The sequence below is a fragment of the Crossiella sp. S99.2 genome, assembly GCF_023094165.1.
Taxonomy (GTDB): Bacteria; Actinomycetota; Actinomycetes; order Mycobacteriales; family Pseudonocardiaceae; genus Crossiella.
In genome coordinates this window covers 115,344-171,461 of the sequence record NZ_JALMDK010000001.1, presented here as the reverse complement: position 1 = coordinate 171,461, position 56,118 = coordinate 115,344, and the positions used below count along the sequence as shown (strand labels likewise).

Here is a 56,118-nt window from a genome sequence, read left to right as displayed (position 1 = left end):
TTGTTGCTGACGGTCTCGGGCATCCTCGGCAACGCCGTGGGGTACTGGATTGGCTGGAAGGCCGGGCCCGCGTTGTTCAACCGGCCCAACTCCAAGATCTTCAAGCAGGAGTACCTCGAGAAGACGCATGAGTTCTTCGAGCGGTACGGGGCTCGGGCGATCATCCTGGCCCGGTTCGTGCCGGTGGTGCGGACCTTCATCACCGCGGTGGCCGGGATCGGCCGGATGGACGCGAAGAAGTACTTCACCTACTCGGTCATCGGCGGTATCGCCTGGGCCGCTGGGTTGACCTTCCTCGGTGCCGCGCTGGGTGATGTGCCGCTGATCAAGAACAACATCGAGGCCGCGCTGATCCTGATCGTGTTCCTCTCGATCCTGCCGATCATCTTCGAGTTCGTGCGGGAGCGGCGGAAGAAGCGCAAGCAAGGGCCGGTGGACCTCGGTGAGCAGCACACCCAGGTGATCCCCAAGATCTGAGTCCACGCTTCGAACACCCCGTGCCGGGTTCCGGCGCGGGGTGTTTTTTCGTGCTTCCCCGGTAGTTCGTTGCTGGGCTACATTAGTAAACAGTACTGTGCTGTTAACTAATGGGGGTCCCGGTGGAGACAGCGGTGCTGGTGGTCGGAGCCGGGCCCAGTGGGCTGGTGCTGGGGTGTTCGTTGCTGCGCCGGGGAGTGCCGGTGCGGATCGTGGACCGGGCGCCGGCGCCCGCGGTCACCTCGCGGGCGCTGGGGTTGCAGGCTCGGGGGGTGGAGGTGCTCGATCGGCTTGGAGCGCTGGGGGATCTGCCGGAGCGGGCGGTTCGGGTGGGTGGGATCAGTGTCAACGCGCATGGGACCGAGCTGGTGCGGATCCGGGTCGATCAGGTGCCGCTGGGCAGCCGTCATCGGACCTTGTTGATCTCCCAGGCGGCGGTGGAGGGGCAGTTGCGGGAGTTGCTGGAGCGGTTGGGGGGCAAGGTCGAGTGGGGGCATGAGGTGGTCGGGCTGAGCCAGGACGGGGGTGGGGTGTCGGTGGAGGTCCGGCACGGCACCGCGGTCGAGGTGAGCCGGGCCGACTGGGTGGTGGGGTGCGATGGGGCGCACAGCGCGGTGCGGCGGTTGGGGCAGTTCGGGTTTCCCGGGGCGCAGGTGGTGGAGAACTTCCTGCTCGCCGACGTTTACCTGGACTGGGGGCTGCCCAGGGACACCGCTTCGGCCTGGATCAGTCCGGACGGGGTGTTCGCCGCGTTCCCGTTGCCGGAGTCGAACCTGTGGCGGCTGGTCGCGCCGTGTGAACCCGGTGTCGGCGCGGACGATGTGCTCGGGCGGCTGAGCGAGTTGCTGCCCGCGCGCACCGGCTATCGCGGGGTGCGTTTCGACGGGGCGGTGTGGACCTCGGTGTTCCGCATCCACCGGCGGCTGGCCGAGCGGTACCGCCAGGGCCGGGTGTTGCTGGCCGGGGATGCCGCGCACATCCACAGCCCGTTCGGCGGGCAGGGCCTCAACACCGGGCTCGGTGACGCGGACAACCTGGGCTGGAAGCTGGCGCTGGTCGCCTCCGGCCGGGCGGACGCGGCACTGCTGGACAGCTATCAGGCCGAACGGCGGCCGGTCGCCGCCGCCGTGCTGGCTGGCACCACCGGGGCGACCCGGCTGGCGCTGGGTGAGGGGCGGGTGCGGCGGGTGCTGCGGGACCGGCTGGCCGCGCCGCTGCTCAACCTGCCCTCGGTGCAACGGCGGCTGGCCAAGGCCGCCTCCCAGCTCGGCGTGCACTACCGGCGCGGGCCGCTGGCGCCCTGGCGGTTCGCGCCGCTGGCCACCGGGTTGCGGGCCGGGGAGCGGGTGCCGGACCTGGTCTGCCGGCGGGAGGACGGCACGACGACCCGGTTGCACGCCGAACTGCGCGGCCGGTGGGCCCTGCTGGGCCGGTACGAACCACTGGCGCCGGTGGTGCGGGAACTGCTCGGGGACGAGGTGGTGCTGCTGGACCGGCCGATGGCGCAGGCCTGGCTGGTGCGGCCGGACGCGCACCTGGGTTGGCGTGGGCGGCCGGTACCGGCGAAGCTGCACCGGTGGCTGGCGAACGTGCTGCGGACCGGGCGGGCCGGGTGAGGGGCCGCCCCCGCGATCCGGGGAACGACACCGCGATCCTGCGGGCCGCCCTGGACATGTTCATCCAGGGCGGGGTGGAGGGCACCAGCATCGAGCAGGTCGCCAAGCGCGCCGGGGTCGCCCGGCTCACCGTGTACCGGCGCTGGGCGAGCAAGGAACTGTTGCTGGCGCAGGCGATCGAGTTCGGGCGGGACCGGTTCATGAACCCGGCCGAGGTGCTGGCCGTGTTCGCCGACGGGGAGGTCACCAGGGCCAAGCTGGTGGAGATCCTGGTGCAGGCGGTGGCCGATCCGGACTTCCGGCAGCTGGTCGGGCGGCTGGCCAGCACCTCGACCAGCCATCCCGAGCTGATGCGGGCCTACACCGAGACCTACGTGCAGCCGCGCAAGGAGGTCGCGCTGCAGGTGTTCCGGCTGTTGCAGGAGCACGGCGAACTGCCGCCGGACATCGACCTGGAGATGCTGATGGAGAGCCTGGCCGGGGTGGTCACCTACGTGATGCTGATGCACCCGGCGCGGCGCGGACCCGAGGAGGTCCGCGCCTACCTGAACCGGTTCCTGGACCTGGTGATCAGTCCAGCGCGAACATCGAACCCGGGTTGAACAGGTTGTCCGGGTCCAGCGCCCGCTTGATCGCCCGGTGCGCGTCCAGCCCGACCTCGCCGATCTCCCTGGCCAGCCACTCCCGTTTGATCTTGCCGATGCCGTGTTCGCCGGTGACCGTGCCGCCCAGGGCCAGGCCGACCTCCAGGATCTCGTCGAAGGCCAGCTTGGCCCGCTCGAACTGGTCGGCGTCGGCCGGGTCGTAGGCGATGGTGGGGTGCATGTTGCCGTCGCCTGCGTGCCCGACCACCGCGATCAGCAGCCGCTGCCGCGCGCTGATCTCCGCGCAGCCGCTGATCAGTTCGGCGATCTTGGTGCGGGGCACGCAGACGTCGTCGGTGAGCCAGGCGCCGTAGACCTCCAGCGCGGTCAGCACCGCGCGGCGGGCGGCCAGCAGCATCCGGCCCTCGGCCACGTCGGTGGTGACGTAGGCCAGTTCGGCGCCCGCGGACAGGCAGAGCTGCTCGATCTTCTCCAGCTCCCGTTTGGCCACCTCGCCGCCCGCGTCGGACTGGCAGATCAACAGGGCCGCGCTGCCGCTGCCCGCGCCGAGTTCGGTGTTGAGGTGCGCTTCCACCGCGCGGATCGAGGCCGCGTCCATGATCTCCATCAGGGACGGGACCAGGCCCTCGCGCACCACACCGGCGACCGCGGCGCCCGCGGCGGCGGTGGAGGGGAAGGCGGCGACCATGGTGGCCGGGGCCTGCGGCAGCGGGCGCAGCGCCAGAGTGGCCTGGGTGATCACGCCCAGGGTGCCCTCGCTGCCGATGAACAGCTTGGTCAGGTCGTACCCGGCCACGCCCTTGACCGTGCGCCTGCCGGTGCGCAGCAGTTCGCCGCTGGCCAGCACCACCTCCAGGCCGAGCACCGAATCGGTGGTCACCCCGTACTTCACGCAACACAGGCCGCCCGCGTTGGTGGAGACGTTGCCGCCGATGGTGCACCAGTCGTAGCTGGAGGGGTCCGGTGGGTAGAACAGGCCCTCCTTCTCCACCTCCTGCCGCAGATCGAGGTTGACCACGCCGGGTTCCACCACCGCGAGGCGGTTGTCCGGATCGATCTCCAGGATGCGGTTCATCCTGGTCATGGCCAGCACCACGCAGCCGTCGACGGCGTTGGCCGCGCCGGAAAGACCGCTGCCCGCCCCGCGCGGCACGATCGGTGTGCCCGCCGCGGCGCAGGCCCGGACCACGGCCTGGACCGCCGCGGTGTCCCCGGGCAGCACCACGGCCAGTGGCGCGCCGGCGGGCGCGAGCGGCATCATGTCCCGGCGGTAGCTCTCGGTGACATCCGGGTCGGTGATGACCCCGTCCGGCCCAAGGATCCGGCGGAGCTGGTCAAGCAGTTCGACGCTTTTCACCCGATCGTTCACTCGTCCACGGTAGTTCCACAGAAACACGCGCACGAGACGGAAAAAGTCGATGATGCGTTCACCCTGAGCCACGTAGTCTCGGATGTGATGAGCGTGTCAAGTGTGTCCACGACCCTGGCCTGGTCCCCGCTGGACTCCGCGGGCCCGGCGCTGGTGTGGATCATCGTGACCACGTTCATCTTCGCCGAGTGCGGCCTGATCATCGGGCTGTTCCTGCCCGGCGACTCACTGCTGTTCGCCGCGGGTGTGGTGCTGGCCAACCACGACCGGCCGATCGACGCTTGGGCGCTGGCCGGGGTGAGCACGCTGGTGGCGATCCTGGGCAACGAGTTCGGCTATTTCGTCGGCGCCAAGACCGGGACCAGGATGCTGGCCCGCGAGGGCGGCAAGGTGCTCAACCAGCAGAACCTGCAGCGCGCCAAGGACTTCTTGGACAAGTACGGGTTCTGGGCGATCGTGGCCGCGCGCTGGCTGCCCTGGGTGCGCACGCTGGCCCCGGCCATCGCGGGCGCGGCGGGCATGGACCGCAAGCGCTACACCTGGGCCACCATCACCGGCGCGCTGACCTGGTCGCCGATCCTGATCCTGCTCGGCTACTACGCGGCCGGGCTGCTCAACCGGTACCCGTGGCTGCAGACCGTGGCGGTGATCGGGTTCGTGGCCTTCTTCGTGGTGGGCACCAGCTACGGCGTGTACCGCTACCGCCAGGAGATGCGGCGGCCGATGCACGAGGAGTCCGACGTCAAGAACGGGCCGAGCTGACCTCCGGCCACCGGATCCCGCTCAGCACCAGGTCTGCCAGCTCGCCGGTGGCGTTCACCTGGACGGCGTTGTCCTGGTCCGAGCCGAGCGCGCGCTGCCGGGCCTGGGACTCGCTGCGGCCGAAGTCGCGGTGCCGGGCGATCAGCCGGGACAGCCGCAGGTCCTCGGCCGGGGCCAGGAACCATGCTTCGTCCAGCGCCGCGCGCACCCCGGACCAGGGCTGTTCGGTCAGCAGCAGGTAGTTGCCCTCGGTGATCACCAGCGGGGTGTCCGGGCTGACCGGGACCGCGCAGGCCACCGGCTCCTCGATCTCCCGGCGGAACTCCGGCGCGTACACGGTGACCGCGCCGGGGCGCTCCGGACCATTGGCGCGCAACCGGGTCAGCAGGTCGAGGTAGCCGTGGCCGTCGAAGGTGTCCGGGGCGCCCTTTCGCTCGGCCCGGCCCAGTCGCTCCAGTTCGCGCTGGGCCAGGTGGAAGCCGTCCATGCCGACCAGCACCGCCTTGCCGGGCAGGGCTTCGGCCAGCCGCTGGGCCAGGGTGGACTTGCCGGCGCCGGGTGCGCCCGCGATGCCGAGCAGCTGACGCCTGCCGGCCGCGGCGAGCCGCTCCGCCCTGGCCACCAGCTCGCTGAAATCCGCGATCACCTGCCGGTCTCCCCCGTCCGCAGCCCGGTGGTCACCGCGTGCGCGACCTCGGCCAGCTGCCCGTTCTCGTCAATGCGCAGGGCGCCGGTGATCAGGCCGACCACCTCGTTCATGGTGCGCTCGCGCGGGGACACCAGGGCCACCCGCTTACCCAGCCGGTGCACGTGCACGCGGTCGGCGATGTCGAACACGTGCGGCATGTTGTGGCTGATCAGCACCACCGGCAGGCCGCGTTCGCGGATCCGGTTGATCAGCTCCAGCACCTTGCCCGACTCGGCCACGCCAAGGGCCGCGGTGGGCTCGTCCATGATCACCACGCGGTTGCCGAACGCGGCCGCGCGGGCCACCGCCACGCCCTGCCGCTGCCCGCCGGAGAGGGTCTCCACGGCCTGGGTCATCGAGGAAATGCCGATGCCCAGTTCGCCGAGCACCCTGGCCGCCTCGGCCCGCATGCCCTTGGTGTCCAGTAGCCGGAACACCGAGCCGAGCACACCGGCGCGGCGGCGTTCCCGGCCGAGAAACAGGTTGCTGGCGATGTCCTGGGCCGGGGCGAGGGCCAGGTTCTGGTAGACGGTCTCGATGCCGTGCCTGCGCGCGTCCAGCGGTCCGGAAAGCCGGACCGGCTCGCCGTCGATGCGGATCTCGCCCTCGTCCGGGATGAGCGCGCCGGAGAGCGCCTTGATCAGGCTGGACTTGCCCGCGCCGTTGTCGCCGACCACGGCCAGCACCTCGCCGGGCTCCAGGTCGAAGTCGGCGCCGTTGATCGCGGTCACCTTGCCATAGCGTTTGACCAGGCCACGGGCCTGCAGCACCGGAGTCACGCCTGCCTCCCCCGGGAGAAGCGGTCCACCGCGACCGCGACGATGACCAGCACGCCGGTGGCGACGTCCTGGTAGAGGCTGTCGATGCCGGCCTGGGTGAGCCCGGAGCGCAGCACCGCCACGATCAGCGCGCCGACCAGGGTGCCGAGCACGCTGCCGCGGCCGCCGAACAGGCTGGTGCCGCCGAGCACCACCGCGGTGATCGAGTCCAGGTTGCCGGTCTGGAAGGCGTTCGGGTCCGCGTTGGGCACCCGGCCCAGCGCCTGCCAGGCGGCGAGGCCGTAGACCAGCCCGGCGACCAGGTAGACGCTGAGCACGGTGCGGCGGACCTTGATGCCCGACAGGCGGGCGGCCTCGATGTCGTTGCCGACGGCGTAGACGTGCCTGCCCCAGGCGGTGCGGGTCAGCGCGTACCAGGCGATCAGGTACATCACCAGCGCCAGGCCCATGCCGACGGTGACCTCGATATAGCCGAACAGGTACTGCCGGGTGCCGAGGAAGGTGAGCAGCTCGTCGGTGACCGGGTAGCTCTGGCCGCCGGCGTAGATGCGGGCCGCGGCGGTGACGATGGTGAGCATGCCCAGGGTCACGATGAACGGCGGCAGGCTGATCCCGGTGACCACGCCGCCGGTGACCGCGGCGATGCCGATGGCCACCAGGATGCCGATCAGCAGGGCCAGCGGGGCCGAGGTGCCGCCGAGCACGAGCTGGGCCATCAGCAGCGTGCCGAGCACCGCGATGGCCGCGTTGGCCAGGTCGATGCCGCTGGTGAGGATGACCAGGGTCTGACCGAGCGCTAGGGTGCCGATGACCAGGGACTGCTGCACGACCAGGGACAGGTTGTCCGTGGTGGCGAAGGTGTCGGTGGTCAGCGAGAAGATCAGCACCGCGGCCAGCAGCGCGAGCGCCGGGCCGACCGCGGGGGTGCGCAGTACCAGGGCCTTCATCCTCAGCCCCAGCAGTTCTGCAGGCCCCAGGCGGTGTCCTTGGCCTCGATGCCCGGCACCGGCTTGTCCGCGATCACGGTGACCCCGGTGTTGGTGAACCCGCTCGGCTTCTTGCCGCTCTTGGTGAACTCGACCCCGGCCTTGACGCCGTTCTCGGCCATCTTCTTGGGGAACTGCATCACGGTCAGCGCGTACTTGCCGTCCTTGACATCGCGCACGCCCTGGCAACCCCCGTCGACCGAGCCGACCACGACCTTGTCCGCCAAGCCCTTGGCCTGCAACGCGGCAAAGCCACCGCGGGCGGCGGGCTCGTTGATCGTGTAGACCGCGTTGACCGCGGCGGCGCGCTGGAGCAGGTTCTCCATCGCCTGCTGGGCCTTGTTCTGGTCGCCGTTGGTGGACTCCTTGCCGAGCACCTTCGGGTCCGACTCGGTCAGGCCGATGCCCTGCAGGAAGCCGTTGTGCCGCTGCTCGTCCACGGTGCCGCCGGGGCTGCCGTCGAGCATCAGCAGCTGCGGAGTGCGGTCGCCGAGGGCGGCTTTGACGTACTGGCCCTGCAGTTTCCCGGCTTCGAGGTTGTCGGTGGCGAAGGTGGCGTCGACGGCGTCCTTGGGGTTGGTCTCGGTGTCCAGGGCGATCACCAGGATGCCCTTCTCCCGCGCCTTCTTGATCGCGCCGAGGATGCCGGTGGAGTTGCTGGGCGTGACCAGGATGGTGTCCACGCCCTGCTGGACCAGGTTCTCCAGCGCGGCGACCTGGCCCTCGTTGTCGCCGTCGAACTTCCCGGCCAGTGCGATCAGTTCCGCGCCGTCCTTGCCTGCCTGGGCCTTGGCGGCCTCGCGCAGGGCGACGAAGAACGGGTTGCTGTCGGTCTTGGTGACCAGCCCGATCTTGATCTTGCCGTCGTCGTTGCCCCGGCCGTCGGTGGCCTTCTGACTGGAACAGGCGGTGCCGGCCAGGGCGATGGCGCCGGTGGCGAGCAGTGCGACCAACTGAGGACCTCGTCGTCCCATGGCTGCCTCCAACAAGCGTGTGGCGCGCAACGCTAGTGAGCGGGTTCACTGGCGGCAAGCGTTTGCGCAAGCGCTTGCGGGAGGTGGGTCGGATGGTCACCATGCGGGATGTCGCCGAGCTGGCGGGCGTGTCGATCACGACGGTGTCGCATGTGGTGAACGGGACCAGGCAGGTCGCCGAGGACACTCGCGGCCGAGTGCTGGCGGCGGTCGCGCAGACCGGCTACACCGGCAACGCGATCGCTCGTTCGCTGGTCACCGGGGGTACCCGCACGCTGGGCGTGGCGATCTCGCTGGTGGCCAACCCGTACTTCGCCGAGCTGATCCAGGCGGTGGAGAGCGAGGCCAGCGCGGCCGGGTTCACGCTGTTGTTGATCGACACCCACGACGAGCCCTCGGCCGAACAGGCCGCGGTGCGGGCGTTGCGCTCGCGGCGGGTGGACGGGCTGCTGCTCACCCCGTCGGCTGGCGCGTCCGGCACCTTGCTGCCGGAGTTACGCCAGCTCGGCACGCCGGTGGTGCTGATCGACCGGCTGCCCAGCCACGGACTGCTGGACCAGGTCGGCCCGGAGAACGCGGGCGCGACCGCGGCGCTGGTGGCGCACCTGGCCGAACTCGGCCACCGGCGGATCGGGCTGGTCAGCGGGGCGGCCGGGCTGACCACGACCAGCGAGCGGGTGCACGGCTACCGGCTCGGCCTTGGCCGGGCCGGGCTGGGAGTGGATGAGGCGCTGGTGGTCTCCGGGGAGTCGGCGATGGCGCCGGCCGCGGTGGCGTTGCGGCGGTTGCTGGCGTTGCCGGACCCGCCGACCGGGGTGATCACCGGGAACAACGCGATGCTGGTCGGGGTGCTGCGCACGCTGGGCGAGCTGGGGTTGCGGGCCGGGCGGGACCTGGCGCTGGTGGGCTATGACGAGGTGGAGTGGGCGGATCTGGTGGATCCGCCGCTGACCACGATGGCGCAGCCGATCACCGAGATCGGGCGGACGGCGGTGCGGATGCTGCTGGCCCGGATCGCCGAGCCGGACCGGGCGCCGCGCACGGTGCGGCTGCCCGCGCGGTTCGTGCACCGGCGCTCCTGCGGTTGTCAGTGATCGTGCAGGTGCTCGATCTGCCACTGCGGCAACGGGTCTGGGAGGGCGCGCCAGGATTCGGGGCCCGCGGTGAGTTCCGCGTCGGTGAGCAGGGCCGGGTCCAGGCGGAGGTAGGGCTCGTCGGGGCGTAGGTGCTGGCCGATGAAGACGATCTCCTGGCCGCGCGGGCCGTCGGTGGCCGACCACAGCGCGGCCGGGTCGATGGTCAGGTTGGGGCCTGCCTGGGACCACAGGGCCATGATCTCCGGGCGGGTGGCGAGCCAGCAGAAACCCTTGCTGCGCAACAGACCCGTCCAGTCAGCGAGGGCCTCGGCGAGGCGGGCCGGGTGGAACGGGCGGGTGGCCCGGTAGGTGGTGCTGCTGATGCCGTACTCCTCGGTTTCCGGCAGGTGGCTGCCGGAGAGCTCCTGGGCCCAGCCGGGGTGCTGGGCGGCGGTGTCCGGGTTGTGCCTGCCGGTGTTGAGGATCTCGGCGGGGTCGAGCACGCCGTGCCGGGTGCGCAGACGGCGGGCGCCGGGGTTGAGCTTGGTCAGCAGGTCCTCCAGCAGGCCGAGGTCGGCCGGGGAGACCAGGTCGGTCTTGTTGACCACCAGGGTGTCGGCGAATTCGACCTGGTCGATCAGCAGGTCGGCGATGCCGCGTTCGTCGTCTTCGGTGGCGGCGATGTTCCGCTCCGCCAACGCTTCCCCGGCGCGCAGTTCGGTGAGGAAGGTCGAGGCGTCGACCACGGTGACCATGGTGTCCAGCCGGGCGTGCTCGGCCAGGCTGGTGTCATCCGGGAAGGTCCACTCGAAGGTGGCGGCCACCGGCATCGGCTCGGAGATGCCGGTGGACTCGATCAGGATGTGGTCGAAGCGGCCGTCGCGGGCCAGTTCGCCCACGGTGTCCAGCAGGTCGGCGCGCAGGGTGCAGCAGATGCAGCCGTTGGTCAGCTCGACCAGGCGCTCCTGGGTGCGGTCCAGCCGGGCGTGCTCGGCGACCAGGCGGGCATCGATGTTGATCTCGCTCATGTCGTTGACCACGACCGCGACCCGCAGGTCGGCCCGGTTGGCCAGCACGTGGTTGAGCAGCGTGGTCTTGCCGCTGCCGAGAAATCCGGACAGCACGGTGACGGGAATCCTGGCAGGCATGGTTGTGAATGATAACGGTTATCGTTAGCGTCAGTGCTGGTGGTTCTGTCCAGGGAGGGCTTGTGATCGTTCCGGGTGTGGTGTCGGTGACCTTTCGGCGGCTGGCCGCGACCGAGGTGGTCGAGCTGACCGCGGCGGCCGGGTTGTCCGCGATCAGCTGGGCCGGGGACGTGCACGTGCCCGCCGGTGCGCTCGCGGTGGCCCGGCAGGTCGGCGCGGCCACCACCGCGGCCGGGCTGACCGTGGAGGGTTACGCCTCCTACTTCGACGCCGGGGACAGCGAGCCCGCCGCCTTCGACGAAGTGTTGCGCACCGCGGTGGCGCTGGGCGCGCCCACGATCCGGGTCTGGGCCGGCAAGCGGGCGCCGACGGACTCTGACGCCGAGCACCGGGCGCGGGTGGTGCGCGAGCTGGTGCGCTGTGCCGGGCTGGCCGCAGGCGAGGGCATCCGGGTGGCGGTGGAGTTCCACGTGCACACGCTGACCAAGACGCTGGACTCGGCGGTGAAGCTGTTCGCCGAGGCGGGTCAGGAGAACCTGGTCCCCTACTGGCAGCCGCGTGAGCTGCCCGAGGTCGAGGAGTGCCTGACCGAGGTGCGCGCGCTGCTGCCCTCGGTGGCCGCGGCGCACGTCTTCTCCTGGGGCGCGGACGGCTACGACGAGCGGCTGCCCCTGGACGCCCGGCCGGACCTGTGGCAGCCGGTGCTGGCACAACTGGCCGCGGACGGCGAGACCCGGCACGCGCTGCTGGAGTTCGTGGTGGACGACGATCCGGCGGTGTTCCGGCGGGACGCGGCCACCCTGCTGGGCTGGCTGGGCTGAGGTCAGCCCAGGCCGACCTCGGCCAGCAGCGTGCGCGAGTCCTGCACGCTGACCAGCCGGTTCAGGTTCAGGTCGGGGCCCTTGATCTCGGCCAGCGGTGGCAGCCGGTGCTTGGTCGAGCTGATCCCGGCGCGCACCGGGTACTCGGCGAGGTGATCGGCGAAGAACTGCTGGGCCGGCGCGGAGAGCAGGTACTCCACCGCCTTGTGCGCCAGCGGCACATCGTCACCGCGCAGCGCGCCGACCCCGGCGATGTTGACCAGCGCGGCTGGATCGCTGCCGCTGACGTGGTGCAGCTGGGCGCGCATCTTGTCCACCCCGACCCTGGCCGACTTCTCGAACCAGTAGTAGTGGTTGATCAGGCCCAGCGGGATCGCACCGCTGTCCACCGCGTCCAGCAGCTGCGGGTGGCTGTCGAAGCGGCGCGGGTTGTTGGCCTTGAACCCCCGCAGCCAGGACCGCGCGCCGTCCTCGCCGCGCAGCACCCGCAACGCGGTGACGAAGGAGAGCCAGGAGGCGTTGCCGGGGACGAAGCCGATCTTGCCCCGCCAGCGCCGCTGGATCAGTTCCTCGGTGCCGCGCGGGATGTCGGTCTGGGCGACCTGCTTCGGGTCGTAGGCGATCACCCTGGCCCTGGCCGAGGTGCCCACCCAGTGGCCGCTGACCGAGCGGAAGGCGCCCGGCACCGACTGCCGGAGGCTGTCGGGCAGTTCGGCCAGCAGGTCCTTGCTCTCCAGCAGGCCGAGCGTGCCCGCGTCCTGGGAGATGAACAGGTCGGCCGGGCTGTCCTGGCGTTCGGTCACCAGCTGGTCAGAGAGCTTGCTGGTGTCGCCGTAGCGGACGTCCAGTTTCACCCCGATGGCCTGCGCCATCTGACCCAGGATCGGGCCGATCTGCGCTTCGGTGCGGCCGGCGTAGATCACCAGGGTGCGCTGCTGCGGCGCGCCGGGAGGCGGGGTGGGTTGATCGGCCGCGCAGGCGCACAACGGGCTTAGTATCCCCAATAGCACCAGGCAGGACAGGGTGGTTCTGCCCCGTGTCCGTGGACGGAGCTGGGTCATGTGTTCTCCCGCCGAGTCAGCCGACACCCCTGAGCAAGGTAGGGGGATCGTCGGATGTTGCCCAGGGTGGGTGGTCGGTCGCGCTGGGTTCTTGATCAACCTGTCACCGGGACCACCGGCGTGTGGTTGGCGTCACTGGATTGGGTGAGCGCATGTCAGGATGACGTGAGTGACCGTCAACGCCGACGGTTGATCACGTGCCATCTCAACCAGATGGCGGCGGCGATGGTCGGCGCCGTCGCGCCCGACCGCCACAAGCGGTCGGCCGGCCCTTGCAGACGAGGAGAGGACGCCATGTCGTCGCCGGAGTACTGGACGCAACCCCGTGCGGGTGAACCGGATGCGCCCCATCCCGGAGTCCCCGCCGCCACCGCCGCCCGACCGACCGCGGAGCAGGTCATCGCGGGCCTGCGGGAAACCGATGGGGGTGGCGCGGACCTGGTGCAACTGCTGACGCCGGAGGGCGAGCGGGTGCACCACCCCGATTTCGACATCGACATCAGCCCCGAGGAGCTGCGCGGCCTGTACCGGGACATGGTGCTGGTCCGCCGGGCCGACCGGGAGGCCAACGCGCTGCAGCGGCAGGGCCAGCTGGGCATCTGGGTGCCGCTGCTGGGTCAGGAGGCCGCGCAGATCGGCGCCGGGCGGGCGATGCGGCCCACCGACATGGCCTTCCCCAGCTACCGCGAGCACGGGGTGGCCTGGTGCCGGGGCATCGACCCGGCACAGATCCTGAGCATCTTCCGCGGCACCGACCACGGCGGATGGAACCCGCTGGAGAAGCGGTTCCACCTCTACACCATCGTGATCGGCAACCAGTGCCTCAACGCCACCGGTTACGCGATGGGCCAGAAGTTCGACGGCGTGGTCGGCGATTCCGACGGCGAGGCCACCATGGTGTTCTTCGGTGACGGCGCGACCAGCCAGGGCGATGTGCACGAGGCCATGGTGTGGTCGGCGGTCTACGACGCGCCGGTGGTCTTCTTCTGCCAGAACAACCAGTGGGCCATCTCCGAGCCGCTGGAGCGCCAGACCAGGGTGCCGCTGTACCGGCGGGCCAGCGGGTACGGCTTCAAGGGCATCCGGGTGGACGGCAACGACGTGCTGGCCTCGCTCGCGGTGACCAGGTGGGCGCTGGAGGAGTGCCGCAGTGGCAACGGCCCGGTGCTGATCGAGGCGTTCACCTACCGGATGGACGCGCACACCACCTCCGACGACCCGACCCGCTACCGGCTGGCCGACGAGCTGGAGATGTGGAAGCTGAAGGACCCGATCGAGCGGGTCAAGGTCTACCTGGTGCACCAGCAGTGGGCCGACGCCGAGTTCTTCGACGCGGTGCAGGCCGAGGCGGACGAACTCGCCGCCCAGCTGCGCGAGACCTGCGTGAACATGCCCGATCCGGCGCCGGCGCAGATGTTCGAGCACGTCTACAGCGAGCAGACCGCGCAGCTGGACAAGCAGCGCGCCGACTACCTGTCCTACCTGGACGGTTTCGCCACGACCGGCGGGGGTGAGCGCTGATGGCCGCGCCGACCATGGACCGCGACACCGAGACCACGGTGCCCAGGACGCAGAAGGTCACCATCGGCAAGGCGCTCAACCTGGGGTTGCGCGCGGCGATGGAGGCCGACCCGAAGGTGCTGGTGATGGGTGAGGACGTCGGCAAGCTCGGCGGCGTCTTCCGGGTCACCGACGGCCTGCAGAAGGACTTCGGCGAGCAGCGGGTGATCGACACCCCGCTGGCCGAGTCCGGGATCATCGGCACCGCGATCGGCCTGGCCCTGCGCGGCTACCGGCCGGTGTGCGAGATCCAGTTCGACGGGTTCATCTTCCCCGGCTTCGACCAGATCGTCTCCCAGCTGGCCAAGCTGCACTACCGCTCGCGCGGACAGCTCAAGATCCCGGTGGTCGTGCGGGTGCCCTTCGGCGGCGGGATCGGCGCGGTGGAGCACCACTCGGAGTCGCCGGAGTCCTACTTCGCGCACACCGCGGGCCTGAAGGTGGTGGCCTGTGCCAACCCGGTGGACGCCTACTGGATGATCCAGCAGGCCATCCGCTGCGACGACCCGGTGCTGTTCTTCGAGCCCAAGCAGCGCTACCACGAGAAGGCCGAGCTGGACACCACGGTGACCCCGGGTCCGCTGTTCGCCTCCCGGGTGCTGCGCAAGGGATCCAGCGTCACCGTCGCGGCCTACGGCCCGACCGTGAAGACCTGCCTGGACGCCGCGGCTGCGGCTGCCGAGGAGGGGCTGGAGCTGGAGGTCATCGACCTGCGCGCGCTGTCCCCGCTGGACCTGGGCCCGGTGTTCGAGTCGGTGCGCCGCACCGGACGGCTGGTGCTGGTCAGCGAGGCGCCGTCGGAGGCATCGATCACCTCCGAGATCACCACCCGGGTGCAGGAGGAGTGCTTCTACTCGCTGGAGGCGCCGATCCTGCGGGTCACCGGCTTCGACACCCCGTACCCGGCCTCCAAGCTGGAGGACGACTTCCTGCCGGATCTGGACCGGGTGCTGCACGCCGTCGAACGCTCGCTGGGCTGGTGAGGGGACACAATGCCGCAGTTCAAGCAGTTCCCCCTGCCCGACACCGGTGAGGGACTGACCGAGGCGGAGATCCTGACCTGGCACGTCAAGCCGGGCGACACGGTCACCGTCAACCAGATCATCGTGGAGATCGAGACCGCCAAGGCCGCGGTCGAGCTGCCCTGCCCGTTCGCCGGGGTGGTCACCCAGCTGCACGCCCAGCCGGGGGAGACGGTGGAGGTCGGGGTGCCGATCATCACCGTGGACGTCGACCCCGGCGGTGCGCCCGCGGCTGAACCGCCGGCCTCCGACGGCAAGATCGGCGAGGAGATGCCGGGCGGGCGGATCGCCACCCTGGTCGGCTACGGCCCGCGCACCGGATCGGCCAAACGCCGGGCCCGCAAGGGTTCCGTGCCGGAGCCGGTTGTGGCGCAGGCACCCGTGGCTGTGCCCGTGGCCGCGCCGGTGGTCCCGGAGCCGGTGGCCGCCGGTGGCTATGTGCCGCTGGCCAAACCGCCGGTGCGCAAGCTGGCCAAGGAACTCGGCGTGGACCTGCGTGCGCTCAACGGCTCCGGCCGGGACGGCGTGATCACCCGCGAGGACGTGGAATCGGCTGCCCGCAACGGTTCCGATGTGTCCACTGTGGAGGTTCCGGGGTACGACCCGGCCACCAGGGAACGCCGGGTGGCGGTGCGCGGGGTGCGCAAGGCGACCGCGCAGGCCATGGTGGACAGCGCGTTCACCGCCCCGCACGTCACCGAGTTCCTCACCATCGACGTCACGCCGATGATGGAACTGCGGGCCAGGCTCAAGAACCATCCGGAGTTCCGCGACGTCAAGATCACCCCGCTGGCCTTCGCGGCCCGCGCGGTGTGCCTGGCGATCAAGCGGACCCCGGATGTGAACGCGAGCTGGGACGCGGCGGCGAACGAGATCGTCTACAAGTCCTACGCGCACCTGGGCATCGCCGCGGCGACCCCGCGTGGCCTGGTGGTGCCGAAGGTGCGGGACGCGGACGCGATGTCGTTGCGGGAGCTGGGGATCGCGCTGGAACAGCTCACCGCGACCGCCCGCGACGGCAAGACCACGCCCGCGGACATGCAGAACGGCACCTTCACCATCACCAACATCGGCGTGTTCGGCATCGACACCGGCACCCCGATCATCAACCCCGGCGAGTCCGCGATCCTGGCTCTTGGCGCGATCCGGGACATGCCGTGGGTGGTGGACGGGCAGGTGGTGCCGCGCAAGGTGTGTCAGCTCGCGCTGAGCTTCGACCACCGGGTGGTCGACGGGCAGCAGGGTTCGCAATTCCTGGCCGATGTCGGCGCGCTGCTGGCCGATCCGGCGATGGCCTTCACCTTCTAGGTCAGCAGTAGTTCCAGTCCCAGGTAACCACCACCACCGGCCAGGATGCCCACGGCGGCGCCGACGAGCACCTGGCCGGTGGTGTGGTCCCGCAGGGCGACCCGCGACCACATCACCCAGGCCGCGAGCAGTGCGGCCGGCCACAACCAGGGGCCGTAGCTGAGCACCAGCATCACCACCGCGCCCGCGGCGACCGCGGCGTGCAGCGAGATCTTCCAGCGCGCGCCCAGGGTGATCGCCGCGCAGGCGAGCAGCGAGACGAACATGGCCGCGGCCAGGGAGATCAGCTGGTGCGGGGCCTGGCCGAGGAAGAGGATCAGCCAGCCGGTGGACAGCGAGGCCAGGCAGAGCAGCAGCGGAACGGTGCGGCCCTCCAGGTTGTGCACGTGGTGGGTGTCGTAGCGGCCGGCCTTGGCGCCGCGCAGGATCACCAGCATCGGGATCACCGCGCCGGTCACCCCGACCACCAGGCCCCACAACAGGGTCGGGCCGAGCCGGTGCCCGGTGGCGGGCCAGGCGACCAGCAGGGGCAGCGCCAGCACCCAGACCCAGGGCGCCAGCACCTCGGTGGCGATCCGGGCCGCCCACGGCCGGGCCAGGGTGTCCTGTTGCTCGGTGGTCACTGGTCTGTCTCCCGTTTCTCCAGCTCGCCGACCTGCTCGATCATCACCATGATCAGGTGCTGGTGCAGTGGAGACAGCTCGCGCACCCGGTCCAGCAACGCGTCGGAGGCCCCTGGCTCGACGAGGCGGCCGTCGAGTTTGGCCCGGACCCGCTCGTGCACCGGCGGGTCCAGGAAGTAGCCGGCCGGCACGTCGAAGGCGGTGGCCAAGGCCCGGAGGTGACTGGCCTTGGGATCGTCTCGCTGACCGTTGCGCAGCATCCAGATGTAGCTCTGCGTGATGGCGCCGCCGTTCGCGCGAATCGCGGCCGCGATGTCCTCGTTGCTGAACATCCGGCCGTCGGCTCGCCTGCGCTTGTCGAACAGCAGGTTCAACGCCTCGGCGAAGGGCGGCGGCGCACCGCCATCGTGTTCCCCAGTACCCACCCTGAGCAGGGTACTTTCACGTGGGTGGAGAAACAACGTGGGTCATTTTCACTACTGTTGACACCGGTTGGCAACCTGTGATTACCTGAAGGTGCTTCAACGGGGGTGAAGACAGGGGGGCTTGATTTCGACGGCGGTGAACGTCGTCGACTGGCTTCACCGCAGGGGGGGACATGCGCTTGGGGGGCCCTCGTGCCCGTTGACGCTCCAGCCGCGGCTCCGCTTGGTCCCCAGTCGAGCGGAGCCGCGGCACCGGAGTCCACGGTCAGGGCAGCGGGACTTCCCAGCTCACCGTGGTCCCGCTGCGCGGCGAGGACGCCACCCGGCACCGCCCGCCGGCCGCGGCCGCCCGCTCCTCGATGTGCCGCAGCCCGCGCCGGGTGACCCCGCGCGGAATGCCACAACCGTCGTCGGCGACCTGCAACCGCAGCCCGTCCACATCCCGGTTCACCCGCACCCACACCGAACGCGCGCCCGAGTGCCGGACCACATTGGACAGTGCCTCGCGCAACGCGGCCCGCGCGTGGTCGGCCACCGCGGTGGGCACCTCGGTGAGATCGCCGTTGATCTGGAGTTTGGGTTGCACGCCAAGGAGTTCACCCGCGATGGCGATCTCCGCGCGCACCGAGTCGACCAGGTCAGGGGCCCGGTCCGCGCCGTCCGGATCGGCCGAACGGAGGGTGCGCACGGTGGCCCTGACCTCGGCGATGGTCTTGTCCAGCTCATCCACGGTGTCCGCGATCCGGTGCGCGTCCGCCTCGTCCAGGCGGCCGGCCAGCCTGCGCCCCAGCAGTTCCAGCTGCACGCCCGCCGCGTAGAGGCGTTGCACGATCACGTCGTGCAGGTCCCTGGCGATCCGCTCCCGCTCCTGGTAGACCGCGATCCGTTGCCGCGCGGTGGATCCCTCCGCCAGCACCAGCGCCAGCCCAGCCTGCACCGCGAAGGAGTTGACGACGTCCACAGTGGACTGCGCGAACGGCTTGGCCCCCTTGCGCCGGTACACCGCCAGCGCGCCGAGCCGCTGTTCCCTGGTGCCGAAGGGCGCCACCGCGAACGGCCCGTACCCGCGCAACGCCCTGGGCACGAACGGCGCGGTCCGCGGATCCTGGTTGAGGTCGTCCACCACCACTGGCACCCCGCTGCGCGCCACCCGCGCCGCCGCCGAGCGTGGCGACAGCACGGCGCCGACCGGGTCCTCCGCGCTCTGCCCGTGCGCGGCCTCCACGGTCAGCCCGCCGTCGTCGTTGCGCACCATGACCAGCCCGAGATCCGCCTCGGCCAGCTCCGCCACCCGCCGCACCACCAGCGGCAGCACCGCGTCCGGGTCATCCCCGGACAACGCCGCCGAGGTGATCTCGGTCGAAGCGGCCAGCGCACGAGCGGCGAGCGAGGGATCCATGACCAGAATCATGCCCCGACCCGCACAACCAGGTCCGCCCCCGCTGCCTCCGCCGCCCGGTGGGTGACGTGCACCAGCATGCTGCCCGGCAACTCGGCCCGGATCGCGGCCAGCACCCGCCGCGCGGTGGGTTCGTCGAGATGCGCGGTCGGCTCGTCCATCAACAGCACTCCCGTCCCGCGGGCGTAGAGCAACGCGCGGGCCAGGCCGAGGCGTTGCGCCTCACCGCCGGACACCGCAGCCCCACCAACCCCGACCTGGGTATCCAGGCGGTGCTGCCAGTCCTCAAGGGCGACGGTGCGCAGCGCGGCGCGGAGTTCGTCGTCGGTGGCGTGCGGATCGCCGAGCAGGAGGTTCTCCCGGACGGTGGTGGAGACCAGTTGCGGGTCCTGGGGGGACCAGGCGGCGGTGTCGGGGATGGTGGCGTGGCCCTGATCGGGGTGCAGGAAGCCGAGCAGGACAGCGAGCAGGGTGGATTTGCCCGCGCCGGAGGGGCCGACGATGGCGGTGTGGGCGCCGGGCGGGATGTGCAGGGTGAGGTCGCGCAGGGTGAGGGTGGGGGTGCCTGGCCAGCGGACGTCGATGTGGTCAAGGCGGATTTCGGGGGGCTGTGGATAGGTCGGGATTGTGGATAGGTCGCGATCTTCGCGGGGGTTTGGCGAGGTGGGTGGGGGTGGGGTGGGGCAGTCTGGAATTGGGGGGACCCCCTCGCGCGCGCGGGTGAGGGCGGGGGCGGGCGAGGGGGCGGCGATGTGGGCGGGAGTGGCGATGTCGGAGGTGTGGGCCGGCTCGGTGGGGGCGGGCACGCGGGTGGGAGTGGCGGTGGGGGCGGATTGGCTGGTCAGGTTGGTGTAGGCGGTGCGGAGGGGGCGGAGTTGCTGAGCGGCCGGGGGGAGCAGGGACAGGGTTTCGGTCAGGGCCAGGGGCAGCAGGGCCAGCACGGGGGCCAGCAGGGGGTTGAGGGTTCCGGCGGCTACTGCTTCGGCGGCCTGGTGGATGGCCAGGGTGGTCGCGGTGCCGGTGCACAGGGTGAGCAGGGCCAGAGCCAGGCCGTTGGCCAGGGCCTGGCGGCGGGATTGGGTGGCCAGGGCTTGGTCGGCCTGGGTGACTGACCGGTGGCGGGGGTGGGCGGCGTTGGTGGCCAGTAGGTCCGGGGCCGCGGTCAGCAGGGTGAGGATGGAGTTGGCGAGGGTTCTTCTGCCCTGGGACAGGTTGCGGGTGGCTTTGTTGTCGGCGAGTACCGCGAGCAGGGGGGCGAGGGTGGCGGCAGTCAGCACAGCCAGTGCCAGGGTGAGGCCCGCGGTGGGGAGGATGAGGGTTTGGATGGTGATGGCGGTGGTGGCCACCACGGCGGCCACTACCGGGGGGATGAGGACTCTGGGGATGAGGTCGCGGACCGTGTCGGTGTCGGTGACCAGGCGGTGCAGGCCGTCGGTGCGGGGCAGTGGGCCCTGGGCGACCAGGTCGCGCCACAGGCTGGTGCGCAATGTGTTGGCGGTGCGGAAGGCGGCGTCGTGGGTGACCAGGCGTTCCAGGTAGCGCAGCAGTGCCCGGCCCAGGCCGAAGGTGCGCACGCCGACCACCGCGACCAGCAGGGTCAGCATGGGGGGCTGGGTGGATGCCTTGGCGATCAGCCAGGCCGAGGTGGCGGTGAGGGCGATGCCGCTGGCCAGCGCGGTCGCGCCGAGCAGGGCGCCCAGTAGCGAGCGACGGGACAACAATGTCCACAGTGGACGGTGGCGCGGGCGGTGAGGGTGGGATGCCGCCCGCGCCACCTCGACACCGCCGAGGGGTGTCCCGGCGGTGGGTTCGGGGGTGGTGTGCGAGATCAGGACGACCGCGGCGCCGGCGGCCTTGGCCTGCTCGACCGCGTTGTGCACCGCGGTGGCGCTGGCCGGGTCGAGGTGCGCGGTGGGTTCGTCGAGCAGCAGCAGCCAGGCGCCGCGGCGCAGCCGGAGCAGGGCGCGGGCCACGGCCAGGCGCTGGCGTTCGCCCGCGGAGAGTTCGGCCGGGGGGCGGTGCAGCAGGTGGTCGATGCCGAGCTGGTGGGTGAGGTCGAGCAGTTCGGCGATGCGGGGTGGTTCGCCGGGCAGGTCCTGGACGGACTCGGTCAGTTCGGCGGTGACCGTGGCGGCGGCGAACTGGGGGCGTTGCGGGACCCAGCCGATCTGGCGTCGCCAGCCTTCTCTGTCCACTTCGGACAGATCGACGCCGTCGACGGTGATCTTGCCCTGGTCCGGGTCGCGGAAGCCCAGCAGCACGGCCAGTGCGGTGGACTTGCCGGTGCCGCTGGGGCTGTGCAGGTGGACCAGTTCGCCGGGAGCCACCGAGAAGGACAGGCCGTCGGGGGCGTCCCGGTCGCGGCGGCGGACGTGCAGGTCGGCCACGAACACCCGGCCGCGGTGCACCGGCGCGCTGCCTGACCTGGGCGTCGGCTCGTCCAGGATCTTGGCCACCCGGCGGACGACCTCCATGCCGTCCTCGCTGGCGTGGTGCGCGGCGCCGACCGCGCGAATCGCCTGGTAGCACTCGGGGGCGAGGATCAGCACCAGCAGGCCGACCTCCAGGGTCAGCCCGCCCGCGGCCAGCCGGGTGCCGATGAGCACCGCGACCAGCGCCACCGACAGCGTGGCCAGCAGTTCCAGCGCCAGCGCCGAGGTGAAGGCGATCCGCAACGTCTTGCCGACCGCGGTGCGGTGCGCCTCGCCGACCCGGTGGATCGCCTCGGTCTGGGCCTGCGCCCGGCGGAACGCGGTCAGCACCGGCAGCGCGCGGACCAGTTCGGCGGCGTGGCTGGACAGTCGCAGCGTGGCGTCCGCGGCCTTGGCCGCCACCTCCGCGGTGTAGCCGCCGATGAGGATCGCGAACAGCGGCAGCAACGGCACAGTCACCGCGATGACCAGCGCGGACGGCCAGTCTGTCCACAGGATCGCGGCGCCGACCAGCGGCGGCGCCACCGCGACGGTGACCAGGGCGGGCAGGTAGCGGGTGAAGTAGTCGTCCAGCGCGTCCAGGCCCTTGGTGGCCAGTGCGGTCAGCGCCGCCGGGCCGCCGCCGGAGCGTTCCGGGTCGGCGATCCACTCCGGGCCCAGCCGCAGCGCGTGCGTGAGCAGCGCGGTGCGCAGCTCCTCCTTCGCGCCCGCGGCGGCGCGGGCCGCGACGGTTTCGGTGCCCCAGGCCAGGATCGCGCGGGCGGCCACCGCGATGGCCAGCACGGTGACCGGGGTGGCCAGCTCGAACCGGCCGGCCACGATCCCGGCGAGCGCGGTGGCCAGTCCCCATGCCTGGGCGACCAGCGCCGAGGCGGTGAGGGCGGCGAGCACCGCGGTCACCGCCAGGGCGCGGCGGGTCGAACGGGACAGCGCGGGCAGGGCGCCCAGCGGGCCACGGTTCCTCATGGCGTGTGCACCGCCGGGATGTGCCGGGTGCCGATCCGCTGCCGGAACACCCAGTAGGTCCAGGCCTGGTAGGCCAGCACCGCCGGGGTGCCGAAGCCGGCCACCCAGGTCATCACGGTCAGCGTGTACGGGCTGGCCGAGGCGTTGGCCACGGTGAGCGAGAACGCGGTGTCCAAAGTGGACGGAAGGACGTCCGGGTACAGCGAGCCGAACAGGGTGGCGATCGCGGCCGCGGCCAGTCCGCCGAGCAGCGCGAACGCCTGCCCCTCCCGGCCCAGGCTCAGCCGCCACAGCGCGAGCGCGCCCAGGGCGAGCACGATTGCCCCGCCCAGCAAGGAAAACCCGAGCAGACCGGCGAGGGGCAGCAGCGCGAACGGGCCGACCCGCAGGGCCAGCCGGCGGGCGCGGTCCCTGATCTCGCCCTCGGTCTTCAACGCGGTGAACACCGCGCCGTGCACCAGGCTGAACCCGGCCACCGCGAGCGCGCCGAGCAGGGTTTCCCAGCGCAGCAAGGCGATCGGGCCGCCGACCAGGTCACCGCGGGCATTGATCGGCAGGCCGACCACGGTCGCGGTGAGCACCAGGCCCCAGCCCAGCGGCGGCAGCCAGGAGCCGAGCAGGATCACCCGGTCCCAGTTGCGCCGCCAGCGCGCGCTGTCCACCTTGCCGCGGTACTCGAAGGCCACCCCGCGCCCGATCAGCGCCAGCAGGATCACCAGCACCGGCAGGAAGGCGCCGGAGAGCAGCGAGGCGTACCAGGACGGGAAGGCGGCGAAGGTCGCGCCGACCGCGACGATCATCCACACCTCGTTGCCGTCCCACACCGGGCCGATCGTGTTGACCATGACCCGGCGCTCGGTGTCGTCGCGGCCGAGCACGTGCAGCAGCATGCCGACGCCGAAGTCGAAGCCCTCCAGGAACAGATAGCCGAACCACAGCAGGGCGATGAGCACGAACCAGATGGTGGCGAGTTCCACTGTGGACTCCTAGTAGGCGAAGGCCAGGACGTCGTCGGACTTCTTCTTCTCGCCCTCGTCCGGTTCCTCGGGTTTGGGGGGCATCACCCCGGCGACGCCTGCCATCGCGTAGCGGCGGAGCAGGAAGAACTCGACCACGGCGAGCACGCCGTAGAGCGTGGTCAAGGAGATCAGCGAGATCAGCGCCTCGGTCGTGCTGATCGCGGAGACCGCCTGCGCGGTGTACATCCACACCCCGTCCACGCCGCTGGGGTTGGGCACCACCACGAACGGCTGGCGGCCCATCTCGGTGAAGATCCAGCCGAAGCTGTTGGCCAGGAACGGGGTGGCGATCCCGCCGAGCGCGGCCCAGACGAACCAGCGGCCCTTGGGCAGGCGTCCCTTGCGGGTCAGCCACAGCGCGGCGGCCGAGGCGAGCGCGGCCAGCGCGCCGAAGCCGATCATCAGCCGGAAGCCCCAGTAGGTCACCGGCAGGTTGGGCACGTACTCGATCGGCTGGCCGGCGAAGGAACCCATCCGCGGGTCGTTGGGGTAGTTCTCGCCGTACTTCTGCTGGTAGATCTTGACCAGGTCCTCGATGCCCTTGACCTCGGAGTTGAGGTCGCTGTTGGCCAGGAAGGACAGCAGCGCGGGCACGGTGATGCTCTTGACGCTCTCGCAGTCCGGCCTGGTCACATCGCCGACCGCGAAGATGGAGAACCCGGCTGGTTTCTCGGTGTGGCACAGGGCTTCGGCCGCGGCCATCTTCATCGGCTGCTGCTCGAACATCAGCTTGGACTGCAGGTCGCCGGTGAGCGCGACCCCGGCGAAGGCGATCACGCCGACCCAGCCGCCCAGCTTCACCGAGGCCCGCCACACCGGGGTGTCGGTGCCCTTGCGCCGGGCCAGGTGCCAGACCGAGACGCCGACCAGCAGCGCGGCGGCCACCGCGAGCGCGCCGAACATGGTGTGCGGGAAGGCGGCCAGCACGGTGGAGTTGGTCAGCAGGTCGCCGATCGAACGCAGCTGCGGGCGGCCGTTGGGGCCGAGGATGGCGCCGACCGGGTGCTGCATCCAGGAGTTCGCGGACAGGATGAAGTAGGCCGAGGCGACCGTGGCCAGCGAGGCGGCCCAGATGCAGGCCAGGTGCACCCGCTTGGGCAGCCGGGACCAGCCGAAGATCCACAGGCCGAGGAAGGTCGACTCGACGAAGAAGGCGACCAGGCCCTCGATCGCCAGCAGCGAGCCGAAGACGTCGCCGACGAAGCGGGAGTACTCGCTCCAGGACATGCCGAACTGGAACTCCTGCACGATGCCGGTCACCACACCCATGGCGAAGTTGATCAGCATCAGCTTGCCCCAGAACTTGGTCATCGCCAGGTACTTGGGGTTGCCGGTGCGGTGCCAGGCCGTCTGCATGCCTGCCACCAGCAGCGACAGGCCGATGGTCAAGGGCACCATCAGGAAGTGGTAGACGGTGGTGATGCCGAACTGCCACCGCGCGATATCGAGGACCTCCACGGCTTTCAGCCTGCCCCGAACCCGGCCTGAGCAGCAGGTGCCGGAGTCCTCTCTCGCCCGGCCGAGGGTCCCCCGGTGGCGGGACCAAGGTCCCGGTGACCGGCCTCACCCCGCGCGGTAGCTCGCTTCGCCCGGATCGCCGGGTTAGGATCGCCTTGCCTGAGGGGAGTAGTTCCCGCAGTCGCCGCCGGTTCGCCGGCGGTGGTTCGGCGAGGTGATCGACATACTGAACGCCCATTGCGGCGTTCCGGTCCCTCACCCACGGTGTCCGTGGGCGAACGAGACCTCCGGCCGGGTTGACCATGCCCGGTCGGAGTCATCCTGCCTCCGTCTGGGTCGCATCCACGGAGAGGGACCCAGGCAGATGACGTTCTCCCTGCTCGCGCTGGGCGCCGCGTTCGCGCTGGTGCTACCGGTCGAGCTGCCGGACAAAACGCTGATCGCCACCCTGGTGCTGACCACCAGGTACCGGGCCTGGCCGGTGTTCATCGGGGTCACCGCCGCCTTCGCGGTGCAGTGCGTGATCGCGGTCGCCTTCGGCAGCGCGCTGACCCTGCTGCCCCCGCAACTCGTCGCCGCGGTGGTCGCGCTGATGTTCGGCATCGGCGCGTTCATGCTGCTGCGCGAGGGTTTCCGCAAGGTCGAGCAGGGCGAGGACGACGCGGCGGGCGCCGGCGAACAGGAGGTCCCGGCCTGGCGGGCGACGCTGACCTCCTTCGGCGTGCTGTTCGCGGCCGAGTGGGGCGATGCCTCCCAGCTGGCCATCGCCGCCCTGACCGCCCGCTACGCCGCACCGCTGGAGGTCGGCCTTGGTGCCTTCCTCGCGCTGGTGACGGTGGCCGCGATCGCGGTGCTGGTCGGCCGGAAGGTGCGGCACCGGCTGCCCACCCACCTGATCCAGCGGGTCGCGGGCGGGGTGTTCACCGTGTTCGCGTTGCTGGCCGCCGGGCAGGCCGTCTTCGGCGGCTGATTTCCGCCGGACTTCGCCGGGCAGGACGGCGAGGCTGGTCGCATGGGATTCGAGATCTTGGCTATTCCGCCTAAGACTTTGGCGGCGTTGCGCGCTCAGGAAGGCGCCGAACTTCTCGTCGACGAGGAGGGCGGCAGTCCGCTGCGGTGTTGTCTTGGCCGGGCCAAGGCAGGTGAGGAAATTGTGCTCGCGTCCTATGCGCCGTTGCGCGAGTGGGTGGCCGAGACCGGGGCCGATCCGGGGCCCTACCTGGAGTCGGGGCCGATCTTCCTGCACGCCGAGGACTGTGGCGGGCCGGTGGATCAGGGGTTCCCGGAGGCGCATCGGGGGGCACCGCGGGTTTACCGGGCTTATCGCCGGAATGGGCGGATTCTGGGTGGGCGACTGGTGCAGCCCGGCGAAGTCGCGGAGTGCGTGCTGGGGGAGATGTTCGGGGATCCGGAGATCGCGTTCATTCACGTGCGGGCGGTGGAGTTCGGCTGCTTCCACTTCGAGATCCGCCGTTTGCCACGATAACCTGAAAATAACGTTCTGATCACCGACCGCTAACGTGGCTGGGTGCGCACCGCCCACGTCGACGAAGCCGCCGCCCGTCTGCCCGACGGTCGGCGGCTCTATGTCGTCGCCGCAGTTCTGAGCAGCAGCGAGGAATGCGAGTTGCTGCCCCCGGCTGCAGCACGTGGAACGGGTGGATCACGTGGTGCTGGAGAGCCGGGCGGGTGGGGACCGGTTCGACCGGCCGGACCGCTGATCGGCTGCGCAAGACGCATCGGCTCACCGCGGAGCTGCGGCTGGATCACGCAGGCAAGGACCTCGCCCTGCTCTGGCTCGCGGACTTTGTCGCCTCGTCCTACGTGGCGGCCACGCGGCATGGCGAGCTGAAACCGTGGGAGATCATCAATGCGGCGCACCCGATCGAGGTGACCGAACTTGACCCCAGATAGCGCGAAGCCGGGGGTCCTGATTTCCCTCAGGCTCGTTCCCCGGCTCACTTCTGGCCGCGTCCGCGGACCGACCAGCTCTGCGGCAAGCAGACACCAGGGGGCGGGGTCAGCGCAGGGCGACGGCTACCGCGGCCGCGGCGGCCACCACGTGCGGGCCCACCTCGTCGGCCTTGAGCGGCTCGAAGGAGACCACGCCGACGCTGGCCTGCAGGCCGGGGACGCCGCGGACCGGGGCGGCGACGCCGTGCGCGCCCGCCTGGAGTTCGCCGGAGCTGGCGACCCACTCGGGGCCGTCGGCGGGCAGGTTGATGGCGCGGCCCGCGGCGCCGCGCTGGACCGGGTGACGGGTGCCTACCCGGTAGGCGACGTGGTAGGCGGTCCAGGAGGGTTCGACCACGGCCACTGCCTGGGCCTCGTTGCCGTGCACGACGGTGAGGTGGGCGGTGGCGCCGATCTTCTCGGCCAGGCCGCGCAGGGCGGGCAGGGCGGCGAAGCGCAGCTGCGGCAGCACCCGGCCGGCCAGTTGCAGCACGCCGAGGCCGAGGCGGACCCGGGAGCCCTCGCGGCGGACCAGGCCGCGGGCCTGGAGCGGGCCGAGCAGGCGGTAGATGGCTGCTCGGCTCGCGCCGATGGCGGTGGCCAGGTCGCTGATGCTGGGGGCCTCGGTGTCCGCGTCGGCCACCGCCTGGAGCAGGGCGAGCCCGCGTTCCAGGGTGAGGGAACTCTCCCTGGCCGCTCCGGGCACCGCTCCCATACCGCTCCTACTCTCCGCTCACCACAGTTCCGGCGACCTCGCTCAGGCCCACCAGCGAACCACCCGGTCCTGGCGCGGTGGCGGTCAGCACCACCGTGTCGCCGTCAGCCAGGAAGGTCCGCTCGGTGCCGTCGGCCAGGGTGACCGGTTCCTTGCCGCCCCAGGACAGTTCCAGGAAGCTACCGCGCTGGCGCTTCTCCGACCCGGAGACCGTGCCGGAACCGAACAGATCGCCCGGTCGCACGGTGGCGCCGTTGACCGTCATGTGCGCCAGCTGCTGGGCCGCGGACCAGGACATCTCGGCGAACGGCGGCTCCGCGACCAGCGAACCGTTCCAGTTCACCTGGATGCGCAGGTCCAGGCCCCAGGGCTGGTCCTCGACCAGGTAGTCCAGCAGCGGGTTCGGCGCGGGCGGGGTGGGCAGGCGGGCGTTGCTGAACGCCTCCAGCGGGGTGATCCAGGCCGAGATCGAGGTCAGGAAGGACTTGCCGAGGAACGGGCCCAGCGGCACGTACTCCCAGGCCTGGATGTCCCTGGCGGACCAGTCGTTGAGCAGCACCACGCCGAAGAGGTGCTCGGCCGCGGCCGAGGTGGACACCCTGGAGGCGACCGGGCCGCCGCAGACGAAGCCGACCTCGGCCTCGATGTCCAGCCGCTTGCTCGGGCCGAAGCCGGGCGTGTCCGCGCCGGGCGGGCGGCTCTGGCCGTGCGGCCGGACCACGTCGGTGCCGGAGACCACCACGGTGCCCGCGCGGCCGTGGTAGCCGACCGGCAGGTGGGTCCAGTTGGGCAGCAGCGGGTCGCCGTCCGGACGGAACATCCGGCCGACGTTCTCCGCGTGGTGCCGCGAGGAGTAAAAGTCCACGTAGTCGCCGACCCGGAAGGGCAGCAGCGAGCGGACCGCGGTCAGCGGCAGCAGGTCGGCGCCGACCGGCGTGGCTGGCAGCTCGACCAGTTCGGTCAGCCGGGCCCGCAGTTCGCTCCACAGCGGCCGTCCGGCGGCCAGCAGGTCGTCCAGGGACTCCCCGGCCACCAGCGGGCTCAGCCGGGCGCCCAGGTCCAGTGCGCGCAGCGGCAGCGCGTGGTCGCCCACCCGCACCGCCACCACCGGGCCGGAGCCCGCGTCGATCACGCCGTAGGGCAGGGTCTGCGGGCCGAACGGCGACTGGGCCGTGAAGGCCGGGTCCTTGATCCAGCTCACAACAGTCCCAGCCCTTCCAGGTCCTCCACCGGTTCGGTGAGCGAGCAGGAGCCGTAGGAGGCGAACACACCGCGGACGGCGTGCGCGGCGGCCTCCGGCAGCGCCTTGGCCTCCTCGGCGAGCGCCTCGGGATCGTCGCTGGCCAGCGCCTCGCGGGCGTCCTTGCCGGAGAGCGTGCGGGCGGTGGCGACCAGCAGGTTCAGGAAGCCGTGGTGGTTGAACCCGGTCTCCTCGTCCCGGTGCCGCAGCGCGTTGTGCAGCCCGGCGGTGGCCTTGAACGGCACCCCGGTGGTGCTGCCCACGCTGAGGAAGTCGGCGACCTCCTCGATGCTCGGGAACGCCTCCGGGGTCTGGCCGCCGCAGCGCAGCTTGGGCCAGCTGCCGTGCTCGGCCACCCGACGCACGCTGTCCAGCCATTCGCTGCTGGTCCCGGCCTCGGTGTTCTGGCTCGGGCGGCGTGGCTCGATGACCCGGATGACGTCCTCGGGCACGAACTCCGAGACACGTTCCAGCCACACGTCGTCGACCTCCGACGGCGCGGGCATCTCGACCATGCGCAGGGCGAGTAGTTCGGTGCGGGACTCGACGATGGAGATGGCCTTGGGCACGGCGCTCAGGCCGGTGTCGATCACCAGTGACAGACCCACCGGCTTGACCGGTTTGATCTTGATCAGCTCGGTGATCAGCTCGGGCAGCCGGGAGGCGTTGCACAGGAAAAGGCCGACCACACCGGACCAGGATTCGGTCCTGGCCTGCAGGTGATTGCGCAGCGCGTCCGCCATCGGGGCGTTGCCCGGCGGGAACAACGCCGCGTCGTCGACCAGCCTTGCGAGCAGGGGCGGTGTACCGCGCGGACCGGGCGCACGGAGCTCAGCGACGCTTGACACGGCTGACACGCTAGTGGTGTCCACGGAACCGAACAAAAATGTCCGGTCTCCGAACACCCGGAGGGAGCAATGCCTTACTACCGCGCGGTGGGTTCGATCCCCCAAAAGCGCCACACCCAGTTCCGCGATCCGGACGGCAAGCTGTACGCCGAAGAGCTGATGGGCGTGGAGGGTTTCTCCTCCGACTCGGCCCTGCTCTACCACCGGCATCTGCCGACCGCGATCGTGAACGCCGAGGTCGTGGCCGAATGGCGGGGCACGACCACGGCCAACCAGCCGCTCAAGCCACGGCACTTCCGCACCCAGGACCTGACGTGGGACGCGCCCGCCGAGGTGGACGCGGTCACCGGGCGGCGGTTGCTCTTCGGCAACGCCGACGTCGCGATCTGCTTCACCGCGCCGACCACGGCCAGCCCGCTCTACCGCAACGCCTTCGGCGACGAGCTGCTCTACGTGCAGACCGGCGCCGCGGTGATCGAGACCATCTACGGGCCACTCGCGGTCGCCGACGGCGACTACGTGGTCATCCCGACCTCCTGCACCTACCGGGTGGTGCCCACCGGCGCTGAGCAGCTCCGGCTGCTGGTGCTGGAGGCCACCGGGCACATCGGGCCGCCCAAGCGCTACCTGTCCAGCAAGGGCCAGTTCCTGGAGCACGCGCCCTACTGCGAGCGGGACCAGCGCGGGCCGACCGAGCCGCTGCTGGTCGAGGGCACCGATGTGGAGGTGCTGGTCCGGCACCGGTCCGGGCTGACCAGGTTCACCTACGCCAACCACCCCTTCGACGTGGTCGGCTGGGACGGCTGCCTGTACCCGTGGGCGTTCAACGTGCGCGATTTCGAGCCGATCACCGGCCGGGTGCACCAGCCGCCGCCGGTGCACCAGACCTTCGAGGGCCCGAACTTCGTGGTCTGCTCGTTCTGCCCGCGCAAGGTCGACTACCACCCGCTCGCGGTGCCGGTGCCCTACAACCACGCGAACGTGGACTCCGACGAGCTGATGTTCTACGTCGGCGGCAACTACGAGGCGCGCAAGGGCTCCGGGATCGGCATCGGGTCGATGTCGCTGCACCCTTCCGGCTGTACTCATGGACCGCAGCCGGGGGCCGTTGAGGCGTCCCTGGGGGCGGACTACTTCGACGAGACCGCGGTCATGGTGGACACCTTCCGGCCACTGGAACTGGGCGAGGCCGCGCAGGACTGCGAGGACCCGCGCTACGCCTGGTCCTGGGCCCGCCGCGGCCCCGACTGGACCTGAGTCGCATTACCAGTTCCGTCCCCCTCCGCTGCGTGTGCGGAGGGGGACGGACTGTCAGTGCGGGGCCCTAGGGTTCGGGCCGTGGATGTCGACGCGGTGCTGGCGCTGGCGCCCGACCAGCAGGTCGCGGCCAGCGCGGCCAAGCTGACCGCCCTGGCCGGCTGGGACGGGCTGGGCCGGGACGAGTCGCTGCTCTGGGGGTTGTGCCGGGGCAGCGGCAAAACGCCGTACCAGGTGTGCGTCGACCTGGGCGACCGCACGCCCAGGTGCTCCTGCCCGTCCCGGAAGTTCCCGTGCAAGCACGCGCTGGCCCTGCAGCTGCTGCACGCCCAGGACAAGGTGGCCGCCGACGTGCCGCCGCAGTGGGCCGGGGAGTGGCTGGCCAGGCGGGAGGCGCGCACCGCGCCGGTCGAGCCGGACAGCTCGGCCGAGGCGCTGACGCGGCGGGCGGCGGCCAGTGCGCGGACCGCGGCCAAGCGGGCGGCGGCGGTGCAGGCCGGGGTGACCGGGTTGCGCGAGTGGCTGGCCGATCTGGCCGCGGGCGGGATCGCCGGGCTGCCCTCGCGGGAGCCGGAGTGGTGGCGGGTGTCGGCGGCCCGGATGGTGGACGCCAAGGCGCCAGGGCTGGCCGAGTCGATCACCGAGTTGTCCGCGGTGGTGCGCGCGGGCGGGCGGCACTGGGCCGAGATCGCCACAGACCGGATCGGCGGGCTGCACCTGCTGGCCACCATCGCACCGGATCCGCCTGCGGAGCTGGCCGGGGTGGTGCGGCGGCGGCTGGGTTTCACCGTGCGCGAGGAAGAGGTCCGGGCCGGGGAGGGCTGGACGGATCACTGGGTGACGTTGCTGCTGCGGGATTCCGACGACGGGCGGATCCGCACTGTGCAGCAGTGGGCCTGGGCGCGGCAGCGGCGGGAGTGGGTGACCGTGCAGCGGCACGGGGTGCTCGGCGGGCCGGGGATCATGCCCGCGTTGCCGCTGGGCGGGGAGTTCGAGGGCACGCTGCACCCGTACCCGGCGGGCCTGCCGCGGCGGATGTCGGTGGGGGACATGGGGGAAGTGCGCGCGGCCGGGGCGATCGAGCTGCCAGCGGACTGGACCTCGGCGCTGGCCGGGCTGGAGCCCGCACTGGTGGCCGATCCGTGGCAGCGGCGGCATCCGCTGGGCTGCCAACAGGTTCGGCTCGGCGTGGCCGGTAACGAGCACGGGCTGGTGGACGCCGAGGGCCGGTGGCTGCCGGTGCGTCAGGACAGCGCGGTGGACCGGGCGCTGGCCCTGCACGGTGGCGGGTCCTTCGACGCGGTGTGCCTGTGGAACGGGTGGACCCTGACCCTGGGCGCGGTCGCCGCGCCGGGCGAGGCGCCGGTGGTGCTGACGTGAGCGCGTGGCTGGAGACCGTGCAGCGGCTGCTGGTCGGCGCCACTCGGTCCATTGTGGACAGTCAGGAGCTGCTGGCGGACTGCGCCGCGTTCGGGCTGGCCCGGCATGGCGCGGCGCAACCGCGCAGCGGCGGCATCGACCTGATCGCGCCCGCGCCGGAGGAGGGCAAACCGGCGGCCGCGGACCGCACCGCGGCGCTGTTGAGCCAGATCCTGGTCTGGGAGGACGCGCACCTGCTCACCGAGTGGTGCCTGGCGGTGGCCAGGGCGGGCAAGATCGCGCCGCCGCGGGCGCTGCCGGACCTGCTGGCCGCCGGGACCGCGCGCACCGGCTGCCGGCCGGAGATCGTCGAGGTGCTCGGCGGGCGGGGGCGCTGGCTGGCCGGGATGCGGCCGTCCTGGTCCTGGGCCGCGGGCACCCCGGAGACGCCGGACCGCCTGGAAGACCTGAACGACCTGCTCGATCTGCCGTTGCCGCAACGCAAGGCGGGGCTGCGCTGGGCCCGGCTGTCCGATCCGGCCGGGGTGCGGCAGCTGATCGCGGCGGGCTGGTCCGGGCTGTGGCGGGCCGGGGACCGGCGGCTGCTGATCACCGCGCTGGCCGACGGGCTCAGCGCCGATGACGAGCCGCTGCTGGAGTCCGCGCTGGACGACCGGGCCGGCGCGGTGCACAACGAGGCGGTGCGGCTGCTCCGGCTGCTGCCCGGATCCGCGCTGTCCCAGCGATCCGCGGCCCGGCTGCGGGCCGGACTGCACGTGTCCCGGGACGAGCTGACGGTGCGCGAGGACGGTCCCTACGGCACGGAGCCGGATCCGGCCGAGGTGCGAGACCTGTTGCGGGAAGGCACGTTGGAGAGCGGGGTCAGCGGACGGCTGCTCGGCGCGGCCAGCGGGGTGCCGCCGGAGCTGTTCACCGAACTGCTCGGGGCCGGCGCGGAACGGCTGCTGCGCGGCTCGCCGTGGGCGCCGATGCTGCTCAAGGGGATCGCCGCCGCGCTGCCGCGGTCGGCCGATCCGCTGCGCTGGCTGCCCGCGGTGGCTAAGGTGCTCTCCCAGGCCGATCTGCTGGACATCCTCAGCGAGCTGCCCACCGACCTGGCCGCACGGGCGCTGACCGGGCTGGTCGGCCGGTGGAACTACGACGTGCTCGACCACGCCTGCTCCGGGTTGCCCGGCCCGTGGCCAGCCGAGACCACCCGAGCGGTGCTGGCCCGCTACGCCGAGATGAGCGACCGCCGCTGGCGCCCCGGCTACCCGCCCGAACTGCTCATGCGCCGCGGCGATCTGGGCGTGCTGACCGAGCTGTGGCCGCGGATCAGTCAGCGCTGGCCCGAGCACGGCGCCGAACACTCAGTACTGGAACTGCGCACCGAACTGTTCCGTGCGCTCGACGATCGGAAGGACCCGGCGTGACGACCGAGACCGGCGGCGCACTCCGCCCCAGCGCCGAAGAGCAGTACGCCGCCGAACTGGCCGCGGTCGCCGCCGCGGACGACCGCCCGCGCCCGCCGCGCTGGCGGATGTCCCCGCAGGCGGTGGTGCGCTACGTGCTCGGCGGCAAGCTGCCGGACGGCACGGTGATCACGCCCAAGTACATCGGCGACCGGCGGCTGGTGGAGGTCGCGGTGGGCACCCTGGTCACCGACCGGGCGCTGCTGCTGCTCGGTGTGCCGGGCACGGCCAAGTCCTGGCTGTCCGAGCACCTGGCGGCCGCGGTCAGCGGTGATTCCACGCTGGTGGTGCAGGGCACCGCGGGCACCGGCGAGGACTCGCTGCGCTACGGCTGGAACTACGCCCGGCTGATCGCCGAGGGCCCGAGCGAGGCCGCGCTGGTGCCCTCGCCGGTGCTGCGCGCGATGCGCACCGGGGCGGTGGCCCGGATCGAGGAGCTGACCCGGATGCCCTCGGAGGTGCAGGACTCGCTGATCACCGTGCTCAGCGAGAAGGCGCTGCCGGTGCCGGAGCTGAACATGCAGGTGCAGGCCATCGCCGGGTTCACCGTCATCGCCACCGCCAACGACCGGGACCGCGGGGTCAACCAGATGTCGGCCGCGCTGGCCCGGCGGTTCAACACCGTGGTGCTGCCGCCGCCGGCCACCGAGGACGCCGAGGTGGAGATCGTCGCCCAGCGCTCGGCCCAGCTGGGTCGCGCCCTGCAACTGCCCGCCGAGCCGCCCTCGCTGGCCGAGGTGCGCCGGGTGGTGCGGATCTTCCGCGAGCTGCGCAACGGCGGCACCGCGGACGGCCGCACCCAGCTGAAGAAGCCCAGCGGCAGCCTGTCCACCGCCGAGGCGATCTCGGTGGTGACCAGCGGGATGGCGCTGGCCGCGCACTTCGGCGACGGGACCATCGGCGCGGACGAGCTGGCCGCCGGACTGCTCGGCGCGGTGGTCAAGGACCGGGTGTCGGACGCGGCCGCGTGGCAGGAGTACCTGGAGGCCGTGGTCAAGGAACGTCAGGAGTGGCGGGACCTCTACCGCGCCTGCCGGGAACTCGGCGTCTGATGGCCCGAACCCAGTCCCTGCCCGAGCGGGTCACCCTGCTCGGCATCCGGCACCACGGCCCCGGCTCGGCGCGGATGGTGCGCGCGGCGCTGGAAGCCTTGTCGCCCAAGGTGATCCTCATCGAGGGGCCGCCGGAGGGGGACGCGCTGCTGGCGCACGTGCCGGAGCTGACGCCGCCGGTGGCGTTGCTACTGCACGACGAGGCCGATCCGGCCAGCGCCTCGTTCTGGCCGTTCGCCCGCTTCTCCCCCGAGTGGCAGGCGCTGAGCTGGGGCGCCGAACAGGGCGCCGCGGTGCGCTTCTTCGACCTGCCCGCGGCGATGTCGCTGGCCAGGGCGGTGAATCCGCCCGCCGAGCCGGTCGAGCGGAAGGTGCTGGTCGATCCGCTGGCCGTGTTGGCCGAGGCGGCCGGGTTCGACGATCCGGAGCGCTGGTGGGAGGACGTGGTCGAGCACTCCGCCGCGGACCCGCTGGGCCTGGCCGAGGCGGTGGCCGAGGCGATGGGCGCGCTGCGCGAGGAGTTCGCCGACACGGTGGACGAGCACACGCTGCGGCGGGAGGCGGCCATGCGGCAGAACCTGCGCAAGGCGCTCAAGGACACCGACGGGCCGATCGCGGTGGTCTGCGGGGCCTGGCACGTGCCCGCGCTGCGCCAACTTCCGGCGGCGACCGGGGACGCGGCGTTGTTGCGCGGGCAGCCGAGGCTGAAGGTGGCCGGGAGCTGGGTGCCGTGGAGTCACGGGCGGCTGGCCGCGACCTCCGGCTACGGGGCCGGGGTGGACTCGCCGGGCTGGTACGCGCACCTGTGGGAGCGGGCCCCGGCCGGGGACGTGCTGCCGCGCTGGCTGGCCCGGACCGCGCAGGTGTTGCGGGATCAGGGTTTGCCCGCCTCCACGGCGAGCGCGGTGGAGGCGGTGCGGCTGGCCGAGACCCTGGCCGCGATCCGCGGGCGGCCCTCGGCCGGGCTGACCGAGGTCACCGAGGCGACCCTGGCGGTGCTCTGCGGCGGGGACGACACCGGGCTGAAACTGGTGCGGGAACGCCTGGTGGTCGGCGAGGAGCTGGGCGCGGTCGGGGACAAGGTGCCGCGCTCGCCACTGGCCGCGGACGTGGCCCGGTTGCAGCGGCGGCTGCGGCTGCACCCGGAGGCGGCCGAGCGGAACCTGCGGCTGGACCTGCGCAAGGACATCGACCGGGAACGCTCGAAGCTGTTGCGGCGGCTGCGGGTGCTGGAGGTGCACTGGGGCGAGCCGGAGGAGACCGGCGGGCTGGGCACCTTCACCGAGGGCTGGACGCTGCGCTGGGACCCGGGTCTGGCGGTGGCGCTGGCCGCGGCGGCCCGGCACGGCACCACGGTCGAGGCCGCGGCGACACAGGTGCTGGTCACCGAGTCCGCGCGGCTGTCCAGCGTGGCCGAGGCGGCCCAGGTGCTCGACGTCGCGGTGGGCGCGGAGCTGCCCTCGGCGGTGCTGGCCGCGCGAGCCGGGCTGGACCGGTGCGCGGCGGCGGCCACCGACGCGATCGAACTGCTGACCGCACTGCCCGCGCTGGCCCGCACGGTCCGCTACGGCTCGGTCCGGGACACCGATCCCGAACTGCTGCGCACCGCGTTGCACGGACTGCTCGCCCGCGGCGCGGTCGGGCTGCCGATGGCCTGCCTGAACATCGACGAGGAGACCGCGGGCCACGCACTGTCCATTGTGGACGGAGCCCATGAGGCGGTGCGGCTGGCCGCCGACGAGGAGCACGCGGCGGCCTGGTGGGAGGCGTTGCGGCGACTGGTCGAACTGGGCGCGCGTGATCCGGCCAAGGCCGGGCACGGGCTGCCCACCGGGCGGGCCTGCCGGTTGCTGTGGGAGTCCGGGCGGCTGGACACCGAGGCGGTGGCGGCCCGGCTGCACCGCGCGGTCTCGCTGCGCGGCGCACCCGGGGCCGCGGCCGCGTTCGTGGCCGGCTTCCTGCACGGCTCGGCCGCGTTGCTGGCCGCGGACACCCGGCTGCTGGGCCTGGTGGACGGCTGGCTGTCCGGACTGGACGGGGAGGCTTTCGCGGACGCGCTGCCGCTGCTGCGGCGCGCGGTGGGCACCTTCAGCGGCCCGGAACGCCGCACCCTGGCCGAGCGGATCGCCGCGGGCGCGGGCCGGACCGCGGTGGCCGACACCGACTGGGACCCCGGGCTGGCCGAACGGCTGACCGGATTCGTGCGTGAGCTGTACCGGAGGGCGGGCACCCGATGAGCGAGGCGGAACGACTGCGCCGCTGGCGGCTGCTGCTGGGCCCGGCCGCCAATGAGCTGGGTGAGCTGGACGCCGACGACCGGCGCCGGGACGCGGCGCTGACCGCGCTCTACGGCGGTGGCGGGCAGGGCATGCCGGGCGAGAGCGAGGGCAAGCGCAGCGGCGGGCTCAGCTCCAGCGCGCCGGTGCTGCACCGCTGGCTGGGCGATGTGCGCACCTACTTCCCGGCCTCGGTGGTGCAGGTGATGCAGCGGGACGCGGTGGAGCGGCTCGGGCTGACCAAGCTGCTGCTGGAGCCGGAACTGCTGTCCACTGTGGAGCCGGATGTCCGGCTGGTCGGCACCCTGGTGTCGCTGTCCAGGGCGATTCCGGCGCGCACCAGGGAAACCGCGCGGCTGGTGGTGCGCAAGGTAGTCGAGGAGATCGAGCAGCGGCTGGCCGAACGGCTGATCGCCGCGGTCACCGGCGCCATCGACCGCTCCCGCCGGACCCGCAGGCCGCGACTGTCCGATGTGGACTGGAACGCCACCATCCGGGCCAACCTGCGCAACTACCAGCCCGCCCAGCGCACCGTGGTGGTGGACCAGCTCATCGGCGCCCAGCGGCGCAGCCGCAGCTCGGCGCTCAAGGACGTGCTGCTGCTGGTCGACCAGTCCGGCTCGATGGCCGAGTCGGTGGTCTACTCCGCGGTCTTCGGCGCCACCCTGGCCTCATTGCGCGCGGTGCACACCCGGCTGGTCGTCTTCGACACCGAGATCGCCGACCTGACCGAGGAACTCGAGGACCCGGTGGACCTGCTCTTCGCCACCCAGCTCGGCGGCGGCACCGACATCAACCGGGCGATGGCCTACGCCCAGCAGCACATCCGCCGCCCGGCCGACACGGTGCTGGTGCTGATCAGCGACCTGTACGAGGGCGGCGTGGCCGGCGAACTGCAACGCCGGGTCCGGGACCTGGTGGCCAGCGGGGTGACCGTGGTGGTGCTGCTGGCGCTGTCCGACAGCGGCAAACCCGCCTACGACCACGAACTGGCCGCCCAGCTCTCCGCGCTGGGCGCACCTGCCTTCGCCTGCACCCCGGACCTGTTCCCGGACCTGCTGGCCACGGCGCTGCGCAAGGAGGACGTGGCGGCCTGGGCCGAGGCCGAGGGCATCCAGGTGGGGGCCTAGACCGGCCGCATGCCCTGGCTGAAGGTGGCCAGGCCGAGCACCGGGAAGCCGGGGTAGCCGACCGCGAACAGCTTGCCTGGCACCGGCTCGCCCGCCACCCAGAGACCGCCGACCTGCTGGATGTTGCCGATCAGGGCTGGTCCAGCGTCCGGTAGCCGGATCTGCAGCTCCGCGCCGTCGGCCAGGCGGATCACTCCGTGCGCATCGGCGGTGCCGGTCATGGGCGGCCGCCACGGGGCCAGGGAGATGCCGACCGGCTGCCAGGCACCGGCGCGGACCAGCTCGGGCAGGTCGTCCCACGGCTGGAACCGGCGACGTGCGGCGAGGTGGCGGCGCAACAGGATGGGGAAGCTGACTCCCAGCACGAGCACGCAGACGATGACGACCGCCGTCGTGACACCCTGAATCGCGACGAAGCTCAGCAGGATCAGGGCGAGCAGGCCAAAGGTGATCATGTATGGCCAGACGCGGTAGCGGACCGCGCGCCTGAGGACCTCAGCCCACGCGATGGTGACCGGATCCGCCGCGGCGGATCCGAAGGACTCCGCAGGCACCGGCTCGAGGTTGCCAGGGCCGGTCAGCTCGCGGCCCCACAGCGCGGTGCCGAGGCCGTCCACCCTGGCCAGGACCAGGCCGGAGGGGTCGGGGCCGAGCAGCCACAGCCGACCGGTGCGCCCGACGACCCGGTGCGCGACCCGGCCACCGATCTCCGGGATCCGCAGCCGCCTGCCCTCGGCCTCGACCACAAAATGCTTGCCGTCCAGGCCGAGCACGGCGGCCGGGGCCTGCCGCCAGGCATCCTTGGTCATCAGGACCTGTGCCTTGCGCAGCCGCGGGGCGTACCAGACCGCCATCCACACCAGCAGCGCGCCGAGCAGCACGGTCGCGACCAGGATCGGCGCCCAGACCCCGGGGCCGAAGTCCAGCAGGTACATCACCAGCCCGAGTCCGGCACAGGCCAGCGTGCCCAGCAGTGGGTTGCGCACCGCCAGCTGCCGGTAGTTGCGGATCGCGGCGGCGTCGGGGTCCTCGATCGCGGGACGGTCGGTCACCGGTTGGGCGACCACGGCGGGCGGGATGGGCTGCACCGGCCAAGGATAGAGATCGAGGTCGCTCGGTCGGTCGACTTTCCTCCAACCCGAACTCAAGTTAGCCTTGCCTAAGTTGGAGGTGATCCGTGGAGACCAAGAGTCGTCGCCCGCCGATGCCTGGAGCCGCAGAGCGGGCCAGGACGATGGGTGTCCGAGGCGGCAAGGCAGTGCTGATGCCCGCGGTGGAGGGGGAGACGCCGCGGGTGGAGCCCTTGCTGCACCACGTGCACGCGGACGGGTCGACCTCGCTGCTGCTCGATGAGGACCACGAGCTGGTCGGGCTGGCCTGGCAGGCCCCGCACGGGGAGCTGACCGCCATGGTCGAGCTGACCGATCCGGCGCCGGTGCGGCTGCGCGAGCCGGTGCGCGGACTGCTCTGGATCACCGGCTTCCTGCAGGCGCTGGACGAGCGCGGGGCCCGCGCCGAGGCGCTGTCGGTGGCCGTGACCAGGCCGGATCCCCGGCTGCTCGATGTCGGGCACGGGGCGACCATGCTGCGTCTTGTGCCTGCCTCGCTGGTGCTGGCCGACGCCGAGGGCACCTGCTCGCTGACCCCGCAGGAGTACACCAAGGCCGAGCCGGACCCGTTCTGTCTGATGGAGGACGACTGGCTGCGGCACCTGGAGCTGTCCCACCGGGATGTGGTGGACCTGCTCGCCCGGCACATCCCGGAGCAGTTGCGCGGCGGGCACGTGCGGCCGCTGGGGCTGGACCGGCTCGGGCTGCGGCTGCGGGTGGAGGCGGCCGACGGCGACCACGACGTGCGGCTGGCCTTCTCCAAGTCAGTGACCACCCAGCACGAGCTGTCCCTGGAACTGCGCCGCCTGGTCGGCTGCCCGTTCATGGCCTCCCTGCACAGCGACTGAGCGCACCGGGACCGAACGCAACACGAAGCCCGGCTCCTGCCGGGAAGCCGGGCTTCGTGGTTCGACCTGGGAGGGGGCCACGTCCTCCCGGGCCGGGGTCTAGCGGATGTGCATCCCCGAGATCTGCCGGGCGATCACCAGGCGCTGGATCTCGCTGGTGCCCTCGAAGATGGTGAAGATCTTGCTGTCCCGGTGCCAGCGCTCCACCGGGTGCTCGCGGGTGTAGCCGTTGCCGCCCAGGATCTGGATCGCCCGCTCGGTCGCCCAGACCGCGACCTCACCGGCCTTCAGCTTGGACATCGAGCCCTCGGCCGCCTCGAACTTGGCCTCGTTGCGCCCCATCCAGGCCGCCCGCCAGACCAGCAGCCGGGCCGCGTCGATCTCCATCTTCATATCGGCCAGGGTGAAGGCGATGGACTGGTTCTCGATGATCGGGCGGCCGAAGGTGATCCGCTGCTTGGCATAGTCCAGCGCGTACTCGTACGCCGCCCTGGCGATGCCGATGGCCATCGCGCCCACCGGCGGGCGGGTCAGCTCGAAGGTCTTCATCGCGGCCTGGGCGCCGCCCTTCTTGCCCTCCCGAGCCCTGGCCAGCTTCTCGTCCAGCTTGTCCTTGCCACCGAGCAGGCAACTGCCGGGCACCCGGACGTCGTCCAGGAACACATCGGCGGTGTGCGAGGCGCGCAGACCGTGCTTCTTGATCTTCTTGGTGGCGACTAGGCCCTTGGTGCTGGGCGGCACGATGAAGGCCGCCTGGCCGCGGGAGCCCAGTTCCTTGTCCACCACGGCCTGCACCACGTGCACATTGGCGATGCCGCCGTTGGTGGCCCAGGCCTTCTGGCCGTTGAGCACCCATTCGTCCTTGGCTTCGTCGTAGACCGCGCGGGTGCGCATGGCCGAGACGTCCGAGCCCGCCTCCGGTTCCGAGGAGCAGAACGCGGCCACCTTGGGGTCGTCCACCTCGCCGAAGCACTGCGGGACCCACTCCACGAACTGCTCCGGCGTGCCGGCGGCGAAGATCCCGGCGACCGCCAGGTTGGTGCCGAAGATCGCCAGGCCGATGCCGGCGTCACCCCAGAACAGCTCCTCCAGCACGATCGGCAGGGAGAGTCCGGTGGGGTCGGCGTAGAAGGTGGCCAGCGACTCGAAGTTGTACAGCCCGATCTTGGCCGCCTCCTGGATCAGCGGCCAGGGCGTCTCCTCCCGCTCATCCCATTCGGCGGCGGCTGGCCGAACCGAGTCCGCGGCGAACCCGTGCACCCAGTCACGGAGGTCCCGCTGCTCCTCGTTCAGTTCCAGTGAGAAGGTCACCGGTGCTACTCCCTCACGCCTTGGGGATGCTGAACAGGTTGGACAGGCCGGCCGCGAACCCCAGGTCGCCCTTCACCTTGATCTTGCCGGTCATGAACATCACCGGGGCGGAGCCGTTGCCGGAGGCGAGTTTGAGGAACTCGGCCGGGGACAGCGTCACGGTCACCCTGGGCTCGGCCTTGTTCTCCTTGTTCACCGAACAGGCGCCCTCGGCGATGACCGTCTCGTAGCGCTCGTAGTCCTCGCCGGTCTGGATCCGCCAGTGCACGACGGCCTTGGCCGTGCCCGCCTTCTCCGCCTTGAAGTGCGCCTCCATCCGGCGAAACACCTCGTCCAGCACCCGAACCCGCAGCTCGGGGCGGGCCATCACGGCCTCGATCTGGTCCTTGGACGCCCGGGAGATGAGCCGGGCGAAGGTCTGCGGGTCCATCGAGCTGAGGTCGACGACCTCCCCGCTGCTGGCCACCTCGGAGGCGGCGGAGAGGAGCGAGACGAACTCCTCCTTGCTGATCTTCTTCGGATCGACCTCGGCAAGGGCGGCGATCGGATCGCTGTTCGTCATCAAAACCTCCCGCTTACCTACTGAGGAGTAACTCTACTTTCGAGTAGGTTCCCTGACAAGAGTACCCTTCCTGTCACGTCAACGGGGGTGCCAATGACCGAGAACCGGGCTGAGTCCAACGGCGACCGACCCGCGCGCGCGAAACGACTGCCACGGGCGGTCCGGGAACGTCAGATCCTGGACGCCGCGGTGGCGGTGTTCTCCCAGCGCGGGTATCACGCCGCGTCCATGGACGAGATCTCCGAGGTGGCCGGGATCTCCAAGCCGATGATCTACGCCTACCTGGGCGCCAAGGAGGAGCTGTTCGCCGCCTGCATCCAGCGGGAGGCGACCAGGCTGGTGGAGGCGATCGCCGGGGTGGTGGACGAGAGCCTGCCGCCACGCGAGCAACTCTGGCGCGGTATCCAGGGCTTTTTCGCCTTCGTCGCGGACAACCGGGACTCCTGGCGGGTGCTGCACCGGCAGGCAGGCACCCAGGGGGAGCCGTTCGCGGCCGAGCTGACCGCGGGCCGCAAGCGGGCGATCTCGGTGATCGGGCTGCTGCTGGAGCACGCGGCGCGGGCGCAGGGCTTCGGCGCCTTCGCCGAGGGCCAGACCGAACCCCTGGCCGCCGGACTGGTCGGCGCGGGCGAATCGCTGGCCGACTGGTGGCTGGACCATCCCGAGGAGACGCCCAAGGCGATGTCCGGGCGGCTGATGAACCTGGTGTGGATGGGTTTCGGCAACCTGGTGCAGGGCAACGGCTGGCGGCCCTCGCAGGCCGAGGAGACGCAGCGCAGCAACGGGGTCAGCGCCTAGCCGCTGATCAGCCTGGCCGCGCCGACCAGGCCCGCGTCCCCGCCCAGGGTGGCCGGGACCACCCGCAGGCCGGCCAGGAAGGACAGGCCGGCGTGGGTGTCCAGGCAGCGGCGGATCGGGTCGAACAACAGCGGCCCGACCGCGGCCACCCCGCCGCCGATGACCACCAGGTCCAGATCGCAGACCGCGGCCGCGGCGGCGATGGCCAGGCCGACCGCGTGCCCGCCGCGCTCGAAGGCGGCCAGCGCCAGCTGATCGCCGGCACGCGCGTCCGCGGCCAGCGCGACCGTGTCCGGGCCGGTCCAGCCCTGCTCGCGGGCCCAGCGGGACAGGTGCGGGCCACCGGCCACCGTCTCCACGCAACCGCGTCCGCCGCAGGTGCAGGGGTAGCCGTCCGGCTCGACCACCACGTGCCCGATGTGGCCCGCGTTGCCGGTGCGCCCGCCGAACGGCTTGCCGCCCAGCACCAGGCCGCCACCGACGCCGGTGGAGACCACCATGCCCAGCATGAAGTCGGCGCCCTGACCGGCGCCGGCCCAGTGCTCGCCGAGCGCGGTGCAGGCGCCGTCCACGGCCAGTTCCACCGGCAGGCCGGGCAGCAGCGCGCTGATCCGGTCCCGCAGCGGGAAGTCCTGCCAGCCACTGATGTTGATCGGACTGACCGTGCCCCTGGTGGTGTCCACCGGGCCCGCGCAGCCAACGCCGATTCCGCGCACCGCGGCGCCGTCCGGCCCGGCAAGCGCTTCCTCGATCACCTCGGTAACCGCGGTCCAGGCCGCCTCGCGATCGTGTGCCGGGGTGGGGCGACGGGCCGTGCGCAGGAGGGTGCCGGAGCCGTCAACGAGACCAGCGGCGATCTTGGTGCCGCCTACGTCAACGGCCAGCGCAAGATCGGTCATCGGTATCTCCATCCACAGGCCCGCATGATCACTTGTCCACAGATTCCACAGGTTCATCCACACACGGCGAAGCGGCCGTCATACTGTCCACTGTAGACAGTATGACGGCCGCGCCGGTGTGCTGGGTCAGGCTTCGGAACGGCCCTGGTGGGTCGGATCCAGCACCCTGGCCAGGAAGGTCTGGGTGCGCTCCTGCCGGGGATTGCCGATCACCTGCTCGGCCGGGCCTTCCTCGACCACGTTGCCGTCGTCCATGAACAGCACCCGGTCGGCCACCTCGCGGGCGAACTGCATCTCGTGCGTGACCACCAGCATGGTCATGCCCTCATCGGCGAGCTGACGCATCACGCCGAGCACATCGCCGACCAGTTCCGGGTCCAGCGCGGAGGTCGGCTCGTCGAAGAGCATCAGCTCCGGGTTCATCGACAGCGCGCGGGCGATGGCCACCCGCTGCTGCTGACCGCCGGAGAGCTGGGCGGGCATCGCGTTCACCTTCTCCGAGAGCCCGACCCGCTCCAGGTTCTCCCGCGCGATCCGCTCGGCCTCGGCCTTGCCGCGCTTGAGCACCTTGCGCTGGGCCACTGTGAGGTTGTCCAGCACGCTCAGGTGCGAGAACAGGTTGAACGACTGGAAGACCATGCCGATCTTGATCCGGGCGCCGTCCAGATCGCAGTCGTCGTCGGTCAGCTCGACCCCGTTGACCACCACCTGGCCGGAGGTGGGCTGCTCCAGCAGGTTCACGCAGCGCAGCAGGGTGGACTTACCGGAGCCGGACGGGCCGATCACGCACACGACCTCGCCGCGGGCCACCGAGAGGTCGATGCCCTTGAGCACCTCCAGCGGCCCGAAGCTCTTGTGCAGCCGCGTGACCACGACCATTGGTTCGCCGGTCATCACTGACCTCCCTTCGCGGTGGTGTTGGCCTTGCGCTCCAGCCGCTGCTGCAGGATCGACAGCGGGATGGTGATGATCAGGTAGCACAGGCCAGCGACCACGAACGGTGTCATGAGCTTGTACTGGCTCAGCGCCTGACGGCCGAACTGGGCGAGTTCCTGCTGCTCCAGCGTGGAACCGATGAAGAACACCAGCGAGGAGTCCTTGACCAGCATGATCAGCTCGTTGGTCAGCGGCGGCAGGATGATCCGGAACGCCTGCGGGATGACCACGGTGATCAGCGTGCGGGCCGGGGACATGCCCAGCGAGCGGGCCGCCTCCACCTGGCCCTTGGGCACCGCCTTGATACCGGCGCGAATGGTCTCGGCCATGTAGGCCGAGGCCACGATGCCCAGCGCCAGCGTGATGGTCACCATGCGGTCGATCAGGGTGCCGGGGAAGGCCGTCGGGATGCCGTAGCCGACCGCGAGGAAGACCAGCAGCGCGGGCAGGCCGCGGAAGAACTCGATGTAGAGGGTGGCGATCCAGCGGTAGGGGCCGACCGAGGACAGCCGCATCAGCGCGAGCACAACACCGAAGACGATGCCGAAGGCAAAGCCCAGCGCGGTGTAGACGATGGTGTTCTTCAGCGCGATGACGATGATGTTCGGGAACAGCTGGGCCGCGACCTCGAAGTCGAAGAACGAGGTGACGATCTTCTCCCAGTTGGCGAAGAAGGCCACCACCGCGAGCACGACGACGAGCAGTGCGTACTGGATGCCCCGGAACAACCGGGCGCGCTGTCTCCGGCTGAGGCCGGTCTTTCCTGACATTCACAAGCTCCTGGCAAACAGACAGGGCCGGTGCGGATCACGCACCGGCCCCGGACGGTCGGGTCAGCCCTGCTTGGGCTTCTCCTTGAACCACTTCTCATAGAGGTTCGCGTAGGTGCCGTCGCTCTTGGCCTTGGCCAGCACCTCGTTGACCTTCTTCAACAGCGCGTCATTGCCCTTGCGGACGCCGATGCCGTAGTTCTCGTTGGTGTTGAACGCCGTCGTCATCTCGACGTCGGGGGTCTTGCGCGCGTAGTCCTTGAGCACGAAGTCGTCGTTGATGCCCGCGGCGACCGAGCCGTTCTTCACCGACTCCAGCAGCAGGCCGAGGTCCTCGAAGGTCACCAGCTGCACACCGGCGGGCGCGGCGTTCTTCTCCGCGTAGACCTTGCCGGTGGTGTCGGCCTGCACGCCCAGCTTCTTGCCCTTGAGCGAGTCCAGGTTCGTGACGCCGGAGCCCTTCTTGACCAGCAGCGCCTGGGTGGCCAGGAAGTACGGCTCGGAGAAGTCGAAGTTCTGCTTGCGGGTGTCTGTGATGGTCATCCCGGCCGCGGCCACATCACACTTGTTGATGTTGAGGTCCTGGCCGGAGGCGATCGTGTCGAACGGGCCGTCCACGATCTCCTGCTTGACGCCGAGGTCCTTGGCGACCAGGTTCACCAGGTCCACGTCGAACCCGACGACGTCGTTGCCCTCCTTGAACTGGAAGGGCTCGTACGGCAGGTGGGTGCAGGTCTTGATCTTTCCAGCCTCGACAAGCGGCACACCATTGGCCGTGCTGCCGCCACCGCCGCCGCACGCGGACGCGGCGAGCAGCAGGGCTGCCGCCGGCAGCAGGGCGAGCACCTGGTGTCTGGGTCGACGGGCCACGGTGTCACTCCTCGTAGTCAGTTTCCGGGCAAGTTCTGCGCATCCTGCCATCCTGATGGCCGGTAGCACAGCAGGTTGAGGGTTACGGGTCCATGACTATGCAGGCTGCGCTGCCTGGGCTAACGACGTTACGGCTTACTGGTTGAGCACTCCACCAAGCGGGTTGTTCTATTCCCCGAATAGTCAATTCGCCAGATCGCAGAGGCTGCCCAATCGTGCATTGACCCAGGCAACTCGGCGCTGCTAGACAAATAATCCGCCGATATCTCGACGCAGCCTCACTATCGAAAGGGCCGCAGCCTGCCATGGACGAGAAATCGATCTCTGCTGCCGTCAGCCAGTACGGCACCCCGTGTTACCTCTACGACGAGTCCTTGATCAGGCGAAATGCCGAACGCTTCACCGGCCTGGCCTATCCGGACAAGGCAGTCCATTTTGCCTCGATGGCCAACAACAACCCGGAGCTGCTCAAGCTGCTGCACGGGCTCGGAATGGGGATCTTCGTCAACTCGGCGCGGCACCTCAAGCTCGCGATGGACTGCGGGTTCGCTCCCTCGGAGATCATCTACACCTCGACCGGCGTGCGCCGCTCCGACCTGGAGCTGATCTCCGGGCTGGGCGTCGCGGTGAACCTGGACTCGCTCGGCCAGCTGGAGCTGTACGGCTCGATCGCGCCGGGCACCAGCTGCGGCATCCGGCTCAACATCGACGAGAACTCCCTGGGCAACGTCTTCATCGGCGCGGAGAGCCGCATCGGGCTGCTGGAGAACGAACTGGAGGTGGCCGCCAAGATCGCGGACAAGTACCGGCTCACCATCACCGGCACGCACGTCTACCTCGGCACCAACATTGTTTCCCTGGAAACGATGATGCAGGGCGTGGCTCGTACCCTCGAACTGTCCGATTTCTTCCCTGACCTGACCTACGTCGACCTCGGCGGCGGTTTCCCGGTGACCGAGGACGGAATCGAGGAGTTCGACTACGCGAAATACGACGAAGCGATCAGCAAGATGTTCACGAGCTATTCACAGAAGCGATGTCGCCCTATCAAACTGATCCTGGAGCCCGGTCGCGCGCTTTTTGGCGACACCGCGGTGTTCTGCACCAGCGTGCTGGATGTGAAGAACCGGCCGGACCGGTCCCTGGTCTGCGTCGACTCCAGCGCCACGCTGATCCCCCGTTCGCTGTTCTACGGCGAGTTCCACGAGGTGAGTGTGCTGGGCCGATCGGGCGAGCCGCCCGCGGACCGCCCCGCCGACGTGGTCGGGTCCACCACCTACTCCCGCGACTTCCTGGCCAAGGGCGCGCCGCTGCCGCCGCTGGCCACCGAGGACGTGCTGGTCTTCGCCAACGCGGGCAGCTACTGCTATTCGATGATCACCCAGTTCCTCGGCCAGGACGAGCCGAGTGAGGTGCTGGTGCACCCGGACGGCTCGCACACCCTGATCCGGACCGCCGAGCGTGGCTGAGCGCTGGACCGTCGAGGAGATCGCCCCTGGTGAGCGGCACTGCCACCGGGTGACCGAGGAGGTCGTGGTCCTCGACAGCGAGTTCCAGCGGATCGAGGTGCTGGAGACCCAGTCCTACGGGCGCGGGCTGTTCCTGGACGGGCGGATCCAGCACGTGGCCGCGGACGAGTACATCTACAGCGAGTCGATGACGCACCCGGCCATGCAGCTGCTGGACGGGCGGGCGGCCAGGGTGCTGTGCATCGGCGCCGGTCCGGGCGGGATCGTGCGCGAGCTGCTGAACTACCCCGGTGTCGGCGAGGTCGTGCAGGTGGAGATCGACACCACCGTGGTCGACATCGCCCGCGAGCACCTGCCCGCGGTGGGCACGAGTTTTCGCACCGACCCGCGGTACCGGCTGGTGGTGGCCGACGCGCTGGACTACCTGGCCGGCGGCGGCGAGCCGTTCGACCTGATCGTCAACGACCTCAGCGAACCCCTGCCCGGCAGTCCGGCGAGCAGGCTGTTCGCCACCGAGGCGATCCGGCTGGTGCGGTCCCGGCTGAGCGGGCGCGGGCTGTACGTGTCCTGGTGCGGGTCGGTCGGCCCGGTCTCGGCGGAGTTCGCGGCCCGGATCTTCCAGGTGATCCAGCAGGTCTTCGGGCAGGCGCACGGCTATCTCAGCTACCCGCAGTCCTACGGCACGGTGTGGCTGACCGGCATCGGCGCGGTCGGCTCGGTGGATCCGCTGGCGCTGAGCCCGGCCGAGCTGGACGAGCGGCTGGCCCGCACCTGCCCGGCGCCGACCCGGCTCTACGACGGGCAGACCCACCACCACATGTTCCTGCTGCCGAAGAACGTCCGGACCGCGCTGAGCGCCCCGGTCGCGGATTCGGCCGCCCCCATCGAGCTGCTTGTGGAGAGGCTGTGACGAGAGCAGCGCCGGAGGACTTCGCCCTGGTCGCGGAGCTGTACGACCAGGACATGTCCGGCAACAACCTGGTGCACGACCTGGTGTATCCCCGGGTGTACGGGCCGGGTGAGTACATCGGGCAGTTCAGCGACAACAGCGCGTCCGAGCTGCGCGCGCTGGCCGCCACGATGGACCTGCCACCGGATTCCGCGGTGCTGGACATCGGCTGCGGCACCGCGCCGGTGGCCGCCTTCCTGGCCGGTGAGTTCGGCTGGCGGATCACCGGGATCGACGTGGCGGCCAGCCCGTTGCGCAAGGCAGCGCAGCGGCTGACCGAGGCTGGGCTGGCGGACCGGGTCTCGCTGGCACACGGGGATGTGTACCGGCACGAGTTCGCGGCGCCCTTCGACGGGATCTACGGCACGGGCGCGTTCTGCCACTTCGATCCGGCCCGGTTATTCGCCCGCTGCCACGAGTTGCTGCGTCCCGGTGGGCGGCTGGCGTTCATGGAGCGGGTGCGCACCGGGGAGCTGACCGAGCAGGAGTGGCGGCAGCTCACCGTGGAATGGGCCTGTCCCACGGTGAACACGGTGCCGGAGTACCGGGCGGCCCTGGCCGGGGCCGGGTTCGAGGTGGACGTGGCGCGGGATCTCACGCCCACCTTCCGGGACTGGCAGGACCGGTCGGTGCTGGTCCGGCACGAGCTGAAGTCGGAGATCATCGCGCTGACCTCGGCGGAGTACTTCGAGACCAGCGTGCGGCTGGCCGACTACGAGAACGCGGTGACCAAGGCAGGCAAGCTCGGCTATGCCCTCGTCACCGCGACTGCCCGATGAAACCGTTGTGGGACAAGCAGATCGAGGAGTACATCGGTCCTGCTGAATGTCACGTGCACGCGGTGCGCTCGGTCCTTGAGACCGGGCGCACCGCCCGGCAGGCCTTCGAGATCGTCGAGCTGGGCGGCTACGGCCGGGCGATGGTGATCGAGGGCCGGGTGCAGTCCACCGAGGCGGATGAGGCGGCCTACCACGAGGCGCTGCTGCTGCCCGGCTACTGCCTGCTGCCGCACACTCGCCGGGTGCTCTGCCTGGGTGGGGCCAATGGTGGGGTGCTGCACCGGCTGTGCGCGATGCCGGAGCTGACCTCGGTGGTACAGCTGGACATCGACCCGGAGCTGCACCGGCACTCGCTCACGCACCTGCCGCACATGCACCGCGGCGCGCAGCTGGATCCGCGCTGTCACCTGGAGTTCGGCGATCCGCGCGGCCTGCTCGGCGGGCAGCCGGGCGGCTTCGACCTGGTGCTGGCCGATCTGCCGGACGCGGTCGAGGGATCGCCGACGCCTGCCCTGTTCACCCGCGAGTTCTACCGCCAGGTCAAGGCGAAACTCGGCCCGGACGGGGTGTTCGTCACCCAGGCCGGACCGGCGAACTTCCTGGATCCGGAGTTCTTCGCCAGTGTGGCCCGCACCCTGGGCTCGGTGTTCCGGCACGTGCTGCCCTACACCCTGGCCGTGCCCGCCTACGGCATTCCCTGGGGCTTCGTGCTGGCCAGTGACGGCCTGGACCCGGCGGCGCTGACCGAGGAACTGATCGAGCGTCGGCTGGCCGAGTTGAAGGCGGAACCGGAGTGCTACGACGCGGCCACCCACCGGCACATGACCGCGTTGCCGCTGCGGTTGCGCCGGGCACTGGCGGCGGCCGGACGGGTGATCAGTGATGCGGACACCCTGGCCGTCCGTGTTTGATCGGCGGCGCACCGGAAACAGGGGGAGAACATGAGTCAACAGACCGCCGTGCGCGGCGCCGGCCTGGCCGGGATCGGTCTGGGCATCGGCGCGAACCTCATCTGGGGCCTGGCCTTCCTGGTGCCGGTGCTGCTGCCGGAGTTCTCCCCGGTGGCGGTCACCCTGGGCCGCTACGTCTGTTACGGCCTGCTGTCCGTGGCGCTGATCGTCTTCACCGGCACCCGGCTGCGCGGGCATTCCTGGCCGGTGTGGCGCTCCTGCCTGCTCTTCGCCGTGACCGGCAACGTCGGCTACTACTTCCTGCTGGTCCAGGGCATCGCGCTGGTCGGGGCGCCGGTGGTGGCGGTGATCATCGGCACCCTGCCGGTGACCGTGGCCGTCTACGGCAACCTGCGCCGCCGCGAGTTCCCCTTCCGCAGGCTGGCACTGCCGGTCGGGGTGATCCTGGCCGGGCTGGTCGCGGTGAACCTCAGCGAAATCGACTGGTCCGGCCTGGGCGGCCGCTCGCTGGGCGCACAGCTGCTCGGGGTGGGCTGTGCGGTGCTGGCCCTGGCCATGTGGACCTGGTTCGGCGTGGCCAACGCGCACTTCCTGCGCACCAACCCGCAGGTCGGCTCGGCGGACTGGTCCACGCTGATCGGCATCGCCACGCTCGGGCTCTCCGTGCTGGCCGCGCCGCTGCTGCTGGTCACCGGGGACGCGATCGGGCGCGGCATCGGCGCGGACTCGCTGTGGTACCTGCTGCTGGGCAGCCTGGTGCTCGGCGTGCTGGTGAGCTGGGGCGGCACCCTGCTGTGGAACCAGGCATCGAGCAGGCTGCCGGTGTCGGTGGCCGGCCAGCTGATCGTGTTCGAGACCATCTCCGGCCTGGTCTATGTGTTCCTGGCCAGTGGCAAGACCCCGCCGCTGCTGGGCGTGGCCGGGATGGCCGTGGTGCTGGTGGGGGTGCTGATCGGGATCCGGCAGGCCCGGGCCGCCTGAGTTTCCAGGCGGCCCGGGACTCGTTCACTGGCCGGAGCGGGCGTGCGCGTCCAGCACGTAGGAGATCGCCTCGGTGATCCGCCGGGCGTAGTCCAGGTGCAGGGACTCATCCGGCACGTGCGCGTTGCTGTCCGCGCCCAGCGCGCCGGTGACCACGAACTGCGCTGCCGGGTACGCCTCGTGCAGCAGGCCCATGAACGGGATGGACCCGCCCTCGCCGGTGGCCTTCCAGCCGGCGCCGAACACCTGCTCGCCCGCGGTGTCCAGCGCCTCCCGCAGCCACGGCCGCAGGCTCGGCGCGTTCCAGCCGTTGGCCGCCTCGACCTTGCCGAGTTCGACCTGGGCGCCGTAGGGCACCTCGGTGGTCAGCGCCCGGCGCACCGCGGCCAGCGCGGCGTCGGAGTCGGCGGTCGGGGGCAGGCGGAAGCCCAGCATGAGCGTGGTGTGCGGGCGCAGCACGTTGCCCGCGTCATCCGGCACCGGCAGGCCGTCCGCGCCGATGATCGACAGCGTCGGCCGCCAGGTGCGGTTCAGCGCCAGTTCCAGCTCGTCGGTCGACACCGGCCGCATACCCGGCATCAGCGGGAACAGGGTCAGCAGGAAGCCGGGGAAGACCGCGAGGGCCTCCTTGGCCTCCAGCACCCGCTCGTCCGGGATCGCCACGTGCAGCTCGGGCAGCCGGACCTGACCGGTCGCCGAGTCCTCCAGACGGTCCAGCAGCTGCCGGATGACCCGGAAGGAGCTGGGCACCACGCCGCTGGCCGAGCCGGAGTGCTGGCCGGACTCCAGCACCCGCACGGTGAGCTGGGTCTGCACCAGCCCGCGCAGCGAGGTGGTCAGCCACATCCGCTCGTAGTCGGCGGCGCCGGAGTCCAGGCAGACCACCAGCGTGACCGCGCCCAGGCGGGCGCTCAGGTGCTCCAGGTAGGCGGGCAGGTCCGGGCTGCCGGACTCCTCGCCGGTCTCCAGCAGCACCACGCAGCGGCCGTGCCTGCCACCGGCGGCGAGCAGGCCCTCGATCGCGGTGACCGCGGCGTAGCCGGCGTAGCCGTCATCGGCCGAGCCCCGGCCGTAGAGGCGGCCGTCGCGCAGCACCGGCGTCCACGGGCCCAGGCCCTCGGACCAGCCGCCCACCGGGGGCTGCTTGTCCAGGTGGCCGTAGAGCAGCGCGGTGCCCGCCTCCTCGGCGCCGGGCTGGGCTGGCAGGTCGAGCAGCAGCACCGGGGTCCGGCCCTCCAGGCGCACGACGTCCACGGTGGCGCCGGGCAGTTCGCGGGCCACCAGCCAGCGGCGCACGTGCTCGACCGCGGCCTCCAGGTGGCCGTTGCGCGCCCAGTCGGGGTCGAAGGCCGGCGAGATGGCCGGCACGGAGACCAGTTCGGACAGGCTCGTGAGGACGTCGTTGTCCCAGCGAGAGCGGACGGTGTCAGTCAGTACGGCTCGATCCACGCCTCGATTCAAACACTAGATTCACTCCAATGGCACCTTGCCGCCACGCACCGGACTCACGCGACTGATTACCTGCTCAAGGTGCGACAGGACCCGTTCACCCTCGGTGTGGCCTCCGGTGACCCCGAACCGGACTCGGTGGTGCTCTGGACCCGGCTGACCGGCGTGCCCGAGCTGCCGCTGTCCGTGCCGTGGCAGCTCAGCGCCGATCCGGCGGGCGCCCGGGTGCTGCGCGAGGGGGTGGCCGACGCGCTGCCCGAGTGGGGGCACAGCGTGCACGTGGAGGTCGAGGACCTCGAACCGAGCACCGAGTACTACTTCCGGTTCCGCCACGGCAGGCACCTCTCGCTGACCGGCCGCACCAGGACCACTCCGCACCCGGTCGCGCTGGAACCCCTGCGGCTGGCCGTGACCAGCGGCGACGCCCTGCCCTCGGCAGCCGACCTGGTGCTCTGCCTCGGCGAGCACCGGCCCTCGGGCTCCGCACGGGAGCAGCGGGAGCGGGCGATGGCCCGGCTCACCCCGGCCGCGCAGCTGGCCAGGGCCAGTGCGCCGCAGGTCTCCACCTGGGGGCCGGGTGAGCTGTCCGGGGAGTGGGTGGCGGCCTGCCGCGCCTACTACGAGCACCAGCCGCTGCGCGCGGCCTCCCGGCCCGACGGCGGGCGGATGCCGATCTACCGCAGCCTGCGCTGGGGCCGGTTGCTGGCGTTGCGGCTGGTGGACACCCAGCAGTACCGGCAGACCGGTTCGCTGCTGGGCACCGGTCAGGAGCGCTGGCTGGCCGGGGAACTGGGCAGGCGGCGGCCGCTGTGGGACGTGGTGGCCGGACACGGTTCGGTGGCCGAGCTGACCGGGGAACGACTGGGCGCGCTGTGGCGACGGGCCAGGGTGGAATCGCCGCTGGTGCTGCGCGGCGGACCCGGTCCGGCCGGGACCCGGCAGCTGGCCGGGGCGCCGGAGCTGGCCGCCGGCGTGGCCGGGTCGCTGTTGTGCGAGATCGACGAGCGTCTCTGGCGGGCGAGGTTCCCCGGACCGGGCGGACCGGGGAACCTCGCGTTCCCGCGTCAGTGCGAGGCGACCGCCTTGAGCGAGGGGTCGCCCTCGTCGGCGTGATAGTCCTCGCCCTTGGTCTCGTCGGTGCCGTTGAACGCCTTGAGCTGCCGGGCGATCAGCGTGCCGATGACCGCGACCACCAGGTTCACCACCAGGGCGATGAACCCGACGTAGATCTGGGTCTTGGAACCGGCGAAGGGCTCCCAGCCGAGCAGGGACAGCTTGTCCAGGGTCAGCGCGGAACCACCGAAGTGCGCGCGGCCCGCGGCCGGGTTCGGGATCAGGTACAGCAGGTAGAGGCCGTAGCCCATGCCGGCGATCCAGCCCGCGACCAGGCCCCAGCGGTGGAACCAGCGGGTGTAGAGCGCGATCGCCACCGCGGGCAGCGTCTGCAGGATGATCACCCCGCCGATCAGCTGCAGGTCGATCGAGTACGCCGGGTCGACGAAGACGATGAAGGCGACCGCGCCGAACTTGACCACCAGCGAGGCCAGCTTGGCCTGCTGCGCCTCCTGCTTGGGTGAGGCGTCCTTCTTCAGGAACTCCTTGTAGATGTTGCGGGTCCACAGGTTGGCCGCGGCGATGGACATGATCGCGGCCGGGACCAGCGCGCCGATGCCGATCGCGGCGAAGGCGACACCGGCGAACCAGCTCGGGAACTGGGTGTCGAAGAGCACCGGCACGATGGTGTTGGTGTCCGGCCGGCCGGTGGCGTTGTTCATGATCGGCTTGGTGCCCGCGGTGAGCGCCACGTAGCCGAGCAGCGCCAGCAGCCCCAGCAGCAGCGAGTACGCCGGCAGCGCGACCATGTTCTTCTTGATCACGTTGCGGCCCTTGGAGGCCAGGATGCCGGTCAGCGAGTGCGGATAGAGGAACAGCGCCAGCGCCGAGCCCAGCGCCAGCGTGGCGTACTGGAGCTGGTTGTTGGCGTTGAGCAGGATCGAGCCCTTGGGCGCGCCGTTGGCGCCCGGCTGGGACAGGATCTCGGCCGAGCGGTCGAAGATGGTGGTCCAGCCGCCCAGCTTGGCAGGCAGGTAGATGACCGCCACCAGGATCACGATGTAGATCAGCGTGTCCTTGACGAAGGCGATCAGCGCGGGCGCCCGCAGACCGGACTGGTAGGTGTAGACCGCCAGGATCAGGAAGCCGACGAACAGCGGCAGGTGGCCGAGGAAGCCACTGCCGTTGAGGCCCATGGTGCGCAGCACCGCTTCCAGCCCGACCAGCTGCAGCGCGATGTAGGGCATGGTCGCCACGATGCCGGTGACGGCGATCAGCAGCGCCAGGATGCGCGAGCCGTAGCGGCCGCGGACGAAGTCGGCCGGGGTCACGTAGCCGTGCACCCTGGAGACCGACCACATGCGCAGCAGCGGCAGGAACACCAGCGGGTAGAGGATCACCGTGTAGGGCAGCGCGAAGAAGCCCATGGCGCCTGCACCGAAGATCAGCGCGGGCACGGCGACGAAGGTGTAGGCGGTGTAGAGGTCGCCGCCGACCAGGAACCAGGTGATCCACGAGCCGAACTTGCGCCCGCCGAGGCCCCACTCGTCCAGATGGTCGAGGGTGTCACCGGCCTTCCACTTGGACGCCACGAAACCGAGCACCGTCACCAGCAGGAACAGCACGGCGAAGACGATCAGCTCGGTCCACTGGATGTTGTTCACGCCTTGTCCCCCTCATCCAGCTTGTCCACGTCGAGGCGGTCCGGCGCGGTGGTGACCACCGGCTCGTCCCTGGTCTTGAGGTAGACCAGTCCGACGCAGATGACGCCGAGCGGCACGAAGGCGAACTGCGACCAGTAGAAGAACGGGAGGCCGAGCACCCGGGGCTCATCGAAGTTGATCAGTGGGGTGACCAGCATCAGCAGTGGCACCACGAGTAGCAGGTTCCACCAGTTCCAGCGCAGCCCACTCGGGCGCGCGGGTACGGGTGGTGACGAACCAGACGGCATCGAACTCCTCCGTTGTCCTCCCCCGCGGGCCTGCCACCGCTACGGTGACCTTGGCGGGCGCGGATGTGTCGCGGATGTTAGGCATGTGTGGTGATGGTCGTCATCGGGCAGCAGGAAAACCCTGTGTTCGAAGTGCCCTAATTGTGACCATCCGTGCACCAGGGGTGCGCAACGGTAGTCGGACGATCACGGTCAGCGAGGGGAGCCACGCATGCGGAAAGCGGCGATCTTGCTCGCGCTGTCCGCGTTGCTGACCGCGAGTTGCACCGCGGGCACGGCCACCGTGCCCGGCGAACCGACCACGGCGAGCACCGGCCAGAGCGCCCCGGCCCGGCCCAGCGGGGTGCTGACCGCGCCGCCGGAGGAGAAGCTGCCCGGGGTCGGCGAGTGCTTCGACTCCAAGGTGCTGGGCAAGGTCGCCTGCACCCGCTCGCACGACGCCGAGGTCACCTGGCTGGAAACGCTGCCGCAGCACCTGCCCAAGGCCTACCCGGACGACGCCACGCTGCTGGCCAACTCGATCCCGCGGTGCACCGAGAAGCTCGCCGAGTACATGAGCAGCGAGGCCGCCCCGGCCAGCAGGCTGCGGGTGGCCGC

Annotated in this window: 53 protein-coding genes (2 of these 53 running past the window's edge); 27 read left to right on the top strand and 26 right to left on the bottom strand. The window is 71.1% G+C overall.

Annotation, left to right across the window (positions count from 1 at the left end; genetic code table 11):
• The 3 genes from MZC64_RS00760 to MZC64_RS00745 form a co-directional block, all read left to right on the top strand.
• Nucleotides 1-477, top strand: partial view of a VTT domain-containing protein gene (locus MZC64_RS00760; protein ID WP_247755148.1) — the 3' portion only. It extends 231 nt beyond the left edge of the window; only the last 477 of its 708 coding nucleotides appear in the window; its start codon lies beyond the left edge, outside the window; it ends in the stop codon at nt 475-477.
• Between the two features lie 134 nt (nt 478-611).
• A complete protein-coding gene (locus MZC64_RS47500) occupies nt 612-2,093 on the top strand; it encodes an FAD-dependent monooxygenase (protein WP_308300940.1) in 1,482 nt (493 codons plus the stop codon).
• Entirely contained in the window at nt 2,054-2,695 is a 642-nt protein-coding gene (locus tag MZC64_RS00745; protein WP_247755146.1) for a TetR/AcrR family transcriptional regulator, read from the top strand. Before MZC64_RS47500 ends, MZC64_RS00745 begins: the two co-directional genes overlap by 40 nt.
• Here MZC64_RS00745 and MZC64_RS00740 read toward each other — a convergent pair.
• On the bottom strand, nt 2,664-4,055 hold the full coding sequence (locus tag MZC64_RS00740) for an FAD-binding oxidoreductase (protein WP_247756183.1): 1,392 nt from the start codon (nt 4,053-4,055) through the stop codon (nt 2,664-2,666). The genes MZC64_RS00745 and MZC64_RS00740 overlap by 32 nt on opposite strands.
• Nucleotides 4,056-4,154: 99 nt before the next feature.
• On the opposite strand from MZC64_RS00740, the gene MZC64_RS00735 reads away from it, so the two are divergent.
• Nucleotides 4,155-4,829: a DedA family protein gene (locus MZC64_RS00735; protein WP_247755145.1), complete on the top strand. Its 675-nt coding sequence runs from the start codon at nt 4,155-4,157 to the stop codon at nt 4,827-4,829.
• On the opposite strand, the gene MZC64_RS00730 is transcribed toward MZC64_RS00735, so the two are convergent.
• Genes MZC64_RS00730 through MZC64_RS00715 form a run of 4 tightly spaced genes read right to left on the bottom strand, consistent with a single transcriptional unit; the run spans nt 4,810 to nt 8,256 of the window.
• Nucleotides 4,810-5,472 (bottom strand): nucleoside/nucleotide kinase family protein, encoded by a 663-nt coding sequence (locus MZC64_RS00730; protein ID WP_247756181.1) that lies wholly within the window; start codon nt 5,470-5,472, stop codon nt 4,810-4,812. The two genes, MZC64_RS00735 and MZC64_RS00730, sit on opposite strands and share 20 nt — an antisense overlap.
• Nucleotides 5,472-6,296, bottom strand: a complete 825-nt coding sequence (locus MZC64_RS00725; protein WP_247755144.1) for an ATP-binding cassette domain-containing protein — start codon at nt 6,294-6,296, stop codon at nt 5,472-5,474. The genes MZC64_RS00730 and MZC64_RS00725 overlap by 1 nt, the downstream gene beginning before the upstream one ends.
• Complete coding sequence (locus MZC64_RS00720; protein ID WP_247755143.1) at nt 6,293-7,243, bottom strand: ABC transporter permease; 951 nt, start codon at nt 7,241-7,243, stop codon at nt 6,293-6,295. Before MZC64_RS00720 ends, MZC64_RS00725 begins: the two co-directional genes overlap by 4 nt.
• Before the next feature lie 2 nt (nt 7,244-7,245).
• The gene (locus MZC64_RS00715) at nt 7,246-8,256 is read right to left on the bottom strand and encodes a substrate-binding domain-containing protein (RefSeq protein WP_374205585.1); all 1,011 of its coding nucleotides are present in this window, start codon (nt 8,254-8,256) and stop codon (nt 7,246-7,248) included.
• A 92-nt stretch (nt 8,257-8,348) separates the two neighbouring features.
• On the opposite strand from MZC64_RS00715, the gene MZC64_RS00710 reads away from it, so the two are divergent.
• Nucleotides 8,349-9,350, top strand: coding sequence for a LacI family DNA-binding transcriptional regulator (locus tag MZC64_RS00710; RefSeq protein ID WP_247755142.1), 1,002 nt, complete (start codon nt 8,349-8,351; stop codon nt 9,348-9,350).
• On the opposite strand, the gene MZC64_RS00705 is transcribed toward MZC64_RS00710, so the two are convergent.
• The gene (locus MZC64_RS00705) at nt 9,344-10,480 is read right to left on the bottom strand and encodes a GTP-binding protein (protein ID WP_247755141.1); all 1,137 of its coding nucleotides are present in this window, start codon (nt 10,478-10,480) and stop codon (nt 9,344-9,346) included. The two genes, MZC64_RS00710 and MZC64_RS00705, sit on opposite strands and share 7 nt — an antisense overlap.
• A 62-nt stretch (nt 10,481-10,542) precedes the next feature.
• On the opposite strand from MZC64_RS00705, the gene MZC64_RS00700 reads away from it, so the two are divergent.
• Complete coding sequence (locus tag MZC64_RS00700; RefSeq protein WP_247755140.1) at nt 10,543-11,301, top strand: TIM barrel protein; 759 nt, start codon at nt 10,543-10,545, stop codon at nt 11,299-11,301.
• 2 nt (nt 11,302-11,303) lie between these two features.
• Here the strand turns inward: MZC64_RS00700 and MZC64_RS00695 are convergent, their stop codons facing one another.
• The gene (locus MZC64_RS00695; RefSeq protein WP_247755139.1) at nt 11,304-12,362 is read right to left on the bottom strand and encodes an ABC transporter substrate-binding protein; all 1,059 of its coding nucleotides are present in this window, start codon (nt 12,360-12,362) and stop codon (nt 11,304-11,306) included.
• Nucleotides 12,363-12,656: 294 nt separating this feature from the next.
• On the opposite strand from MZC64_RS00695, the gene pdhA reads away from it, so the two are divergent.
• From pdhA to MZC64_RS00680, 3 genes are read left to right on the top strand one after another with little or no spacing between them, the layout of a single operon-like run.
• On the top strand, nt 12,657-13,883 hold the full coding sequence (pdhA, locus tag MZC64_RS00690) for a pyruvate dehydrogenase (acetyl-transferring) E1 component subunit alpha (protein WP_247755138.1): 1,227 nt from the start codon (nt 12,657-12,659) through the stop codon (nt 13,881-13,883).
• Nucleotides 13,883-14,905 (top strand): alpha-ketoacid dehydrogenase subunit beta, encoded by a 1,023-nt coding sequence (locus tag MZC64_RS00685; RefSeq protein WP_247755137.1) that lies wholly within the window; start codon nt 13,883-13,885, stop codon nt 14,903-14,905. The genes pdhA and MZC64_RS00685 overlap by 1 nt, the downstream gene beginning before the upstream one ends.
• 9 nt (nt 14,906-14,914) lie before the next feature.
• Complete coding sequence (locus MZC64_RS00680; RefSeq protein WP_247755136.1) at nt 14,915-16,252, top strand: dihydrolipoamide acetyltransferase family protein; 1,338 nt, start codon at nt 14,915-14,917, stop codon at nt 16,250-16,252.
• On the opposite strand, the gene MZC64_RS00675 is transcribed toward MZC64_RS00680, so the two are convergent.
• From MZC64_RS00675 to MZC64_RS00645, 6 genes are all read right to left on the bottom strand, one after another.
• Nucleotides 16,249-16,875, bottom strand: a complete 627-nt coding sequence (locus MZC64_RS00675) for a phosphatase PAP2 family protein (RefSeq protein WP_247755135.1) — start codon at nt 16,873-16,875, stop codon at nt 16,249-16,251. The genes MZC64_RS00680 and MZC64_RS00675 overlap by 4 nt on opposite strands.
• The gene (locus MZC64_RS00670; protein ID WP_247755134.1) at nt 16,872-17,300 is read right to left on the bottom strand and encodes an XRE family transcriptional regulator; all 429 of its coding nucleotides are present in this window, start codon (nt 17,298-17,300) and stop codon (nt 16,872-16,874) included. Before MZC64_RS00670 ends, MZC64_RS00675 begins: the two co-directional genes overlap by 4 nt.
• Before the next feature lie 265 nt (nt 17,301-17,565).
• On the bottom strand, nt 17,566-18,699 hold the full coding sequence (locus tag MZC64_RS00665; RefSeq protein ID WP_247755133.1) for a GAF domain-containing sensor histidine kinase: 1,134 nt from the start codon (nt 18,697-18,699) through the stop codon (nt 17,566-17,568).
• An 8-nt stretch (nt 18,700-18,707) separates the two neighbouring features.
• Nucleotides 18,708-22,097 carry a thiol reductant ABC exporter subunit CydD gene (gene cydD / locus MZC64_RS47495; protein WP_282104613.1) on the bottom strand — a complete coding sequence of 1,130 codons (3,390 nt, stop codon included), beginning with the start codon at nt 22,095-22,097 and terminating at the stop codon, nt 18,708-18,710.
• On the bottom strand, nt 22,094-23,074 hold the full coding sequence (gene cydB / locus MZC64_RS00650; RefSeq protein WP_247755132.1) for a cytochrome d ubiquinol oxidase subunit II: 981 nt from the start codon (nt 23,072-23,074) through the stop codon (nt 22,094-22,096). Before cydB ends, cydD begins: the two co-directional genes overlap by 4 nt.
• Before the next feature lie 9 nt (nt 23,075-23,083).
• Nucleotides 23,084-24,574, bottom strand: a complete 1,491-nt coding sequence (locus MZC64_RS00645) for a cytochrome ubiquinol oxidase subunit I (protein WP_247755131.1) — start codon at nt 24,572-24,574, stop codon at nt 23,084-23,086.
• A 364-nt stretch (nt 24,575-24,938) separates the two neighbouring features.
• Here MZC64_RS00645 and MZC64_RS00640 point away from each other — a divergent pair, with 364 nt between their 5' ends.
• The 3 genes from MZC64_RS00640 to MZC64_RS00630 all read left to right on the top strand — a co-directional run bounded on the left by MZC64_RS00640 (nt 24,939) and on the right by MZC64_RS00630 (nt 26,488).
• Nucleotides 24,939-25,544, top strand: a complete 606-nt coding sequence (locus MZC64_RS00640) for a TMEM165/GDT1 family protein (protein ID WP_247755130.1) — start codon at nt 24,939-24,941, stop codon at nt 25,542-25,544.
• 42 nt (nt 25,545-25,586) lie between these two features.
• Nucleotides 25,587-26,060, top strand: coding sequence for a DUF1203 domain-containing protein (locus MZC64_RS00635; protein WP_247755129.1), 474 nt, complete (start codon nt 25,587-25,589; stop codon nt 26,058-26,060).
• 203 nt (nt 26,061-26,263) lie between these two features.
• The gene (locus MZC64_RS00630) at nt 26,264-26,488 is read left to right on the top strand and encodes a hypothetical protein (RefSeq protein ID WP_247755128.1); all 225 of its coding nucleotides are present in this window, start codon (nt 26,264-26,266) and stop codon (nt 26,486-26,488) included.
• Nucleotides 26,489-26,594: 106 nt separating this feature from the next.
• On the opposite strand, the gene MZC64_RS00625 is transcribed toward MZC64_RS00630, so the two are convergent.
• From MZC64_RS00625 to MZC64_RS00615, 3 genes are read right to left on the bottom strand one after another with little or no spacing between them, the layout of a single operon-like run.
• Nucleotides 26,595-27,242 carry an IclR family transcriptional regulator gene (locus tag MZC64_RS00625; protein WP_247755127.1) on the bottom strand — a complete coding sequence of 216 codons (648 nt, stop codon included), beginning with the start codon at nt 27,240-27,242 and terminating at the stop codon, nt 26,595-26,597.
• 7 nt (nt 27,243-27,249) lie between these two features.
• Nucleotides 27,250-28,443, bottom strand: coding sequence for a fumarylacetoacetase (fahA, locus tag MZC64_RS00620; protein WP_247755126.1), 1,194 nt, complete (start codon nt 28,441-28,443; stop codon nt 27,250-27,252).
• Nucleotides 28,440-29,330, bottom strand: coding sequence for a hypothetical protein (locus MZC64_RS00615; protein ID WP_308300939.1), 891 nt, complete (start codon nt 29,328-29,330; stop codon nt 28,440-28,442). Before MZC64_RS00615 ends, fahA begins: the two co-directional genes overlap by 4 nt.
• Before the next feature lie 69 nt (nt 29,331-29,399).
• Between MZC64_RS00615 and MZC64_RS00610 the strand changes: the two genes are divergently transcribed.
• From MZC64_RS00610 to MZC64_RS00585, 6 genes are all read left to right on the top strand, one after another.
• The gene (locus tag MZC64_RS00610; RefSeq protein ID WP_247755125.1) at nt 29,400-30,587 is read left to right on the top strand and encodes a homogentisate 1,2-dioxygenase; all 1,188 of its coding nucleotides are present in this window, start codon (nt 29,400-29,402) and stop codon (nt 30,585-30,587) included.
• Between the two features lie 81 nt (nt 30,588-30,668).
• Entirely contained in the window at nt 30,669-31,967 is a 1,299-nt protein-coding gene (locus MZC64_RS00605; RefSeq protein WP_247755124.1) for an SWIM zinc finger family protein, read from the top strand.
• The gene (locus MZC64_RS00600; RefSeq protein ID WP_247755123.1) at nt 31,964-33,379 is read left to right on the top strand and encodes a DUF5691 domain-containing protein; all 1,416 of its coding nucleotides are present in this window, start codon (nt 31,964-31,966) and stop codon (nt 33,377-33,379) included. The genes MZC64_RS00605 and MZC64_RS00600 overlap by 4 nt, the downstream gene beginning before the upstream one ends.
• Complete coding sequence (locus MZC64_RS00595) at nt 33,376-34,470, top strand: AAA family ATPase (RefSeq protein ID WP_247755122.1); 1,095 nt, start codon at nt 33,376-33,378, stop codon at nt 34,468-34,470. The genes MZC64_RS00600 and MZC64_RS00595 overlap by 4 nt, the downstream gene beginning before the upstream one ends.
• Complete coding sequence (locus MZC64_RS00590; protein ID WP_247755121.1) at nt 34,470-36,707, top strand: DUF5682 family protein; 2,238 nt, start codon at nt 34,470-34,472, stop codon at nt 36,705-36,707. The genes MZC64_RS00595 and MZC64_RS00590 overlap by 1 nt, the downstream gene beginning before the upstream one ends.
• The gene (locus MZC64_RS00585; RefSeq protein ID WP_247755120.1) at nt 36,704-37,876 is read left to right on the top strand and encodes a VWA domain-containing protein; all 1,173 of its coding nucleotides are present in this window, start codon (nt 36,704-36,706) and stop codon (nt 37,874-37,876) included. Before MZC64_RS00590 ends, MZC64_RS00585 begins: the two co-directional genes overlap by 4 nt.
• Here the strand turns inward: MZC64_RS00585 and MZC64_RS00580 are convergent.
• On the bottom strand, nt 37,873-38,964 hold the full coding sequence (locus tag MZC64_RS00580; protein WP_247755119.1) for a hypothetical protein: 1,092 nt from the start codon (nt 38,962-38,964) through the stop codon (nt 37,873-37,875). The genes MZC64_RS00585 and MZC64_RS00580 overlap by 4 nt on opposite strands.
• Before the next feature lie 116 nt (nt 38,965-39,080).
• Here MZC64_RS00580 and MZC64_RS00575 point away from each other — a divergent pair, with 116 nt between their 5' ends.
• Nucleotides 39,081-39,833 carry a DUF2470 domain-containing protein gene (locus tag MZC64_RS00575; RefSeq protein WP_247755118.1) on the top strand — a complete coding sequence of 251 codons (753 nt, stop codon included), beginning with the start codon at nt 39,081-39,083 and terminating at the stop codon, nt 39,831-39,833.
• Between the two features lie 99 nt (nt 39,834-39,932).
• Here the strand turns inward: MZC64_RS00575 and MZC64_RS00570 are convergent, their stop codons facing one another.
• A complete protein-coding gene (locus MZC64_RS00570) occupies nt 39,933-41,144 on the bottom strand; it encodes an acyl-CoA dehydrogenase family protein (protein WP_247755117.1) in 1,212 nt (403 codons plus the stop codon).
• 13 nt (nt 41,145-41,157) lie between these two features.
• Entirely contained in the window at nt 41,158-41,706 is a 549-nt protein-coding gene (locus tag MZC64_RS00565; RefSeq protein WP_247755116.1) for an SCP2 sterol-binding domain-containing protein, read from the bottom strand.
• Between the two features lie 93 nt (nt 41,707-41,799).
• On the opposite strand from MZC64_RS00565, the gene MZC64_RS00560 reads away from it, so the two are divergent.
• Nucleotides 41,800-42,504: a TetR/AcrR family transcriptional regulator gene (locus MZC64_RS00560; RefSeq protein ID WP_247755115.1), complete on the top strand. Its 705-nt coding sequence runs from the start codon at nt 41,800-41,802 to the stop codon at nt 42,502-42,504.
• Here the strand turns inward: MZC64_RS00560 and MZC64_RS00555 are convergent.
• From MZC64_RS00555 to MZC64_RS00540, 4 genes are all read right to left on the bottom strand, one after another.
• Entirely contained in the window at nt 42,501-43,403 is a 903-nt protein-coding gene (locus MZC64_RS00555; protein WP_247755114.1) for an ROK family protein, read from the bottom strand. The two genes, MZC64_RS00560 and MZC64_RS00555, sit on opposite strands and share 4 nt — an antisense overlap.
• Nucleotides 43,404-43,529: 126 nt before the next feature.
• Nucleotides 43,530-44,297: an amino acid ABC transporter ATP-binding protein gene (locus tag MZC64_RS00550; RefSeq protein WP_282104612.1), complete on the bottom strand. Its 768-nt coding sequence runs from the start codon at nt 44,295-44,297 to the stop codon at nt 43,530-43,532.
• Entirely contained in the window at nt 44,297-45,109 is an 813-nt protein-coding gene (locus MZC64_RS00545) for an amino acid ABC transporter permease (RefSeq protein WP_247755113.1), read from the bottom strand. Before MZC64_RS00545 ends, MZC64_RS00550 begins: the two co-directional genes overlap by 1 nt.
• Nucleotides 45,110-45,172: 63 nt before the next feature.
• Nucleotides 45,173-45,979, bottom strand: a complete 807-nt coding sequence (locus MZC64_RS00540) for an ABC transporter substrate-binding protein (RefSeq protein WP_247755112.1) — start codon at nt 45,977-45,979, stop codon at nt 45,173-45,175.
• A 305-nt stretch (nt 45,980-46,284) separates the two neighbouring features.
• Here MZC64_RS00540 and MZC64_RS00535 point away from each other — a divergent pair, with 305 nt between their 5' ends.
• The 5 genes from MZC64_RS00535 to MZC64_RS00515 are packed head-to-tail and all read left to right on the top strand — an operon-like array spanning nt 46,285 to nt 51,068.
• Nucleotides 46,285-47,448 carry a hypothetical protein gene (locus tag MZC64_RS00535; protein ID WP_247755111.1) on the top strand — a complete coding sequence of 388 codons (1,164 nt, stop codon included), beginning with the start codon at nt 46,285-46,287 and terminating at the stop codon, nt 47,446-47,448.
• A complete protein-coding gene (locus tag MZC64_RS00530) occupies nt 47,441-48,358 on the top strand; it encodes a hypothetical protein (RefSeq protein ID WP_247755110.1) in 918 nt (305 codons plus the stop codon). Before MZC64_RS00535 ends, MZC64_RS00530 begins: the two co-directional genes overlap by 8 nt.
• Nucleotides 48,355-49,176, top strand: coding sequence for a class I SAM-dependent methyltransferase (locus tag MZC64_RS00525; RefSeq protein ID WP_247755109.1), 822 nt, complete (start codon nt 48,355-48,357; stop codon nt 49,174-49,176). Before MZC64_RS00530 ends, MZC64_RS00525 begins: the two co-directional genes overlap by 4 nt.
• Nucleotides 49,173-50,087 (top strand): hypothetical protein, encoded by a 915-nt coding sequence (locus MZC64_RS00520; RefSeq protein WP_247755108.1) that lies wholly within the window; start codon nt 49,173-49,175, stop codon nt 50,085-50,087. The genes MZC64_RS00525 and MZC64_RS00520 overlap by 4 nt, the downstream gene beginning before the upstream one ends.
• Nucleotides 50,088-50,117: 30 nt before the next feature.
• The gene (locus MZC64_RS00515) at nt 50,118-51,068 is read left to right on the top strand and encodes a DMT family transporter (protein WP_247755107.1); all 951 of its coding nucleotides are present in this window, start codon (nt 50,118-50,120) and stop codon (nt 51,066-51,068) included.
• A gap of 24 nt (nt 51,069-51,092) precedes the next feature.
• On the opposite strand, the gene MZC64_RS00510 is transcribed toward MZC64_RS00515, so the two are convergent.
• The gene (locus MZC64_RS00510; RefSeq protein ID WP_247755106.1) at nt 51,093-52,517 is read right to left on the bottom strand and encodes a M20/M25/M40 family metallo-hydrolase; all 1,425 of its coding nucleotides are present in this window, start codon (nt 52,515-52,517) and stop codon (nt 51,093-51,095) included.
• An 81-nt stretch (nt 52,518-52,598) separates the two neighbouring features.
• Here MZC64_RS00510 and MZC64_RS00505 point away from each other — a divergent pair, with 81 nt between their 5' ends.
• A complete protein-coding gene (locus tag MZC64_RS00505) occupies nt 52,599-53,630 on the top strand; it encodes a PhoD-like phosphatase N-terminal domain-containing protein (protein WP_247755105.1) in 1,032 nt (343 codons plus the stop codon).
• On the opposite strand, the gene mctP is transcribed toward MZC64_RS00505, so the two are convergent.
• Nucleotides 53,582-55,234 carry a monocarboxylate uptake permease MctP gene (gene mctP / locus MZC64_RS00500; protein ID WP_247755104.1) on the bottom strand — a complete coding sequence of 551 codons (1,653 nt, stop codon included), beginning with the start codon at nt 55,232-55,234 and terminating at the stop codon, nt 53,582-53,584. The two genes, MZC64_RS00505 and mctP, sit on opposite strands and share 49 nt — an antisense overlap.
• Nucleotides 55,231-55,521 carry a DUF3311 domain-containing protein gene (locus MZC64_RS00495; protein ID WP_247755103.1) on the bottom strand — a complete coding sequence of 97 codons (291 nt, stop codon included), beginning with the start codon at nt 55,519-55,521 and terminating at the stop codon, nt 55,231-55,233. Before MZC64_RS00495 ends, mctP begins: the two co-directional genes overlap by 4 nt.
• 211 nt (nt 55,522-55,732) lie before the next feature.
• Here MZC64_RS00495 and MZC64_RS00490 point away from each other — a divergent pair, with 211 nt between their 5' ends.
• Nucleotides 55,733-56,118: the 5' end (the start) of a septum formation family protein gene (locus MZC64_RS00490; RefSeq protein WP_247755102.1), read on the top strand. It continues 490 nt past the right edge of the window; only the first 386 of its 876 coding nucleotides appear in the window; it begins with the start codon at nt 55,733-55,735; its stop codon lies beyond the right edge, outside the window.

Excerpts from the sequence above, each read along its gene's own strand:
- MZC64_RS00695 (WP_247755139.1), bottom strand. The coding sequence starts at position 12,362 with ATGACCCAGCTCCGTCCACGGACACGGGGCAGAACCACCCTGTCCTGC.
- MZC64_RS00535 (WP_247755111.1), top strand. The coding sequence starts at position 46,285 with ATGGACGAGAAATCGATCTCTGCTGCCGTCAGCCAGTACGGCACCCCG.
- MZC64_RS00685 (WP_247755137.1), top strand. The coding sequence starts at position 13,883 with ATGGCCGCGCCGACCATGGACCGCGACACCGAGACCACGGTGCCCAGG.
- MZC64_RS00710 (WP_247755142.1), top strand. The coding sequence starts at position 8,349 with ATGGTCACCATGCGGGATGTCGCCGAGCTGGCGGGCGTGTCGATCACG.
- MZC64_RS00555 (WP_247755114.1), bottom strand. The coding sequence starts at position 43,403 with ATGACCGATCTTGCGCTGGCCGTTGACGTAGGCGGCACCAAGATCGCC.
- MZC64_RS00495 (WP_247755103.1), bottom strand. The coding sequence starts at position 55,521 with ATGCCGTCTGGTTCGTCACCACCCGTACCCGCGCGCCCGAGTGGGCTG.
- MZC64_RS00590 (WP_247755121.1), top strand. The coding sequence starts at position 34,470 with ATGGCCCGAACCCAGTCCCTGCCCGAGCGGGTCACCCTGCTCGGCATC.
- MZC64_RS00635 (WP_247755129.1), top strand. The coding sequence starts at position 25,587 with ATGGGATTCGAGATCTTGGCTATTCCGCCTAAGACTTTGGCGGCGTTG.
- MZC64_RS00585 (WP_247755120.1), top strand. The coding sequence starts at position 36,704 with ATGAGCGAGGCGGAACGACTGCGCCGCTGGCGGCTGCTGCTGGGCCCG.
- MZC64_RS00550 (WP_282104612.1), bottom strand. The coding sequence starts at position 44,297 with ATGACCGGCGAACCAATGGTCGTGGTCACGCGGCTGCACAAGAGCTTC.
- MZC64_RS00515 (WP_247755107.1), top strand. The coding sequence starts at position 50,118 with ATGAGTCAACAGACCGCCGTGCGCGGCGCCGGCCTGGCCGGGATCGGT.
- MZC64_RS00565 (WP_247755116.1), bottom strand. The coding sequence starts at position 41,706 with ATGACGAACAGCGATCCGATCGCCGCCCTTGCCGAGGTCGATCCGAAG.
- MZC64_RS00640 (WP_247755130.1), top strand. The coding sequence starts at position 24,939 with ATGACGTTCTCCCTGCTCGCGCTGGGCGCCGCGTTCGCGCTGGTGCTA.
- MZC64_RS00680 (WP_247755136.1), top strand. The coding sequence starts at position 14,915 with ATGCCGCAGTTCAAGCAGTTCCCCCTGCCCGACACCGGTGAGGGACTG.
- MZC64_RS00625 (WP_247755127.1), bottom strand. The coding sequence starts at position 27,242 with ATGGGAGCGGTGCCCGGAGCGGCCAGGGAGAGTTCCCTCACCCTGGAA.
- MZC64_RS00705 (WP_247755141.1), bottom strand. The coding sequence starts at position 10,480 with ATGCCTGCCAGGATTCCCGTCACCGTGCTGTCCGGATTTCTCGGCAGC.
- cydD (WP_282104613.1), bottom strand. The coding sequence starts at position 22,097 with ATGAGGAACCGTGGCCCGCTGGGCGCCCTGCCCGCGCTGTCCCGTTCG.
- MZC64_RS00520 (WP_247755108.1), top strand. The coding sequence starts at position 49,173 with ATGAAACCGTTGTGGGACAAGCAGATCGAGGAGTACATCGGTCCTGCT.
- MZC64_RS00665 (WP_247755133.1), bottom strand. The coding sequence starts at position 18,699 with ATGGATCCCTCGCTCGCCGCTCGTGCGCTGGCCGCTTCGACCGAGATC.
- pdhA (WP_247755138.1), top strand. The coding sequence starts at position 12,657 with ATGTCGTCGCCGGAGTACTGGACGCAACCCCGTGCGGGTGAACCGGAT.
- MZC64_RS00720 (WP_247755143.1), bottom strand. The coding sequence starts at position 7,243 with ATGAAGGCCCTGGTACTGCGCACCCCCGCGGTCGGCCCGGCGCTCGCG.
- MZC64_RS00715 (WP_374205585.1), bottom strand. The coding sequence starts at position 8,256 with ATGGGACGACGAGGTCCTCAGTTGGTCGCACTGCTCGCCACCGGCGCC.
- MZC64_RS00575 (WP_247755118.1), top strand. The coding sequence starts at position 39,081 with ATGCCTGGAGCCGCAGAGCGGGCCAGGACGATGGGTGTCCGAGGCGGC.
- MZC64_RS00560 (WP_247755115.1), top strand. The coding sequence starts at position 41,800 with ATGACCGAGAACCGGGCTGAGTCCAACGGCGACCGACCCGCGCGCGCG.
- MZC64_RS00610 (WP_247755125.1), top strand. The coding sequence starts at position 29,400 with ATGCCTTACTACCGCGCGGTGGGTTCGATCCCCCAAAAGCGCCACACC.
- MZC64_RS00735 (WP_247755145.1), top strand. The coding sequence starts at position 4,155 with ATGAGCGTGTCAAGTGTGTCCACGACCCTGGCCTGGTCCCCGCTGGAC.
- MZC64_RS00545 (WP_247755113.1), bottom strand. The coding sequence starts at position 45,109 with ATGTCAGGAAAGACCGGCCTCAGCCGGAGACAGCGCGCCCGGTTGTTC.